The 57,392-nt window shown below is 72.7% G+C and carries 54 protein-coding genes (2 of these 54 only partly in view); 27 read left to right on the top strand and 27 right to left on the bottom strand.

Features of this window, described 5'->3' with window-relative positions; translation table 11 throughout:
* The 14 genes from ABZU91_RS14240 to ABZU91_RS14305 form a co-directional block, all read left to right on the top strand.
* A protein-coding gene (locus tag ABZU91_RS14240) for a glycine zipper family protein (RefSeq protein ID WP_355239135.1) crosses the window boundary here: on the top strand, positions 1–308 show its 3' portion. It extends 301 nt beyond the left edge of the window; only the last 308 of its 609 coding nucleotides appear in the window; the start codon falls outside the window, past its left edge; the stop codon is at positions 306–308.
* Positions 305–1,003: a carboxypeptidase-like regulatory domain-containing protein gene (locus ABZU91_RS14245; protein WP_355239137.1), complete on the top strand. Its 699-nt coding sequence runs from the start codon at positions 305–307 to the stop codon at positions 1,001–1,003. Before ABZU91_RS14240 ends, ABZU91_RS14245 begins: the two co-directional genes overlap by 4 nt.
* Before the next feature lie 23 nt (positions 1,004–1,026).
* A complete protein-coding gene (locus tag ABZU91_RS14250) occupies positions 1,027–2,256 on the top strand; it encodes a phage tail sheath subtilisin-like domain-containing protein (protein WP_355239140.1) in 1,230 nt (409 codons plus the stop codon).
* 1 nt (position 2,257) lies between these two features.
* On the top strand, positions 2,258–2,740 hold the full coding sequence (locus ABZU91_RS14255; RefSeq protein WP_355239142.1) for a phage tail protein: 483 nt from the start codon (positions 2,258–2,260) through the stop codon (positions 2,738–2,740).
* Complete coding sequence (locus ABZU91_RS14260) at positions 2,715–4,088, top strand: hypothetical protein (protein ID WP_355239145.1); 1,374 nt, start codon at positions 2,715–2,717, stop codon at positions 4,086–4,088. Before ABZU91_RS14255 ends, ABZU91_RS14260 begins: the two co-directional genes overlap by 26 nt.
* Positions 4,088–4,972: a hypothetical protein gene (locus tag ABZU91_RS14265; protein ID WP_355239148.1), complete on the top strand. Its 885-nt coding sequence runs from the start codon at positions 4,088–4,090 to the stop codon at positions 4,970–4,972. Before ABZU91_RS14260 ends, ABZU91_RS14265 begins: the two co-directional genes overlap by 1 nt.
* Complete coding sequence (locus ABZU91_RS14270; RefSeq protein ID WP_355239151.1) at positions 4,969–6,576, top strand: contractile injection system protein, VgrG/Pvc8 family; 1,608 nt, start codon at positions 4,969–4,971, stop codon at positions 6,574–6,576. Before ABZU91_RS14265 ends, ABZU91_RS14270 begins: the two co-directional genes overlap by 4 nt.
* Positions 6,576–6,914, top strand: coding sequence for a hypothetical protein (locus ABZU91_RS14275; protein WP_355239154.1), 339 nt, complete (start codon positions 6,576–6,578; stop codon positions 6,912–6,914). The genes ABZU91_RS14270 and ABZU91_RS14275 overlap by 1 nt, the downstream gene beginning before the upstream one ends.
* Complete coding sequence (locus ABZU91_RS14280) at positions 6,911–7,342, top strand: GPW/gp25 family protein (protein ID WP_355239157.1); 432 nt, start codon at positions 6,911–6,913, stop codon at positions 7,340–7,342. Before ABZU91_RS14275 ends, ABZU91_RS14280 begins: the two co-directional genes overlap by 4 nt.
* A complete protein-coding gene (locus ABZU91_RS14285; RefSeq protein ID WP_355239160.1) occupies positions 7,339–9,987 on the top strand; it encodes a putative baseplate assembly protein in 2,649 nt (882 codons plus the stop codon). The genes ABZU91_RS14280 and ABZU91_RS14285 overlap by 4 nt, the downstream gene beginning before the upstream one ends.
* On the top strand, positions 9,968–10,513 hold the full coding sequence (locus ABZU91_RS14290; RefSeq protein WP_355239163.1) for a phage tail protein: 546 nt from the start codon (positions 9,968–9,970) through the stop codon (positions 10,511–10,513). Before ABZU91_RS14285 ends, ABZU91_RS14290 begins: the two co-directional genes overlap by 20 nt.
* 9 nt (positions 10,514–10,522) lie before the next feature.
* Positions 10,523–11,455, top strand: a complete 933-nt coding sequence (locus tag ABZU91_RS14295) for a hypothetical protein (protein WP_355239166.1) — start codon at positions 10,523–10,525, stop codon at positions 11,453–11,455.
* Positions 11,452–11,910: a hypothetical protein gene (locus ABZU91_RS14300; RefSeq protein WP_355239169.1), complete on the top strand. Its 459-nt coding sequence runs from the start codon at positions 11,452–11,454 to the stop codon at positions 11,908–11,910. The genes ABZU91_RS14295 and ABZU91_RS14300 overlap by 4 nt, the downstream gene beginning before the upstream one ends.
* Positions 11,911–11,973: 63 nt before the next feature.
* Entirely contained in the window at positions 11,974–12,744 is a 771-nt protein-coding gene (locus tag ABZU91_RS14305; protein ID WP_355239172.1) for a hypothetical protein, read from the top strand.
* Between the two features lie 39 nt (positions 12,745–12,783).
* Here ABZU91_RS14305 and ABZU91_RS14310 read toward each other — a convergent pair whose 3' ends face one another.
* From ABZU91_RS14310 to ABZU91_RS14335, 6 genes are read right to left on the bottom strand one after another with little or no spacing between them, the layout of a single operon-like run.
* A complete protein-coding gene (locus ABZU91_RS14310) occupies positions 12,784–13,668 on the bottom strand; it encodes a PmoA family protein (RefSeq protein ID WP_355239174.1) in 885 nt (294 codons plus the stop codon).
* Complete coding sequence (locus ABZU91_RS14315) at positions 13,665–14,324, bottom strand: hypothetical protein (protein ID WP_355239177.1); 660 nt, start codon at positions 14,322–14,324, stop codon at positions 13,665–13,667. The genes ABZU91_RS14310 and ABZU91_RS14315 overlap by 4 nt, the downstream gene beginning before the upstream one ends.
* Positions 14,308–15,147: a carbohydrate ABC transporter permease gene (locus tag ABZU91_RS14320; protein WP_355239180.1), complete on the bottom strand. Its 840-nt coding sequence runs from the start codon at positions 15,145–15,147 to the stop codon at positions 14,308–14,310. The genes ABZU91_RS14315 and ABZU91_RS14320 overlap by 17 nt, the downstream gene beginning before the upstream one ends.
* Positions 15,147–16,124, bottom strand: coding sequence for a sugar ABC transporter permease (locus ABZU91_RS14325; RefSeq protein WP_355239183.1), 978 nt, complete (start codon positions 16,122–16,124; stop codon positions 15,147–15,149). Before ABZU91_RS14325 ends, ABZU91_RS14320 begins: the two co-directional genes overlap by 1 nt.
* Before the next feature lie 33 nt (positions 16,125–16,157).
* Positions 16,158–17,504, bottom strand: a complete 1,347-nt coding sequence (locus tag ABZU91_RS14330; protein WP_355239186.1) for an extracellular solute-binding protein — start codon at positions 17,502–17,504, stop codon at positions 16,158–16,160.
* Between the two features lie 19 nt (positions 17,505–17,523).
* Complete coding sequence (locus ABZU91_RS14335) at positions 17,524–18,654, bottom strand: LacI family DNA-binding transcriptional regulator (RefSeq protein ID WP_355239189.1); 1,131 nt, start codon at positions 18,652–18,654, stop codon at positions 17,524–17,526.
* Between the two features lie 240 nt (positions 18,655–18,894).
* On the opposite strand from ABZU91_RS14335, the gene ABZU91_RS14340 reads away from it, so the two are divergent.
* From ABZU91_RS14340 to ABZU91_RS14375, 8 genes are all read left to right on the top strand, one after another.
* On the top strand, positions 18,895–20,223 hold the full coding sequence (locus ABZU91_RS14340; protein WP_355239192.1) for a Gfo/Idh/MocA family oxidoreductase: 1,329 nt from the start codon (positions 18,895–18,897) through the stop codon (positions 20,221–20,223).
* A 19-nt stretch (positions 20,224–20,242) separates the two neighbouring features.
* Entirely contained in the window at positions 20,243–21,676 is a 1,434-nt protein-coding gene (gene uxaC / locus ABZU91_RS14345; protein ID WP_355239195.1) for a glucuronate isomerase, read from the top strand.
* Positions 21,673–22,977 (top strand): enolase C-terminal domain-like protein, encoded by a 1,305-nt coding sequence (locus tag ABZU91_RS14350; protein ID WP_355239198.1) that lies wholly within the window; start codon positions 21,673–21,675, stop codon positions 22,975–22,977. The genes uxaC and ABZU91_RS14350 overlap by 4 nt, the downstream gene beginning before the upstream one ends.
* Positions 22,968–24,461, top strand: coding sequence for a mannitol dehydrogenase family protein (locus ABZU91_RS14355; RefSeq protein ID WP_355239201.1), 1,494 nt, complete (start codon positions 22,968–22,970; stop codon positions 24,459–24,461). Before ABZU91_RS14350 ends, ABZU91_RS14355 begins: the two co-directional genes overlap by 10 nt.
* 67 nt (positions 24,462–24,528) lie before the next feature.
* Positions 24,529–25,704, top strand: a complete 1,176-nt coding sequence (locus ABZU91_RS14360) for a Gfo/Idh/MocA family oxidoreductase (protein WP_355239204.1) — start codon at positions 24,529–24,531, stop codon at positions 25,702–25,704.
* 212 nt (positions 25,705–25,916) lie between these two features.
* Positions 25,917–26,186, top strand: coding sequence for a hypothetical protein (locus tag ABZU91_RS14365; RefSeq protein ID WP_355239207.1), 270 nt, complete (start codon positions 25,917–25,919; stop codon positions 26,184–26,186).
* Between the two features lie 110 nt (positions 26,187–26,296).
* A complete protein-coding gene (locus ABZU91_RS14370; protein WP_355239210.1) occupies positions 26,297–27,652 on the top strand; it encodes a pectate lyase in 1,356 nt (451 codons plus the stop codon).
* An 82-nt stretch (positions 27,653–27,734) separates the two neighbouring features.
* Complete coding sequence (locus ABZU91_RS14375) at positions 27,735–28,460, top strand: HD domain-containing protein (RefSeq protein ID WP_355239213.1); 726 nt, start codon at positions 27,735–27,737, stop codon at positions 28,458–28,460.
* A gap of 325 nt (positions 28,461–28,785) precedes the next feature.
* Here ABZU91_RS14375 and ABZU91_RS14380 read toward each other — a convergent pair whose 3' ends face one another.
* The 17 genes from ABZU91_RS14380 to ABZU91_RS14460 form a co-directional block, all read right to left on the bottom strand.
* Positions 28,786–29,556: a BTAD domain-containing putative transcriptional regulator gene (locus tag ABZU91_RS14380; RefSeq protein ID WP_355239216.1), complete on the bottom strand. Its 771-nt coding sequence runs from the start codon at positions 29,554–29,556 to the stop codon at positions 28,786–28,788.
* Between the two features lie 137 nt (positions 29,557–29,693).
* A complete protein-coding gene (locus ABZU91_RS14385) occupies positions 29,694–30,821 on the bottom strand; it encodes a hypothetical protein (protein WP_355239219.1) in 1,128 nt (375 codons plus the stop codon).
* A 13-nt stretch (positions 30,822–30,834) separates the two neighbouring features.
* A complete protein-coding gene (locus tag ABZU91_RS14390; protein ID WP_355239222.1) occupies positions 30,835–33,180 on the bottom strand; it encodes a hypothetical protein in 2,346 nt (781 codons plus the stop codon).
* Positions 33,181–33,192: 12 nt separating this feature from the next.
* A complete protein-coding gene (locus ABZU91_RS14395; protein ID WP_355239224.1) occupies positions 33,193–34,629 on the bottom strand; it encodes a baseplate J/gp47 family protein in 1,437 nt (478 codons plus the stop codon).
* A complete protein-coding gene (locus ABZU91_RS14400; protein WP_355051237.1) occupies positions 34,622–35,125 on the bottom strand; it encodes a hypothetical protein in 504 nt (167 codons plus the stop codon). The genes ABZU91_RS14395 and ABZU91_RS14400 overlap by 8 nt, the downstream gene beginning before the upstream one ends.
* 1 nt (position 35,126) lies before the next feature.
* Positions 35,127–35,450: a hypothetical protein gene (locus ABZU91_RS14405; protein ID WP_355239227.1), complete on the bottom strand. Its 324-nt coding sequence runs from the start codon at positions 35,448–35,450 to the stop codon at positions 35,127–35,129.
* A gap of 10 nt (positions 35,451–35,460) precedes the next feature.
* Positions 35,461–37,485: a hypothetical protein gene (locus ABZU91_RS14410; RefSeq protein ID WP_355239230.1), complete on the bottom strand. Its 2,025-nt coding sequence runs from the start codon at positions 37,483–37,485 to the stop codon at positions 35,461–35,463.
* Entirely contained in the window at positions 37,482–38,129 is a 648-nt protein-coding gene (locus ABZU91_RS14415; RefSeq protein ID WP_355239233.1) for a hypothetical protein, read from the bottom strand. The genes ABZU91_RS14410 and ABZU91_RS14415 overlap by 4 nt, the downstream gene beginning before the upstream one ends.
* The gene (locus ABZU91_RS14420) at positions 38,129–38,629 is read right to left on the bottom strand and encodes a hypothetical protein (RefSeq protein ID WP_053659787.1); all 501 of its coding nucleotides are present in this window, start codon (positions 38,627–38,629) and stop codon (positions 38,129–38,131) included. The genes ABZU91_RS14415 and ABZU91_RS14420 overlap by 1 nt, the downstream gene beginning before the upstream one ends.
* 2 nt (positions 38,630–38,631) lie before the next feature.
* Positions 38,632–40,110, bottom strand: a complete 1,479-nt coding sequence (locus tag ABZU91_RS14425; protein WP_355239236.1) for a hypothetical protein — start codon at positions 40,108–40,110, stop codon at positions 38,632–38,634.
* Positions 40,107–43,313 (bottom strand): hypothetical protein, encoded by a 3,207-nt coding sequence (locus tag ABZU91_RS14430; protein WP_355239239.1) that lies wholly within the window; start codon positions 43,311–43,313, stop codon positions 40,107–40,109. Before ABZU91_RS14430 ends, ABZU91_RS14425 begins: the two co-directional genes overlap by 4 nt.
* A 2-nt stretch (positions 43,314–43,315) precedes the next feature.
* Positions 43,316–43,570 (bottom strand): hypothetical protein, encoded by a 255-nt coding sequence (locus ABZU91_RS14435; RefSeq protein ID WP_355051243.1) that lies wholly within the window; start codon positions 43,568–43,570, stop codon positions 43,316–43,318.
* Between the two features lie 28 nt (positions 43,571–43,598).
* Positions 43,599–44,027: a hypothetical protein gene (locus ABZU91_RS14440; RefSeq protein ID WP_355239242.1), complete on the bottom strand. Its 429-nt coding sequence runs from the start codon at positions 44,025–44,027 to the stop codon at positions 43,599–43,601.
* A 16-nt stretch (positions 44,028–44,043) separates the two neighbouring features.
* Positions 44,044–45,213: a hypothetical protein gene (locus tag ABZU91_RS14445; RefSeq protein WP_355239245.1), complete on the bottom strand. Its 1,170-nt coding sequence runs from the start codon at positions 45,211–45,213 to the stop codon at positions 44,044–44,046.
* Positions 45,214–45,250: 37 nt separating this feature from the next.
* Entirely contained in the window at positions 45,251–46,216 is a 966-nt protein-coding gene (locus tag ABZU91_RS14450; RefSeq protein ID WP_355239248.1) for a hypothetical protein, read from the bottom strand.
* Between the two features lie 162 nt (positions 46,217–46,378).
* Entirely contained in the window at positions 46,379–46,690 is a 312-nt protein-coding gene (locus tag ABZU91_RS14455) for a barstar family protein (RefSeq protein ID WP_355239251.1), read from the bottom strand.
* A 36-nt stretch (positions 46,691–46,726) separates the two neighbouring features.
* Positions 46,727–47,176, bottom strand: coding sequence for a ribonuclease domain-containing protein (locus ABZU91_RS14460; protein WP_355239254.1), 450 nt, complete (start codon positions 47,174–47,176; stop codon positions 46,727–46,729).
* A 231-nt stretch (positions 47,177–47,407) separates the two neighbouring features.
* Here ABZU91_RS14460 and ABZU91_RS14465 point away from each other — a divergent pair, with 231 nt between their 5' ends.
* A complete protein-coding gene (locus tag ABZU91_RS14465; RefSeq protein WP_355239257.1) occupies positions 47,408–48,178 on the top strand; it encodes a hypothetical protein in 771 nt (256 codons plus the stop codon).
* A gap of 72 nt (positions 48,179–48,250) precedes the next feature.
* On the opposite strand, the gene ABZU91_RS14470 is transcribed toward ABZU91_RS14465, so the two are convergent.
* The gene (locus ABZU91_RS14470) at positions 48,251–49,072 is read right to left on the bottom strand and encodes a DUF559 domain-containing protein (RefSeq protein WP_355239260.1); all 822 of its coding nucleotides are present in this window, start codon (positions 49,070–49,072) and stop codon (positions 48,251–48,253) included.
* 350 nt (positions 49,073–49,422) lie between these two features.
* Complete coding sequence (locus ABZU91_RS14475) at positions 49,423–49,662, bottom strand: winged helix-turn-helix domain-containing protein (protein WP_355239263.1); 240 nt, start codon at positions 49,660–49,662, stop codon at positions 49,423–49,425.
* Between the two features lie 218 nt (positions 49,663–49,880).
* Here ABZU91_RS14475 and ABZU91_RS14480 point away from each other — a divergent pair, with 218 nt between their 5' ends.
* The gene (locus tag ABZU91_RS14480; protein ID WP_355239266.1) at positions 49,881–50,171 is read left to right on the top strand and encodes a DivIVA domain-containing protein; all 291 of its coding nucleotides are present in this window, start codon (positions 49,881–49,883) and stop codon (positions 50,169–50,171) included.
* A 247-nt stretch (positions 50,172–50,418) separates the two neighbouring features.
* Here ABZU91_RS14480 and ABZU91_RS14485 read toward each other — a convergent pair whose 3' ends face one another.
* Positions 50,419–51,003 (bottom strand): hypothetical protein, encoded by a 585-nt coding sequence (locus ABZU91_RS14485; protein ID WP_355239269.1) that lies wholly within the window; start codon positions 51,001–51,003, stop codon positions 50,419–50,421.
* Between the two features lie 205 nt (positions 51,004–51,208).
* Between ABZU91_RS14485 and ABZU91_RS14490 the strand changes: the two genes are divergently transcribed.
* The gene (locus tag ABZU91_RS14490) at positions 51,209–53,920 is read left to right on the top strand and encodes a COR domain-containing protein (protein ID WP_355239272.1); all 2,712 of its coding nucleotides are present in this window, start codon (positions 51,209–51,211) and stop codon (positions 53,918–53,920) included.
* A 10-nt stretch (positions 53,921–53,930) separates the two neighbouring features.
* Here ABZU91_RS14490 and ABZU91_RS14495 read toward each other — a convergent pair whose 3' ends face one another.
* On the bottom strand, positions 53,931–55,709 hold the full coding sequence (locus tag ABZU91_RS14495) for an ABC transporter ATP-binding protein (RefSeq protein WP_355239350.1): 1,779 nt from the start codon (positions 55,707–55,709) through the stop codon (positions 53,931–53,933).
* Between the two features lie 95 nt (positions 55,710–55,804).
* Here ABZU91_RS14495 and ABZU91_RS14500 point away from each other — a divergent pair, with 95 nt between their 5' ends.
* A complete protein-coding gene (locus ABZU91_RS14500) occupies positions 55,805–56,233 on the top strand; it encodes a MarR family winged helix-turn-helix transcriptional regulator (protein WP_355239275.1) in 429 nt (142 codons plus the stop codon).
* Between the two features lie 162 nt (positions 56,234–56,395).
* Positions 56,396–57,392: the 5' portion of an N-acetylglutaminylglutamine amidotransferase gene (locus ABZU91_RS14505; protein WP_355239278.1), read on the top strand. The gene runs 788 nt beyond the window's last position; 997 of the gene's 1,785 nt are visible here — the first part of the coding sequence; its start codon is at positions 56,396–56,398; its stop codon lies off the right edge, out of view.

Genomic DNA, 57,392 nt, shown 5'->3' on the forward strand with positions numbered 1-57,392 from the left:
TCAGCCTGATCGAGGGCGTGTCCCCGCGCTACGCCACCACCATCGGCACCGTCTGCGCCGGCTCCAGCCCGAGCATCCAACGCCACGAGGACGTGCACATCTTCCAGGCGCGCCTGCTCGGGCCGCTCTACATCCCGCTGGTGCTGGCGAACTACGTGCTGTTCACCATCGCGCCGATCTGGCTGCTCTACCACGACCACACCAACGCGCCGATCAACCGGTTCACCCGCTACTTCGAGATCGGCGTCTACCCGCACGTGTGGAACGAGGCCATCGCGTACCGCATCCAGGGGACGCCGCCGCGATGACCGCCGACGGGCGCGGACCGATCGAGGCGGCCACCGCCGCGCTTGTCGACTGGCTGACCAGCGCGGCGGGGAAACCCGTCCCGATCGGCCCGCCCCACGCCGGTGACGACGCCGACGGGCTGACCCTGTGGCCCCTCGAACTGCGCCCGGCCCGGCAGACCCGGTCCAGCGGCGCGGTCCGCGAGCCGTACCGGTTCACGGTCCGCTACCTGCTCTGCGTGGCCGGCCCGGCCGCGTTCACCGCCCTGGACCGGGTGCTCACCGCCGCGACCCGCGACGGCACCTGTGACGTGGTGCTGGAAGCCGGCGCGGCGGAGCTGTGGAACGCCTTCGGTGCCGCGCCCCGGCCGGCGCTGCTGCTCGACGTACCGGCTCAGGTGGACCACCCGACGGCGGCCGCGCCCCCGGTCCTGCAACCGCTGCGGCTGCGTCAGGTCGCGGTGCGCGCGCTCGCCGGCCGGGTCGTCGGTCCGCAGGACCAGCCCCTCGCCGCCATGCGCGTCGAGGTGCCCGGCACCGCGTCCGCGACCCGCACCGGGCCCGACGGCCGGTTCCTGATTGCCGGGGTCCCGCACGACCCCGAACACCCCCATCCGGTACGGCTGCGGCTGAGCGGGCGCGGACTCGTGCTCACCGCCGACGTCGACGCGGACGACGACGACATCGTCATCGTCTGCGCGCCACCGCCCCACTGACGCCCACCCGCACAGGAGGATCGATGCCCAGCTACTTCTCCCCCGGCATCTACGTCGAGGAGGTCCCCAGCGGCGCACGACCGATCGGACCGGTGAGCACCAGCATCGCCGCGTTCGTCGGCCTCGCCCCGAACCGCGACGCTCACCTGGGCAAGGCCGTGCCGGTCAACAACTGGTCCGAGTTCCTGCGGCTGTTCGCCGAGGGGGACGAGGTGGAGAGCACCCCGCTCGCACGGGCCGTCTTCGGTTTCCTGGACAACGGCGGCGCACGCTGCTGGGTGGTCAACGTCGGCGAGGGCGGCGCGATCACCGGCACCGGCAAGCAACGCGGCGGGCTGCAACTGCTGGAGGCCATCGACGAGATCTCCATCATCGCCGCTCCGGGCTTCCACGACGTGGTGTCCCACGAGGCGCTGATCAGCATGGCCGAGCGCACCCGCACCATGGTCGCGATCTGCGACCCCGCCCCCGACATCGACGACATCTCCGCGTTGACCCGCGTCGCCACCCCGTCCTCCGGCAAGCCGCCGAAACCCGCCGAGGGTGCGGGGCCCGCCGCCGGTCCGGGCGGCGGGGAGGGACCGCCGGCGTACCGGCCCCGGCAGTCCGAGTACGCGGCGTTCTACTACCCGTACCTGCAGGTCCGTGACCCGATCTCCGGCGAGCTGGAACTGACACCGCCGAGCGGGCACCTGGCCGGCATCTGGGCCCGCACCGACGCGCTGCGCGGCGTGCACAAGGCGCCGGCCAACGAACCCGTACGCGGGGCCGTCGACCTGGGCTACCGGGTCACCCGACCCGAACACGACGTGCTCAACCCCAAGGGTGTCAACGTGATCCGCTACTTCGCCGGCGAGGGCATCCGCGTCTGGGGCGCCCGTACGCTCGCCGCCGAGGCCAGCGAATGGCGCTACCTCAACGTACGACGGCTGAGCATCGCCATCGAGCAGGCCATCGCCAACGGCACCCGCTGGATGGTGTTCGAGCCGAACGACTTCACCCTCTGGCGCTCGATCCGGCGCGACATCGGGGCGTTCCTGACCCGGGTGTGGCGCGACGGCGCGCTGCTCGGGCGCAGCCCCGAGGAGGCGTTCTTCGTCAAGTGCGACGAGGAGACCAACCCGCCGGACGTCCGCGACGCCGGCATGGTGATCGCCCACATCGGCATCGCCGTCGTCAAGCCCGCCGAATTCGTGGTGTTCAAGCTCAGCCAGTGGGCCGGCGGCACCGAGACCGAGACGATCGGAGGCTGACATGGCCACCCCCACCACCCCGCAGCCCGGCGCGCCGGTCGACCCGTACCGGGCGTACAACTTCCGGTTGCTCATCAACGGCGTCACCAACGGCCATTTCACCGAGATGAGCGGCCTGGAGGTGAACATCCCCGGGCAGCCGTACCGGGAGCACGGCCCGGGACCGACCCGGATGGTTCCCGGCCAGGCCGAGTACGAGCCGGTGACACTGCACTTCGGCCTCACCGCGTCCCGTGAGCTGTGGGACTGGGTGAACGCCACCGCCAAGGGCACCCTGAACCGCCGCAACGTGTCGGTGGTGCTGCTCGACTCGGTGGGCACCGCCGAGGTGCTGCGCTGGAACCTGATCGACGCGTGGCCGACCCGGTGGCGCGGCGCACACCTCAACACGGTCGGCCACGAGATCGCCATCGCCTCGCTGACGCTGCGCTACGAGGGCCTCGAACTGGAGGCCGGCGGTGCCGCCGCGCCGACGCCCGCGTAGCTGGCTGGCCGGTCGCCTGCGCTCGGCGGCCGGCGCGGTGCAGCGCCTCGCCGGACGCGTCGAGTTCACCGGCCTCCCCTCGGCACCGCCGGCGGACGTGCCGCGTCGCTTCGGGGAGCCACCGCGACACTGGCTGGACCTGGTCGCCGCGCACGCCCCCGGCCTGCTCCGCGAGCTGGACGTGGACCTCGACACCGCGGCGCCGACGCACGACCAGGCCCCACCGGCACCGGCTCCCCTGCGGCGGGACCGCTCCGGCGACCCGGCCGCAGGAACGTCCCGGCCGATCACCGACCGGACCGACGGGCGGGCTGCCGCCACGCCCGGCCGGTCCGACGACCCACCCGGCACGGGCGACCCGCGCCCGGCCGCCCGGCCGCCCGGTCGTGCTCGTGATCATGCCCGGCACGGTCCCGGGGCCGGTGGCACCGGTAACCCGGGAAGCAGGTCCGACCGGTGGCCCCCGCTCATCCGGCCGGCGACCCCGGACAGCGCGGGGTCGACGAGCAGAGTGGCCCGCTCCGGCGGCGCGGGGCCGGCGACCGAAGCTCCCCGCTCCGGTGGTGCCGGGTCGGCGAGCAGGGCCGACGGCTCCGGCGGCGCGGGGTCGGCGAGCGGCGCGGCCCACGTCGGCGGCGCTGGTTCGGCGAGCGGAGCAGCCGCCGGCGGCGGCACGGACGGCGGCGGGCGTGACGGCTCGACGAGCGGGAGCGGGCCGTTCGGGGCTGGCAGCGTGTCGCGGGCCTTCGGAGCGCTCGGCGTCGGAGGGACGATGTCCGCCCCCGTCGCCCCGGGCCGGGATGAACGGACTGCTGCACACCGACGCCCCACGCCCGGTCCGCGCGAGATCCTGCACGATTCCGGCGCTTCTCCGGATGGGTCCATGACGGCGGCACGGCCGCACGGACGCGACGTCGAGGCGTACTGGCCCGGCCTGCCGGACGAACCGGGTCGGCCGGGCGGGCTCCCCGAGCAACCCGCCGGCGGGCGCTCCCCGCAGCACGGCAGCCTGCTGCCCGAGCGCCACGCCAGCCGGTACCGGGTTGGTCGAGACCGGGAGCCCGCGAGGAGCGGACCGCAGCAGGCCCCTCGACACCCGTACGACGGCACCCCACGGGGCGGAGAGGTGCGGCGGCGGGAACCTCGATCGGGGAACCGGACGTACCCGGTCGAGGTCGAGAACAGCGAGCGGTGGCCGGTGAGCGCGGCGTTCCCGTCGTCCGCCGTCGCCCCGGGGGCGGACCCGTGGCCGGCTCTGCCGGATGACCGACCGCTGTGGACAGTACCCGGCCGGGTGCTCGACACGGGGCACGAGCGTCGGCTGGACCGCGAACAGGCGGGTGGCTGATGGAGCGCGTGGCCTTCCTCATCGACTCCACGGGGGAACGGGTGGACTGCCTGCTCAACCCGGAGACCGTGCAGGTGACCCGGCTCGCCGGCGTACGCCATCGGGGTGCGGACGGCGCGCAGCTCACCGGCGCCGGACTGGCCGACGACCCGCTGGTCTTCACCGGCGGCGGCCGTACGGAGCTGGTGCTGGATCTGCTCTTCGACGTCGACTTCGTCCAGGCGCAGGTCCGTCCGACCGACGTACGGGTGCTCACCCGGCCGCTGTGGATGCTGGCGGAGAACTCCACCGCCGAGCACGGCTGGCTCCGTCCACCGTTGATCCGACTGGTCTGGGGCAAGACCTGGAACGTGCCGGGCGTGATCGTCGCGGTGGCGGAGCGGTTCGACGCGTTCACCGGTACGGGCTCGCCACGGCGCTCCTGGCTGCGGCTGAAGTTGGTGCGGGCGGCCGAGACGGCCGACCAGGCGCAGGCCGGTTTCGCCGAGGAGCTGGCCGCGGCGAACACGCCGGCCGCCGCACCGGGCAGCGCCGTGGTCGCCGCCGGCGACGGCGCCGCCGAGCCGGGCCAGTCCGGTGTGCGCTTCGACCTGTTGGCCAACGACGCGCTCGGGTCTCCGCTGCGGTGGCGACTGCTGGCCGAACACAACAGGATCACCGACCCGCTGGCGGTGCCGGCCGGTACGACCCTCGCGGTTCCCGCCGCCGGCTCGGGCGTCCCCGGGCCGGAGTCGACGCTCGGCGCGATGGCGCGGGCGGTGGCCGGCGCGGCGTCGTCCGTGGGCGCCTCGCTCGTCACCGCGGCGGCGAGCTGGACGGCGTCGACGGGCACGACGCCCGCCGCGCCGAGCAGCACCGGCCCGGGCGCGGGGAGCACGCCGTGACCAGCGTCGCGCCCCGCGCGCTGACCGTCCTGCTGGACGGTGTCGAGTTGGGCGCCGCGGCCCGCCAGCGAATCCGCTCGCTGCGGGTGGCCGCCCGGCTCGACCAGCCCACCCAGGCCGAACTGGTGCTCGCCACCGCCGCCGGCACCGCCGCTCTCGACCCCGCCGTGCGCCCCGGCACGACCCTCGACGTGCGACTCGCCGACCATCCCGACGCGCTGTTCGTCGGCGAGGTGACCTGTGTGGAGGTCCAGTACGCCGCCGACGGCGCGGTCGTGCTGCGGCTGCGGGCGTACGACGCGTTGCACCGGCTGCGCAAGCGGCAGGACCTGCGGGTGTTCACGTCGGTGACGGCGGTGGAGCTGGCCCGGGACCTGTGCGGCGAGGTGGGGCTGACCGTGACGGCCGAGGACGACGGACCACGGCTGGAACGGCTGGTGCAGCACCGGCACAGCGATCTGGAGCTGCTGTGCGAGGTCGCCGGGCGGGCCGGGCTGCACCTGGCCGCCGACGGCGACGGCGTACGACTGGTCACCCTCGCCGGCTACGGCGAGCCGGTCACGCTGACCCTCGGCGCGGACGTGCACACGCTGTCGCTGTCCACGAACGCGGACCAGGCCAGTGGCCCGAGCGCCGCTCTGGGGTGGCATCCGCAGCGGGCCGAGCCGATCAGCCAGCGGGCCGACGAGGCGCGCTGCGGTCGACCGGCCGGTGACCGTCCGGACCCGGCCGACGTGGGGGCCGACGGGGTACGCACCGCCGTCGACCAGCCGGGACGCAGCGACGACGAGTTGGCCGCGCTGGCCCAGGCGCGACTGGACCTGCGTGCTGCCGCGCTGGCCACCGCCGAGGGGGTGGCCGAGGGTGATCCGGCGCTACGACCGGGCCGGCGGATCGACCTGACGGGTGTGCCCGGCCCCCTCGCCGGGGCGTACGTGCTGACCGAGGTGGTGCACACGGTGGACGGCGACGGGCACCTGACCCGGTTCTCGACCGTGCCACCGGAGGCCGGGCCACCGGCCGCTGTGCCCACGGCGGCCGGCGGCGCGGTGGTGACCCTCGGCACCGTGACCGACGTGGCCGATCCGGACGGACTGGGCCGGGTACGGCTGACCCTGCCCGCGTACGGGGACCTGGACGCCGGCTGGCTCGGCGTGCTGTGTCCCGGCGCGGGGCGCGGCAAGGGACTGGTGGCGCTCCCCGATCCGGACGACACCGTGCTGGTGGTCCTGCCCGGCGGCGAGCCGGCCTCGGGCATCGTGCTGGGTTCGCTGTTCGGGGCCGTCGAGCCGTACGACGCGGGCATCGACGACGGTCGGGCGAGGCGCTGGACGCTCCGCACGGCCGGCGGCCAGTCGATCGTCGTGGACGACGTCCAGCGCAGCCTGCGGCTCGGCACCGAGGGCGGCAGCTGGCTGGAACTCACGCCCGACCTGGCCACCCTGCACGCGGCGACCGACCTGGTCATCTCCGCGCCGGGTCGGGCCATGGTGGTCCGCGCCCGCAGCGTGGACTTCCTGCATGCCGAGGCGACCGAGGACCCGACCACCGCGGCGCAGCAGGCCCGTTCGCTCGCCCAGGCCCACCACGAAGGAGGCGGCTGATGCGGTGGATCCACCGCGACTCGGTGATCACCTGCGACCACGACGGCCGGGTCGAGAACCAGCCCTCGCAGCGGTGGGTGACCGTCACCGCCGTACCGGTGCTTGTCGACGACGACCCGGAGGGACGCAAGATCGTCGCCTGCCCGAACTACGGCCCGACCATCAAACCGTGCGGCAAGACGTTGTCCGTCCGCGTGGGCTACAGCGACTGGCTGCGCGTCGACGGGCACCGGGTGGTGCTCTCGCACCTGGAGGGGTTCACCGACGGCACGCCGCCGGGCGCGGTCCACCACACCGTCCGCGATCCCCGGCAGCGCTTCCTGGGGGCGGACCGGTGAGGGCGTTCCGGTTCGTCGGCGCCGGTTTCGACGCCGGCCGTAGCGGCGGGTTGGCGCTCACCGCCGCCGGCGGCCTGGCCATGACCGAGGGCGACGAGAGCGTACGACAGGCGCTGTTCCTGTTGTTGTCCACGACGCCGGGCGAGCGGCTGATGCGACCCGGGTACGGCTCCCGGCTGCACCGGCTGATCTTCGCGCCCAACGACGACACCACGGCCGGGCTGGCGATCCACTACGTCCGACAGGCCATCGCCCGCTGGGAGCCCCGCGTGGAGGTCATCGACACCGACGCGGGGCCGGACCCGGACGAGGAGTGGCGGCTGGTGATCCGCCTGGACTACCGGGTGCGGGCCAGCCTGACGCCCGGTCAGTTGGTGTTCTCCGTGGACCTGCTCCCCGCCGACGACGAACCGGGAGAATCGTCATGACGCTGCCCGTGCCGCATCTGGACGACCGGGGATTCCTCGACCTCGTCACCGAGGCCCGCGAGCGAATCCGCCAGTCCTGCCCCGCCTGGACCGACCTGTCGGCGCACGACCCGGGCATGGCGCTGGTGGAGGCGTTCGCGCACCTGACCGAGGTGATGATCTACCGGCTGAACCAGTTGCCGGAGAAGGCGTACGTGCAGTTCCTGAACCTGCTCGGCGTGACGCGGCACGCGCCCACCGCGGCCTGGGCGGACGTCGTGTTCACCCGGGCCGGCACCGACCGTGGTGCGGTGCGGATACCGGCCGGCCTGCGGGTCGCGGCGGCACGCGGCGCGGACCCGCGGCCCGTCGTGTTCGTCACGACCGAACCGGCGATGCTGCCGGCCGGGGAGTCGTCGGTGACCGTCCGTCTGCACCACTGCGAGCCCGTCGACGCCGAGCTGCTGGGTGTCGGCACCGGGCAGCCGGGCCAGGTGCTACGCGCGGCCCGCGCCCCCCTCGCGCACACCGGCGAGTCGCTGGACCTGCTGCTCGGGGTGGAGGTGCCGACCGGCTCGGTGGAGTTGGGGGCGGCAGCCCGCGAGCACGAGGGCCGCACGTTCGAGATCTGGCAGCGGGTGGACAGCTTCGCGGGGCTCGGCCCGCAGGCCAGGGCGTACCTGGTCGACCGCTGCTCGGGAACCGTCACCTTCGCGCCGGCGCTGGACCTGCGACCGTCCGCCGGCCAGAGCGCCGGGCCGACCCCGGTGGCGGCCGTGCCGCCGGCCGGGCGGCAGGTCCGCCTCTGGTACCGGGCCGGCGGCGGTCCAGCCGGCAACGTCGCCGCCGGCACGCTGACCAACCTGCGCGATCCACTACCCGGGGTACGCGTCGACAACCCCACGCCCGCAGCGGGCGGCCGGGAGATGGAGGCTCTGGAGTCGGTGCTCCTACGCGGCCCGTACGAGTTCTTCGCCCAGCAGCGCGCGGTCACCGCCCGCGACTTCGAGGTCCTCGCCACCAGCACCGGCGCGGTGGCGCGGGCCCGCGCGTTCACCCGCTCGGCCGTCTACAGCTTCGCCCGCCCCGGTGAGGTCGAGGTGGTGCTGGTGCCGTACGTGCCACCGGAGGCCCGCCCGGGCGGCCGCCTGCCGGTGGCGGTGCTGCGCGAGCACGAGGTGCCCGAGGCCCGGCACCGCGTCGAGGCGGACCTGGAGCAGCGCCGGATGGTCGGCATCCGCTCGCGGGCCAGTTGGGCACGGTTCAAGGCGGTCTCGGTGCGGGCGCGCGTGGTGGTGCGCCGGGAGGAGGACGTGGACGCGGTCCGGCGGCGCATCCACGACCGGCTGCACCAGACGCTCAGTCCGCTGCCCACCGCCGTGAACCCGACCGGGTGGCCGTTCGGTGAGCCGTTGCGGGCGTCCAACGTGTACCGGCTGTTGGAGCACGCCGAGCCGGGCGTCCGGTACGTCGAGTCGGTGCGGTTCGTGGTCGACGAGGCACCCGACGCCAACGTCCGCGCCCTCGCGGTCGACGCGTACCAACCGCGCACCTGGTACGCCGGGCGTGGCCCGGTGCTGTTCCGTTCCAGCAACGCGGGCTCGGGCTGGGAGCCGGCCGGCCGGTTCGACGACGACGAGACGGTCCTGCGGGTGGCGCCCGCTCCCGCCCCGGTCCGGCCCGGCATCGTCGCGCGTCCCGGCTCGGTGGCCGTGGTGACGGTGCTTGCCTCGGGCGGCTCCCGGGTGCGCCTGAGCACCGACCTCGGCGAGACGTGGTCGCTGCTGACCGACCTGGACTCGCGCATCTCCGACGTGGCGTGGCTGGACCGCGACGGCGCGGGGGCGCTGCTGGTGGCGACCGACACGGGGCTCTACGAGGTGTCACTGCTGCCCGGCGCGGTGCCGTTGCAGATCCTCGTCGACCCGTCCGACGCCGACCGGGGCTTCTACGCCGTCCGCGCGTTCGTCTCCGAGCGCGGCGCGCCGGGGGTGGCCGTCGCGGCGCAGGCGAGCTTCGGGGTGTACCTGTCGACGGCCGGCGGACGGCCCGGCAGCTTCGCGCACGTCGGTCTCTCCAACGTGGACAACCGCGTCCTCGCGGTGCAGTACGACGGCCCGGCCACGCTGCTGTGGAGCGGCGCGGGCGAGCCGGACCCGAAGAAGCCCGGCCAGGGCTGTCACCGCACCCGGCTGTTCGAGTCCGACGTCAAGTGGCAGTCGGTGCAGGCCGGCTGGCTCGGCGGCACGTGCCGCGATCTCGCGTTCGCCGGGCAGCAGGTGGTGGCCGCCACGCAGAGCGGTGGCGTGCTGCGGCTGGACACCCTGGCCGCCCAGCCGCAGTGGCAACCGGTGTCGGTCAACTGCGGGCTGCCGCTGCGCGACCGGACCCGGTTCGTGCCGGTGGACGCGGTCGCGGTGAGCGGCCCGACGACAGCCGGCGCGGGTGGTCCCGCCGGGGCGGCCGGCGCGGGTGGCGCGGCGGCGGACCGGCTGGTGCTGGCCGGCGGTGAGCGCGGCGTGTACCGCAGCACCGACGCGGTCACCTGGACCGCCAGCGCCAACCAGGCCACCGCCGACGTGGTGACCGTCCCGGACACGTGGCTGCTCTGCTCCGGCGAGCACGACATCGAGGTGGTGCGCCAGGATGCGACGCTCGGCGATTGAGCGGCTGCTGCCCGCCGCGTACCAGCGGGCGTGCGTGCCGGGCAGCGTGCTCTGGGCGCTGCTGGACGTGATGGAGGGGCTGCACGCTCCGGACGAGGCGATCCTCGCCGAGGTGGACGCCCTGTTCGACCCGTACCGGGCGCCCGACGACATGGTCGTACGCCTGACCCGCTGGGTGGCGATGGACCACGTGGTGGCGTCGCACCGACCGGACGCGCCGCTGCCCCTGCCGGTCGGGCGGCTGCGTGACCTGGTGGCCCACGGCGCGCTGCTGGCCCGCTGGCGAGGCACCCCGTACGGCATGCGCCGGGCCCTCGAGGTGGCCACCGGGGTGAGCGGCTTCGCCATCGACGAGCCCGACGAGAGGCCCTTTCACATCGTGGTGCGGGTGCCGGCGGTCGCCGCCGACCACCTCGCCGTGATCACCCGCATCGTCGAGGCGGAGAAACCCGCGGCGGTCACCGCCGAGATCGTCCTCGCCGCCCCGCCGCCACCGGATCAGCCGACCGCGGCACCGTCCGCCTAAGGAGCCGTCATGACCACCGAATGGGCCGTCGTCGCCGCCGCGTCACAGTTCACCCTGGACGCCGCCAACCACGGCGAACTGACCTTCACCGTCTCCAACCCGGGCCTCGCGCCGGACACCGTCGTCTTCGACGTGGCGCCCGGCGACGGCAGCCAGCGGGCCTGGTTCACCGTCACCGAGCCGCAGCGGACGGTGCCCGGGCAGGGTTCGGTCTCGTTCCTGGTCCGCCTCGCCGTGCCGGCCGGCACCGCGCCCCGCCGCTACGACATGACCGGGTTCGCGTACTCGGCCAACACCGCGCCGGAGGAGAGTTCCCGCTCCAGCGGCCGGGTGACGTACGAGGTCAAGGCGGTCGCCGCGCCGAAGCGGACGCCGTGGCCGTGGATCGCGGCGGCGGCGGCGCTGGTGCTCGTGGTCGCCGGAGTGGTCGGCTACCTGCTGACCCGCCCCGACGGCACACCGACGCCCGGCGCGCCACGGGTCGTGACGGTGGAGGCGGAGAGCCTTGTCGACGGCGCGCGGGTGGAGTCCCCGGCGAAGACGGCGGCGGCGGTCGGGGCGCAGGTGAACTGCTGCGACGTGACCTGGTCGGGCGACGAGCAGCTGTTCTTCTCCGGTCTGGCGCCCGGTGACCGGGTGAGCGTCACCGTCGAGTTGCCCGGCGACGCGCTCTGGCGGTTTTCCACCGCGCGCACCACGTCGTTCGACTACGCCAACACGATCTGGCAGGTCGACGGCGTGCAGCTCGGCAGCACCTTCTTCGGCTTCACCCCGACGGTGATCCTCCAGGACTTCACCGACGTGGGCACCGTACGGCTGGGGCCCGGCCGGCACACGCTCACCCTCGTCGCCGTCGGTAAGACGCAGGGCTTCGACAGGTACTTCGCCGGCGTGGACCAGATCCGCTTCACCGAGGTGACCGGGACGGTCGCGCAGCGATGAGCGGTCGGCAGAAGGTCGTCCTGGTGACCCTCGCGGTGCTGCTGGTGGCGTTCTTCGCGCTCGCCGTCGGCCTCGGCGGCGGTGACCAGGGCCGCGCGAGCGATCGGCCCGGCATCGTGGAGCGGTTGGGTCGCCTGTCCGGCGCGAGCACCACCATCGACCCGGCGAGCGTACGGGCCGACTGTGACCGTACCGGCGACGTGCTCACCTTCGTCGGTGGCTGCGCGGTGGATGTCGCCGATCCGGGCGAACTCCGGACGCTGGTGCTGCGCAGCGGTCGCTCGTTCGTGGTGACCGCGCCGGCGCCCGGCGACGCCGATCTCACCGTGCGCTCGGAGGTCGAGCCGGACGACGGCGGCGAGGCGGTCGCCCGGATCGCCGTCGACAGCGCGACCACCGTGCTGCTGGGCTGCCCGGGAGGTGTCGGATGCACGGTCACCGTCGCCGCGGACTGACGGGTCGACCGGCCGCCCCGGGTGACGTGCCGGTCGCACGTCACGACCGCGAGGAGCCTCGCCATGGGTGACCTGCGCAAACCCTTCCTGGTGCTGGCGTTCGTGGCGATCACGCTGGTGCTCCTCGTCGAGGTCGGCTCGTCGCTGCTCACCGGGGGCGGCGACGCCACCGGGGCGCTGCTGGTCGGCGCGGCGGACCTCGGCGTGGAGGTGGACGCCAGCGGGGTCAGCGAACCGTCCGGGCGGGGCACCAGCTACCTGGCGCTGATCGACGCGGTGGCGGTGTGGACCACCGGCCTGTTCTGCCTGAGCCTGGTGGTGCCCGAACGGGTGCAGGGCCGAATCCAGGGTGTCGCCACGCTGATCTTCTCGATCCTGCTCATCCTGGGCTCGCTGGTCCTGCTGATCATCGCGTTCGTGGAGCTGATGATCATGGTGTCGTTGTTCCTGGCCGTGCCGTTCGGCACGCTGGCGTACCTCGCGCTGTGGGGTTTCTTCCCGGTCGGCGACGCGGCGGTGCTGCTCGGGCTGGCACTGCTGCTCAAGCTCGTGTGGGCGGGGCTGCTGGTGCTGGCCCAGCCCCGGTTCCTGCAGAACAAGGGCCTCGTCCTGATGATCATCACCACCCTGTTGTGCACCGTCGTGCTGGAGTTCCTGCACAATCTGGTGCCGGTGATCCTGGTGAGCATCGTCGACGACGTGGCGGCGCTGGTCTTCGCGATCGTCGCGATCATCTGGGGCCTGGTGCTGCTGATCGGCTCGATCCCGGCGATAGTCAAGGCCATCCGGGTCACCGCCGCCGCCGTCCCCGCCGCCCTGCCCGGTCGATCATGAAGTTATCGTCACCGCGCCCGGCGTGTCGTGACAACAACTTCATGATCGACGGTCGTCGGCGAGGGTCGCGCACTGGTCGGGGGGCAGGGTGCTGTCGCAGATCCATATCTGGTAGTGGCCCTTGCGGGTGGTACCGGCCGGCAGCACCGCCGGTTGGTCGAAGGCGAAGGCCACGCAGACGCCCGGATACATCGCGGTCCGCACGAACCACCGGTCGCCGGGCCCGAGGCCCGTGAAGACCAGGGTGTACGCCCCACCGCCCGGCCCGGTGCCGGTCAGCGCCAGCCACGGGGCCGCGCTGCCGTTGACCGCCTCCTCCCCCGCCGCCTCGGCGGTGAACACCGTCGCCTCGCCCCCGGCGGCGACCGCTCGCCAGAAGAACCCGCCGTAGCCGGCCCCGCCGGGGCGGCCGTTGGTGGCCGGGCTGCCCAGGTGTACCGCCCGGCCGGGCGGTGCGGTGAGCGTGGAGTCCAGGTCGAGCCGCCAGGTGCCCGGTGTCACGGCCGACGCGGCGAGCTGACGCCGCTCGGTGAGCAGCACCCCACCTCGCGGGTCGCGCCACTGGAGCCGGTGGGTCAGCAGGTCGGCCGACCGCCGCGTCCAGCCGGTGTGGACGATCCGCCCGTGGTCGTCGCGCCAGGTGTAGCCGACGTCGCGGACGTAGGTGCGTCCACCCCAGAGGTTGGTGCCGTCGACGTCCTGCACGGCGAGGGACGCCCCGAGGTGCCAGACGTGGTCGGCGGGGAGCGCGTCCGTGACGACAGTGCCGCCGAGGGTGCGTACCGGGTGCAGGTACGGCCGGGGACCGTGCCGCGCGTCCAGCACGGGGTCGACCACGTACCGGGCCACCTCGGTCCCGTCGACGAGCAGCCGCGCCGGCTCCGCACCGGCCGGGGCAGGGTCGGCAGCGTGATCGGCGCTCACGGCAGCTCCGGGCGGACGGCGGCCGGCTCGCGGCTGCCGACGCCAGCGGGGGCCGGCCGGCGGGCGGCGACGGCGTGCAGGGCCGCCACTGTGTATCCGGCGAGGATCGGCACGGCCACCGGCGTGACCAGGACGGCGAGCAGCCCGGCCACAGCCGTCACGCCGGTCAGGGCCAGCCAGTGGGCGGGCGCGTCGAGGCAGGCGCGGGCGGAGGACCGGGCCGCGACCCGCCACCGCCCACCCCCGTTGCGTCCCGCCTCGACGACGACCAGTCCGGCGTACCCGGCCAGACCGGCCGCGACCAGCCCGGTCACCGCCAGCGCGGGCGGGCCACCGGGCACCCGTCCGGCGGCCAGCGCCACCAGGTCGGCCGCGAGCAGCCCGAGCGCGGTGAACGCCAGCAGGCTGACCGGCACACCGGGCAGCACCGACCGGGCGAACCGGCGCGCGGTGGCTCGCGCCGACGGCCAACTGCCGGTACGTGTCCAGTCGTGCACCGCCGCGCTGGCCGTACCGGCCGCCGCCGCGGCGGTGAGCAGCGGTGCCGCCGCGAGGGTCAGCAGGATGCCGAGCAGCGCGAGGTCGGCGGCGTCACGGGCGACGTCCCGCCAGTCCCGCCGCCCGTCGACGTCGATCGGCTCAGCCCTTGATGCCACCGGTGTTGATCCCCTCGACGAGCATCCGTTGGAACGCGACGAAGAACAGGAAGACCGGCAGCAGCGACAGCACCGACATGGCGAACATCGGCCCGACCGCGCTCTGACTCGTCGAGTCGATGAAGAGGGTCAGCGCCACCGGCACCGTGTAATCCTTCAGCTGGGACAGGAAGACCAGCTGGCGGAAGAAGTCGTTCCAGGTCCAGATGAACGAGAAGATCGCGGTGGTGACCAGGGCGGGACGGCTCAGCGGCAGGATGATGTGCCGGAAGATGCCGTACGGGCCGGCGCCGTCGATCCGGGCCGCCTCGTCCAACTCGCGGGGAATGCCCCGCATGAACTGCACCATGAGGAAGACGAAGAACGCCTCGGTGGCCAGGAACTGCGGGATGAGCAGCGGCAGGTAGGGCCACTCGCCGCCGACCAGGCCGAGGGTCCGGAACAGGATGTACTGCGGCACGATCAGCACGTGCTGGGGCAGCAGCAGCGTGCCGATCATGACGGCGAACCACATCCCGCGCAGCCGGAACCTCAGCCGGGCGAAGGCGTACGCGGCCAGCAGGCAGGAGAGCCCGTTGCCGACGACGGTGAGCAGGCTGACCAGCGCACTGTTGAGGAAGAACCGGCCGAAGCTGACGTCGAAGTTGGACCACCCGGCGGAGTAGTTGCCGGGGGTGAACCGCTCGGGGAGCAACCCGATGTTATTGACGATCTCCTCCTGGGACTTGACCGAGGTGCCGACCATCCAGATCAGCGGGTAGAGCACCACGACCACGATCGCCACCAGGATCAGCAGTCGCAGGATCGGACGGCCGCCGCGCATCACCGGTCCTCCCCGTCGGAGTAGTGCACCCAGAACCGTCCGGTACTGAAGAAGATCGCCGTGAGCACCGCGATGGCGAGCAGGAACACCCAGGCCATCGCCGACGCGTAGCCCATCTCCAGGTCGGTGAAGCCGGTGATGTAGAGGTTCAGCGTGTACATCAGGGTGGAGTCGACCGGGCCGCCGGTGCCGTTGCTGAGCACGAACGCGGCGGTGAAGCCCTGGAAACCGTTGATCGTCTCCAGCACCAGGTTGAAGAAGATCACCGGTGAGAGCATCGGCAGCGTGACGTTGCGGAACTGGCGGAACCGGCCGGCCCCGTCCACCGAGGCGGCCTCGTACAGCTCGGTGGGCACCTGCTTGAGCCCGGCCAGGAAGATCACCATTGGCGCGCCGAACTGCCAGATGGCCAGCACCATCAGCGTCTCGAGGGCCCAGTCCGGGTCGTTCACCCACGGCCTGCCCTCGATGCCGACGAGGCTCAGCAGCGAGTTGAACGCCCCGTCGCGGTTGAACATGTTGACCCACACGATGGCCAGCGCGACGCTGCCGCCGAGCAGCGACGGCAGGTAGAACAGGCCCCGGAACAGCCCGACGCCGCGCCACGCGCGGTTGAGCAGCAGCGCCACCCCGAGCGCCGCGGCCAGCTTCAGGGGTACGGCGACCAGCGCGAAGGTCAGGGTGACCCGCACCGCGTGCCAGTACGACGGGTCGGCGGTGAACATCCGCTCGTAGTTGGCCAGCCCCACCCACTGGGCCTCGGAGAACGGGGTGAGGATGTCGTAGTTGGTGAAGCTCAGGTAGAGCGACAGCAGCATGGGAACGGCCGTGACACCCATCAGGCCGATGAGCCACGGCGACAGGAAGACGTACCCCGCCAGACCTTCGCTGTGCCCGCTGGTGCCGGGCCCACGCCGCGCGGCGTGGGCCCGGTCGGGGCCGCGTCGGGCCTTGACGGGCGCCGTGGTCAACGCCACGAGCAGCTCCTCTCCTCGCCCGGTGGGGGCGGGTCAGGCGATGGCGGCCTTGCACGCCTCGACGAACTGGGCGGCGGCCTGCGCGGGTGTGGCCCGGCCGTACTGGGCGCTCTCGGCGGCCTTGACCAGCTCGGACTTGACGGTGCTGTGTCCCTTGATCGGCACCTGCGGCGACGCGCCGAACCTCTGCGTCAGCTCCGCCTCGACGGCGATCGACTGCTTCATCGCGGGGTCGGTGGTGTCGTCGCTGACCACCCGGCGCAGGTCCAGGTTGGACGGCAGCCCACGGTCCGTGCCGAGCAGCTTGACGACTTCCTGGTCGTTGTTCAGGAAGTTGATCACGTCGACCGCGACGTCCTTCTTCTTGCTGCCCTTGAAGACCGACCAGTACATCGAGGCCCGGGCCCACTGCGCGCTGGGATCACCGGGGTACGCGACGACACCCAACTCGTTCTTGGTGTTCTTCTTCAGGTCCGGCATCTGGTTGGCCCAGACCCAGGACGTCGCGGACTTGCCGGTGACCACCAACTGCTTGGTGACGTCGCTGGAGTTGCCCTCGTGGATGACGTCGGCGGTCGGGGTGGCCTTGCGGTCCCGGGCGCCCTTCCACAGGTCGAACCACGCGGTCACGTCCTCGGCGGCGAAGCCCAGCTCCTTGCCTTTGTAGAGGTCCTTGCCCTGCTGGCGCAGCCAGACCCAGAACGCCTTGTAGTCGGCGCTCGGGTCCTGCGTGCCGGGCACGCCGGTCTTGCGGGACACCTCCTCGGCCCAGGCGATGTGCTGCTCCCAGCTCATCCCGGTGGTCGGCTCGGGCAGGTTGTGCGTGGTCAGCAGCGTCTTGTTGTAGACGAGCCCCTGGGTGTTCTCCCCGGCGGCCAGGCCGGCGAGCTTGCCGTCGACGACGCCGTACTGCCAGAGGCTCTTGGGGAACTTGGAGGTGTCCAGCTTGCCGGACTCCTGGTACGAGGTGAGGTCGAGCGTGGTGTTGCGGGCCGCGTACTCGGCGAGGTAGTTTTCGTCGATCTGGAACAGGTCCGGCGGGTTGCCACCGGCGGTGAGCGTGGCGAGCTTGTCGAAGTAGCCCTGGTTGGCCTGCCAGGTCTTCTCGAAGGTCACGTTGGGATGCTTCCTGGTGTAGAGGGCGAGGGCGTCCTCGGTCAGCTTGGCCCGGGCGTCGCCGCCCCACCAGAAGATCGAGAGCTTGACCGGGGCGTTCGGGTCGGCGGCGCCGTCGTCGTCGCCGCAGGCGGCGGCGCCGAACAGCAGTGGCGCGACGACCGTCGCGGCGAGCAGGCCGCGCAGCAGCCGCCGCCGGGGCAGCGGGGTACCGTGATGACGCCCGACGGGCGTGCCAGTGGTGGGGGACGTTGCGGGGTGCATGTGCGCTCACTCCTCGGCTTTAGGAGGCGACGGCATCACCGGTGGCCGCGGTCGGGACGCCCGGGCCCGCAGGGCAGTGCGGGTCCGGGCCTTGGGGCGCGGCCAGGGGACGTGCCGGTCGGGCGTGCGGGCCCGGACCGGTCGAGTCGCGGATGACCAGGTCGGTCTGGAGCATTACCTGTGCGGTGGTACGACGGACGCCGACCGCCGTGCCGGCACCGGGCCCTCGCGCGCCGCGCGGTGACTCGATGTCCTGTTGCAGCAGCATGTCGACGGCCGTCCGGCCGGCGGCCCCGGTGGGTGTGGCCACCGTCGTCAGTTTGGGTCGGGTGAGCCGGCTCAGGGCGATGTCGTCGACCCCGACGACACTCACCTCCTGCGGCACCCGGACCCCGAGCGCGTCCAGCCCTTCGATCAGGCCGATCGCCATCAGGTCGTTGTAGGCGAGCACGGCCGTCACGCCGCTTCGTCGTACCTGCTCGGCCACGGCGGAGCCGCCGGTCTCGGTGGGCGCGTTGGGGCCGAGCACGGTCAGCTCGCCGCCACCCGCCCGGGCCGCGGTGGCGGCGGCGCGGCGCATTTCCCGGTTGGTCCACGAGCTGCGCGGGCCGCCGAGCAGGGCCAGGTGGCGGTGACCGAGACCGATGAGGTGCTCGACGGCCGACCGGGCTCCCTGTCCGACGTCCATCAGCACGCACGGCAGGCCGGTCACCTGACGGTTCACCACGACCAGCGGCACCTCGCGGCTGAGCTGTTCGATCAGGCTGTTGCTCATCCGGGGGCTGCACAGCAGCACCCCGTCGACCTGCTTCGCGAGGGCGTGGACCAGCTCCTCCTCGGCGGTCGGGTCCTCGTTGGTGTCGGCCACGAAGACGTGGTAGTCGCGGTGGCGTGCCTGGCTCTCCGCCGCCTTGATCAGCGGCGGGAAGAACGGGTTCGCGATGTCGGCGATGATCAGGCCGATGTTGTGCGTACGCCCGGTGATGAGGGCGCGGGCGGCACGGTTCGGTCGGTAGCCCAGGTCCTCCGCGCAGGCCAGCACCCGGACCCGGGTCTCGGGGTTGACCAGGTGCGGTGCCGAGAAGGTGCGGGACACGGTGGAGATGTGCACCCCGGAGGCGCGGGCGACGTCACGGATGGTGACTGGCACGGCGGCCCCTTCGTCCGAATACGGCGGCGGTCACGCGGGTGCCGCCAATTAATGCAAACGGTTGCTCCACTGTCAACGGTGAATGTTTGCAGCCCTGTTGCGTCGGCGCTTCCATTGGTGACCTTCAACCCCGCAAAAGCCCATATTTGCCACCGATTGCGCCGTCGTCGTTGACGTCGTGAGATCGATCGTGGTTACTTCACTGCAAACCTTTGCAGGGATCACCCGGAAGGCGATCGCATGTCACCGAGATCCGGCGGGCGAGTCCGGTACGCCGTCGTGGGCACCGGAGCGCGGGCGGAGATGTTCGTCCGGGCCCTGGTGCTCGATCACGCCGACACCACCGAGCTGGTCGCCTTCGCCGACGTCAACCAGGCCCGGATGGACGCGCACAACCGCTGGCTGGGCGAGCTGGGGCACCCGCCGGTGCCCACCTACCGAGCCGGTGACTTCGCGGGCATGTTGGACCGGCAACGTGTCGACGTCGTCCTGGTGACCAGCGTGGACGTCACCCACGACGAGTACGTGGTGGCGGCGCTGCGTGCCGGCCGGGACGTCGTCACCGAGAAGCCGATGACCGTCGACGCGGCCCGCTGCCGGCGCATCCTGGACGCGGTGACCGAGACCGGCGGCCGGGTGACGGTGGCGTTCAACTACCGCTACAACCCGCTGCACGAGCAGGTCCGCCGCCTGCTCGCCGACGGCGCGGTCGGCGAGATCGGCTCGGTGCACTTCGAGTGGCTGCTCGACGTGCGCCACGGCGCCGACTACTTCCGGCGTTGGCACCGCGACAAGGCCACCTCCGGCGGGTTGATGGTGCACAAGGCCAGCCACCACTTCGACCTGGTCAACTGGTGGTTGGGGGCCACCCCGGTCGAGGTGTACGCGGCCGGCCGGCTCTTCTTCTACGGCGAGGACGGTCGCCGGCACGGCTACGCCCGCGACTACGAGCGGGCGTACGGCTCCCCCGCCGCTGTCGACGACCCGTTCGCGCTGCGGCTGGACGCCCACCCCCGGCTGCGCGAGCTGTACCTCGACGCCGAGGCCGAGGACGGCTACCAGCGCGACCGCAACGTCTTCGCCCCCGGCGTGAGCATCGAGGACGACATGGCGGTGCTGGCCCGCTACTCCAACGGCGCGACGATGAGCTACCACCTCACCGCGTACGCCCCCTGGGAGGGCTACCGGGTGATGGTGAACGGCAGCCGGGGACGGCTGGAGCTGGAGGTGACCGAGAACGACTACGTCGACCGGGGCACCGCCGGCGCGGTCAAGGGCGCGGCCCTGCACGGCGTCGAGGCGCCCGCCGAGGGAGGCGGCGCGACACTGACCGTACGTCCCTTCTGGGAACCGCCCCGGCGGATCCCCGTCGAGGGTCGTACCCGCCAGGGACACGGCGGCGCGGACGCCCGGATGACCGCGGTGCTCCTCGGCGGCCAGCCCGATCCACTGGGCCGCGCCGCCACGGCCGACGACGGGGCGTTGGCCCTGCTCACCGGACTGGCCGCCAACCGGTCCTTCGAGACCGGGCGACCCGTCCGCGTCGCCGACCTGCTCACCCCCCACTGACCAGGAGACGAGGAGTCCCGTGCCGACGTCCGACCACACCGACCTGCTCCTGCCGGCCGAGCCGGGCCAGCGCGCGCTGGCCCGGGAGCTGTACGCCCTCGCGGCGCGGCAGCCGATCATCTCGCCGCACGGGCACGTCGACCCGGCCCTGCTCGCCGAGGACCGACCCTTCCCCGACCCGGCGCGGCTGCTCATCGTGCCCGACCACTACCTGACGAGGATGCTGCTCAGCCAGGGCGTACCCCCGGCGGACCTGGGGGTGCCCACCCGTGACGGCGGTCCGGTCGAGGCGGACGGGCGGGTGATCTGGCGGCGCTTCGCGGCGCACTGGCACCTGTTCCGGGGCACCCCGTCGCGGCTGTGGCTGGAGCAGACCCTCCGCACCGTCTTCGGGGTGCACACCCCGCTGGGCCCGGCCACCGCCGACGCCGTCTACGACGAGATCGCAGCGAGGCTCGCCGAGCCGGCCTTCCGGCCCCGGGCGCTGTTCGAACGCTTCGGCATCGAGGTCCTCGCCACCACCGAGTCGCCCCTGGACGACCTCGCGCAGCACGCCAAGCTCGCGGCCGACGGGTGGGGCGGGCCGGGCGGTCGGGTGGTCACCACGTTCCGCCCCGACGACGTGGTGGACATGGAGTTCGAGGGCTGGTCGGGCAACGTGGCCCGCCTCGGTGAGCTGGCCGGCGAGGACACCGGCACGTACACCGGTTATCTGGCCGCCCTGCGGGCCCGCCGGGCCGCGTTCATCGCGGCCGGCGCGACCTCGTCGGACCACGGGCATCCCACCGCACGCACCCTGGACCTGAGCCCGGCGCAGGCCGCGCGACTCTACGACCGGGGGCTGCGCGGCGAGGCGGACGCCGCCGACGCGGAGGCGTTCCGGGCGCACATGCTCATGGAGTTCGCCCGCATGTCCCTCGACGACGGTCTGGTGCTGCAACTGCACCCCGGCGCGGTGCGCAACCACAACCGCTGGCTGTACGAGCGGCACGGCCGCGACGTCGGCGGTGACGTGCCGCAGGCAACCGAGTACGTGCACGCGCTGGCCCCGCTGCTGGCCCGCTACGGCAACGACCCCCGGCTGACGGTGGTGCTCTACACCCTCGACGAGGACACCTTCACCCGCGAGCTGGCGCCCCTGGCGGGCGGGTACGCCGCGTTGCTGCTCGGGGCGCCCTGGTGGTTCCTGGACTCCCCCGAGGCGCTGCGGCGGTTCCGGGAGACGGTCACCGAGAGCGCCGGCTTCTACAACACCACCGGGTTCGTCGACGACACCCGGGCGTTCTGCTCGATCCCGGTACGCCACGACGTGGCCCGCCGTGTCGACGCCGGTTTCCTGGCCCGGCTGGTCGCCGAGGACCGGCTGGCGATGGACGAGGCCGCCGAGACGATCGTCGACCTGGCGTACCGGCTGCCCAAGCGGGTCTTCCACTTCGAAGGGGCCGACCAGTGACCGTCACCATCACGTCCGTCGACGTGCACGACGTACGGTTCCCGACCGCCGCCCGGGGCGACGGGTCCGACGCGATCAACCGGGGCGACTACTCGGCGACGTACGTCGAGCTGGGCACCGACGCCGGGCCGGTCGGCACCGGGTTCACCTTCACCAACGGGCGGGGCAACGAGATCACCTGCGCGGCGGTGCGGGCGCTGGCCCACCACGTCGAGGGTCGTACGGTCGAGGAGATCGCCGCCGAGCCGGTGGCGTTCTGGCGCACGCTCAGCGCCGACGTGCAGTTGCGCTGGCTGGGCCCGGAGAAGGGCGTCATCCACATGGCGACCGGGGCGCTCGTCAACGCCGTGTGGGACCTGCGGGCCAGGCTGGCCGGCAAGCCGATGTGGCGGTTCCTGGCCGAGCTGCCCACCGACGACCTCGTCGCCAGCGTCGACTTCCGGCACATCAGTGACGCGCTCACACCCGACGAGGCGGCGACGATCCTCGACAAGGGACGCGACGGCCTGGCCGACCGGTTGGCGACGCTGGAGCGGGACGGTTTCCCTTCGTACACCACCTCGGTCGGGTGGCTCGGCTACCCCGACGAGAAGGTGCGGGCGCTGACCCGGCAGGCGTACGACGACGGCTGGCGGGCGATGAAGATGAAGGTCGGCGGGCCGCTCGCGGACGACCTGCGCCGAGCCCGGATCATCCGCTCCGAGATCGGCCCGGACGCGCTGTTGATGATGGACGCCAACCAGGTCTGGGACGTCGACGAGGCGATCACCGCGATGACCGCGCTCGCCGAGGTGGACCCGTACTGGATCGAGGAGCCGACCCACGCCGACGACATCCTCGGTCACGCCCGGATCAACCGCGCCGTCGCCGAGCTGACCGGCGGCCGGTGTCGGGTGGCCACCGGGGAGGTCGTCGCCAATCGGGTGATCTTCAAGCAGTTGTTGCAGGCCGAGGCGATCGGCGTGATGCAGGTCGACGCGTGCCGGGTCGGCGGCGTCGACGAGGTCCTGGCCGAGCTGCTGCTGGCCGCGAAGTTCGGCGTGCCGGTCTGCCCGCACGCGGGCGGCGTCGGCCTCTGCGAGTACGTCCAACACCTGGCGATCTTCGACTACCTGCGGGTGGGCGTCAGCCTCGACGGTCGGATGATCGAGTACGTCGACCACCTGCACGAGCACTTCGTCGACCCGGTGCGCACCCGCGGTGGCCGCTACCTGCTGCCCGATCGGCCCGGTTACAGCGCCGCCATGAAACCGTCGTCGATCGCCGAGTTCCGCTTCCCGGACGGTCCGGCATGGCGGTGACCGTCGGCGCGTCCCGTCTCGGCCTGGGGGTGCTGCGCCACCTGCCCGTCGAGTCCCGACCCCTCGTCCGGCCGGGCACCGTGCCGACAGGCGTCGTACACCTGGGGTTGGGCGCGTTCCACCGCGCCCACCAGGCGGTCTACACCGAGGCGGCGGTCGGCGCGGCCGGCGGCGACTGGGGCATCGTGGCCGTCGCCCCGCGCAGCACCGCCCTGGTCGAGGCGCTCACCGCCCAGGACAACCTGTTCAGCGTGAGCACCCTCTCCGCGGCCGGTGCCACCACCCGGGTCGTGGGCGCGCTCAGCGGCGTACGGCACGCGCCGAGCGACCCGGACGCCGTGGTGGCGTTGCTCGCCGATCCCGCCGTCCGCGTCGTGACGCTCACCGTGACCGAGAAGGCGTACCAACTCGATCCGGTGACCGGCCGGCTGTCCCCGGACGCCGCCCTCGCCGCGGACCTCGCGGGCCATCGGGCCCCGACGACCGCGCCGGGCCTGCTGCTGCGCGGACTGGCCGCCCGCGCCGCCGCCGACGCCGGGCCGGTCGCCCTCGTCAGCTGCGACAACCTGCCGGCCAACGGCCGGCGACTGCGCGGTCTGGTCGACCAGGGGATCGAGCGGGCCGCCGGAACGCCGACCGGGTTGGTCGACTGGGTGGCCGCGAACGTGACCTGTCCGGGCACCATGGTGGACCGGATCGTGCCGGCCAGCACCCCGGAGACGTTCGACGCGGCCCGCCGGGCGCTCGGTGTGACCGACCTGGCCGCGGTGGCCGCCGAGCCCTACGCCCAGTGGGTGATCGAGGACGACTTCCCGGGCGGACGGCCCGGCTGGGAGCACGCCGGGGCGGTGCTGACCGACGACGCCGGCCCGTGGGAGCGGTTGAAGCTGCGCGCCCTCAACGGCGTGCACTCGGCCGTGGCGTACCTCGGCGCCCTGGCCGGCCGGGAGACCATCGCCGAGGCCCTGGAGATCCCGCACCTGACCGACGTGCTGCGCCGGCTGATCGCCGAGGACGTGGCGGCCAGCTTCCGGCCGCCGGACGGGGTGCGGGTCGTCGACTACGGCGAGCAGGTCCTGGCCCGGTTCGGCAACCCGGCGATCCGGCACCGCACCCTCCAGGTCGCCACCGACGGCTCGCAGAAGTTGCCGCAACGCGTCCTGCAGACCATCGCCGACCTGCGCGCGTCCGGGCGGTCCGCGCGCTGGGGCGCGCTGGTCGTGGCGTCCTGGTTGCGCTTCGCGCTGGGGTACGCCGACGACGGCCGACCGCTGCCGTTGCAGGACCCTCTCGCGGGGCCGATCCGGGCCGCCCTGGACGCCGGCGCGCAGAGCCCGGCCGGCGCGGTGGACGCCGTCTTCGCGCTGCGCGAGGTCATCCCGGCCGAAGTTGCCGACGACGACGAGGTACGCGCCCAGGTGACCGCCTGGCTCACCGCGCTCGGACGACACGGCGTCGAGGCGACCCTGGCCGGCGCCCGGTGAGCCGGGCGACGCTGGCCGGCGCCTGGGCGACGCTGGCCGGTTCCCCGGCGGCGTTGGCCGGCGTCTCGTGAACGGGTCGGTGCCGCCGCCGACGGTGGCGGTGATCGGGGCGAACGGGCACGGCCACTGGCACCGGCGGGTGATCGCGCCACTGCACGCCGGCGGCCGGCTGCGGCTGGTCGCCCTGGTCGACGTGCAACAGGTGCGCGACGAGCGGGAGGCGCCGGTGCCGCCCGGGGTCGGGGTGTTCACCGACCACCGGGCGATGCTCGCCGCCGCCCGACCGGAGGTGGTGGTGATCTGCACCCCGCCGCACACGCACCTGCCGATCGCCCGCGACGCCCTGGAGGCCGGCGCGGACCTGCTGCTGGAGAAGCCGCCGGTGCTGTCGCTGGCCGAGCACGACGCGCTGGCCGACGCGCTGGCGGCGACCGGCCAGGTGGCCCAGGTCGGTTTCCAGGCGCTCGGCTCGGCGGCGCTGACCGCGCTTACCGACGCGCTGGCCGCCGGCCGTCTCGGCGCGGTCACCGGCATCGCGACAGTCGCGGCGTGGCAACGGCCGGACGCCTACTACGCCCGCTCCCCGTGGGCCGGTCGCCGCAGCGTGGACGGCCAGCCGGTGCTGGACGGCGCGCTGGCGAACCCGCTCGCGCACGCGGTGATGCAGTGCCTGGCGGTCGCCGAGGCGCTGGGCGGGGCGCCACCGTGGCCGGTCGCGATCGAGGTGGAGCGTTACCGGGTACGGCCGATCGAGGTGGAGGACACGGCGGTGCTGCGGGTGCGGTTGCGCGCCGGCCCACCGGTGCTGGCGGCGGTCACCCTGGCGTCCGAGGAGTTCGTGGCGGGCGAGGTGGTGGTGACCGGCACGAGAGGACAGGCGGTGCTGGAATACCCCACGGACCGGTTGCGCCTGCCCGGCGACGCGGTGACCCGCCGCGTCCCCGGTCGACGGGGCCTGCTGGAGAACCTGCTCGCCCACCGCGTCGACCCTGCCGCGGTGCCGCTGATCGCGCCGCTGGCCCGTACCGCGCCGTTCACCGCGCTGCTGGACGCGTTGCGGGCCGCGCCCGAGCCCCGCCTGCTCGACGGGGATCTGGTCGACGTGGTGGGCGACGGTGACGAGCGGGTGGTGCGGATCCGTGGCGTGGTCGAGGTCCTGCGTCGGGCGGCCGAGCAGGGCGCGCTGCCCAGCGAGCAGGGCGTGCCGTGGGCCGTGCCGGCGTACCGCGCGCACCTGGCGTAGCGGTGGCGCCCTGCGGTGGCGAGGGTGCTCGGGTCGTCCTTTGCTCTGCTTCAACCGAGGCAACACTTTCGCCCCGCAGGTGTTGCGTGGGTTGAAGCAGAGCAAAGGAGGCGACGGGTCGGTGCCCGCCACTCCTCCGACACTCGGGGCAGGCACCCGACGTCAGGAGAGGCGGCCTTCAGAGCGAGCATCCGTGCGATAACGTCGCCGCCGTGCTGCTCGCCAGGAGCCGCGGTGGCACCGTGGCACCCCGGATCCTCGGCCGCCCGCAGCCGCTCCCCCGCCTGCGGGCCGCGATGCACGCCTGCCTGGGGCTGGGGCTGGGGGTCGGCTGGCTCGTCAAGGACATCTTCCCGCCCCACTCCACGGGCGACGCGGCGCTGTTCACCACGGTGCGAATCCTGTTGGTGGCTGGCGTCGTCACCGCCCTGCTGGTCGCCTTCCGGCACGTGCGACCCGCGCGGGACGAGGCCGCACGTTAGCCGCAGGCACCACTGCAACATTCCTGCAAGCAATTTATATTGACCTATGCAAAACCGCGAACCTACCGTTCCTGGTGAATGCCGAACCACCACCAGCGAACGGAAAACCAATGCGCGCACCCCTCATCGGGGCGACGGTGATCGCCGTCCTGGTCGGTGCCACACCGGCCGCCGCCGCTCCCCGCCCCGACACCTTCGCCGCCGACCGGCTCTCCTGGTCGGCCCGTCACCTCGGTCGACAGGCCCTGCCCGAGCGTGATGGCTGGGCGGCCGAGGGCACCGGGACCACCGGCGGTTCGGCAGCGGCACCCGAGCGGACGCGGGTGGTCCACGATCGGACGGAACTGGTCGACGCCCTCGGCGGCGACAACGCCAGCAACGCCACCGACGACACCCCGAAACTGATCTACGTGGACGGCGCTGTCGACGGCTTCACCGGGCCCGAGGGCACGCCGCTGAGCTGCGCCGACCTGGCTGACCCGGCGTACCGTCTGGACGCCTATCTGGCCGCGTACGACCCGGCGGTCTGGGGGCGGGTCGCGCCGCCCGGGCCGCTGGAGGAGGCCCGGGTGCGGTCGGTGGCGAACCAGACCCGCCAGACCCAGATCAACGTGGGCCCGAACACCACTATCGTCGGGCTGCGCGGCGCGCGACTGACCGGCCTCACCCTCATGATCGACCGGGCGGCGAACGTCATCGTCCGCAACCTGACCTTCGTCGACGCCCGGGACTGCTTCCCCGCCTGGTCACCCACGGACGGCGACGCGGGCAACTGGAACAGCCAGTACGACCAGATCTCGGTACGCCGCAGCGAGCACGTGTGGATCGACCACAACACGTTCACCGACGGCGACAACCCGGACAGCGCCCAGCCGAGCTACTTCGGGCGGCCCTACCAGGTGCACGACGGGTCGGTGGACGTCACGCACACCGCCAGCCTGGTCACCGCCTCCTGGAACCGCTTCGTCAGGCGGGACAAGCTGATGCTGATCGGCTCGTCCAACACCGTCGGCCCGGACGTCGGTCGGCTGAAGGTCACCCTGCACCACAACCTCTTCGACGGCGTCCTGCAACGGCTTCCCCGGGTGCGCTTCGGCCAGGTCGACGTCTACAACAACCACTACCGGCTCGGCGGGGACGGCTTCCAGTACGCCCTCGGCGTCGGGGTCCAGTCGGCGATCCACGCGGAGAGCAACTTCTTCACCCTGGACCCGACGGTCGACCCGGCCGACCTGCTCTACGACTGGGGTGGCACCGGGCTGACCGAGCGGGGCTCCTGGGTGCGCCAGGGCACCGGCCCGGCCCGACCTGTGGACCTGCTGGCCGCGTACAACGCGGCACACGAACCCGACCTCGCCGCCGACACCGGCTGGACGCCCACCCTGCGTCGTGATCCCGTCCTGCCGGCGCCACTGGTCCCCCTCGTGGTGAACCCGCTGGCCGGAGCCGACCGGCTGCCGATCTGACGGCTCGACCCGCGGCGGGGTCGCGGTCGGGTCGGCGACGTAAGGGCCCATCGATGTGGTGAAGATCGGCTATAAGTGACGCATGGACTTCCCGCCGCACCTGGGCAGCATGCCGATGCACGCGATCACCGAGATCCACGGCGAACCGGGCCTGCTGGAGCGCTTCCGGCTGGAGGTCCAACAGTTCGACGACGCCGCCCGCGAACGGTTGACCGCCGCGCTCGACCTGGCCGCCGAGCTGCACCGGGACGACCGCCGCGTTCGTGAGCCGTACCTCAACCACCTGCTGCGGGTGGCGATCCGGCTGATGCACCACTACCAGGTGCGCGACGTGGACGTGATCGTCGCCGGCCTGCTGCACGACGCGGTCGAGGACCACCCGGTCGAGCTGGCCGACGGTGATGCTGGCACCGACCCGACGGGGGCCGCGCTGGCCGCGCTCGCCGCGCGGTTCGGGACGCGTGTCGCGACGCTCGTCGCCGCCGTCACCAACCCGGTGTACGACCCCGAGCGGGACCGCAACGAGCAGTACCGCGAGCACCTCGCGGTCAGCCTGGACCGCGAGCCCTGGGCACGGGTGATCAAGGTGTCGGACTTCACCGACAACGGCGTCGGGGTCATCCACACGGTCGGGCCGAAGGTCGTCTCGTCGGCCAAGAAGTACCGGCCGCTGGTGCCCCTCTTCCGGGACCTGATCGCCCGGCCGGACACGCCGTTGTCGCAGGAGGTCAAGGGGCACATCTTCAGCCAGCTCGACCTCGCCGAGGAGCGCTTCAGCGCCATCCTGGACCAGCCGGTCCCCAACTGACGCTCGACCGACCAGCCCGCCAGGTGCCCCTGGCAGCCCCCCCCAACCTCCGCGCTACCCACCCCACTCCACGCCATCCACCCCACCCCGGCGCCACCCCACTGCGCGCCGCCCACCCCTCCGTCCGGGTCCTTTGCTCTGCTTCAGCGGAGGCAACAGTCAACGGCCGTTACTGTTTCGTCCGCTGAAGCAGAGCAAAGGACGGCAAACAGGTGGGCAGGACCCCTCGGGGGTGCGGGTGCGGGTGCGGGTGCGGGTGCGGGTGCGGGTGCGGGTGCGGGAGTGTGGCCGGGGCAGCGCACCTCGTGCGAGGTGTCGCTGTCGGTCATGGAGCCAGGGCGGTCGCGCCGGTCAGGCTGGCGCGGACGAGCTGCTCCAGCCAGGGTGTCGGGGCGACGCCCAACTCGCGACCCAGGTCGGCGCGGAACAGCTCGAAACGCCGTACCGCCTCGTTGATGTTGCGCTCGGCCAGGTGCACCGAGATCAGCGCGCGGGTGGCGCTCTCCCGCAGCGGCTCCAGGTGCACGGCGGTCAACGCCACCTGTACCGCCTCGCCGTAGCGGCCCTGCGTGGTGAGCCGCTCGGCGAGGGCTTCCAGCGCGTAGAGCCGGGTCTGGCGCAGCCGTTCCCGCTCCGTCAGGACCCAGTCGTCGTACCAGCCGGGCAGCAGCTCGCCGGTCGCCAACGTCGGCACGGTGCCCACGAGTGAGCCGCCGCTCAACAGGACGGCCGCCGCCGTACTGAGGGCGGCCACGTCACTCGTCACACCGGCGGCCAGGGCCAGCCGGTCGTCCTCCTCGACGAGGGGCTCCGGCGTCATCCGGTGCAGCCGCCACAGCATGGTGCGCAGGTTGGCTCGCGCCCGATCCTCGTGCGAGGCGGGCCAGAGCGTACCGGCGGCCTCGGAGCGGGCACACCGCTGGCGTACGCCGAGGTAGGCGAGCAGCCGGCGGGCGCCCTGCGGCACCACCACGGACCGGCCGTCGCGTTCGAGCGCGAAGCCGCCGAGCAGCCGCAGCGTGTACCGGGTCGGTCGCGCCGCCCCGGTCTCCTGTACCCCGGAGCGGAGGTCCTGCGTCACCTCGTGAACTGCCATCCGTGCGCCCTTCGTGCCCGATCGCCCCGTGGGAGTCCCACGCTCGGGTGTGGACGGTCGGCACGCCAGCGCAGTGTCGTCACACCGACCCGGCGAACGGCGCGGATCAACCGTTCGCCGGAGTCGCGGCCGGCCGTTCAGCGCAGCTTGCTCAGCGTCCGGGCGTAGCCGGTCCACTCGGCGGCGTCGCCGACGTCGGCGCGTAGCCCCGCCTCCTTCATGATGCCGACCACCCGCTCGGTCGACGTCTCGGCGAGCTTGCCCAGCGTGCTGATCCCGGCGCGGGTCAGCGCCGCCCGGGCCTTGGTCGGCACGCCGGTCAGCATGGCGATGTCGGCGTCGGCGACGTTCTCCAGCGCCGCGTCGATGCCGAGGGCGGCGGAGACCGCCGACTGGGCGCCCGAGGTGGTCCGCACGATCGCCGCCTCCCGCTCGCTGACCTCGGCGACCAGCGCGTCCACGCTCGGGTAGCTGCTGTCCGCCGGCAGCACCTTGAGCACGTCGCGGATCGTCCGGCCGTCGGCCACCTCCTCCTCGCCGAAGGAGCGCAGGAACTCCACCACCTTCACCTCGCGCGGGAAGCGCTGCCGGACGTCGGGGTGCTCGACGGCGTACCGGTCCAGGTAGGCGGCACCCCGGACCTTCGGGCCGGCGACCACGTCCACGCCGAGGGTCTCCACGGCGGGCAGCACGATCGTGCCGGCCTTGGTCTGCCAGATACTGACCTTCTTGTCCATGAACATCGTGGTGCCCATGTACTTACCGAAGTCCAACGCGCCGATGTAGTTGGGAATCTGCTCGAAGGTGTACGGGCCGGGCACGATCTTGTTCTCGTGCACGGTCGAGTGCAGCCGGTTGATCTCGGCGCGGATCTCGTCGAGCAACCGGCGCAGGCTCACCCGCATCGCCGCCATGCAGGAGAACGCCTTGGCCAGGTCGGTGCCGAGGTGGTCCAGGTCGTGCTCGATGCGGTGGAAACGCTCGTTGAAGCCCTGCTCCCCCGGTGTCTGACCGGCCTGTACGACGTCCTCGCCGTCCACCCAGTCGGTGTGCGCGAACGTGCGGGCGAACGGCGGCGGCGCGCAGCCCGGCTCCACCGCCGGGAACGACTCGGCGTAGGTGAACACCCGCTTCGCGGTGCCGACGTTCTCGTAGATCCAGGAGGAGACCAGCACGCTGGCGTCCGACGCCGGGATGCCGTTGCGGGTGAACGCCTCGTACAGCTCGCTGACGGTCACCCCGTCGTAGTTGATCTCGTTCGCCATCGTGGTGTCCCTCTCAGAGCTGGTCGTACACGCCGCGGTGCCGGCGCTGCTGGAAGGTGCGGAAGGTGCGGGCCACGGCCGGGCGCAGTGGCTCGGCCGTCCCGTCGTCGTCGAGGTCGACGTGATCACGTCGGATGTCGAACGTGTTGATCTCCACGCCGAGCGGGCAGACCCTGGTGAGGGCGTTCATCAGCCGCTCGTACTGCTCCAGGGTCAACGTCACCCCGTCGGGCAGCTCGACCCGGAACTCGTACGGGTCGGTCCGGCCGGTCCGCACATAGGACAGCGCCACCACGGCGACCAGCCCGGCGTGGGTGGGGCGCAGCGCGGTCCGCGCGCCGACCGCCTTGATGTCCGCGGCACCGCCGCCGAGTCCCACGGTGTACCAGCGGAACCCGGTGGCCCGGCGTTCGCTCAGGTTCAGCCCGGCCTGCGGCAAACCGATGACGCTGATCACCAGCAGCAGCCGGTTGCCCGTCTCGACGAGCGGCAGCGCGGCAGCGAGGTGCTGCTCGCGCAGCAGACCGACCAGCCGGGCGAGCCGGTCGGCGGCGGCCGGTTGCCCCGCGATCAGCGCGGACGCCAGTGCGGCCGGCAGCTCGACGGTCTCCACCAGCTCGTCGGGGAGGCGGTTCAGCGCGGCCACCACGGGCGCGGGGTCCCGCACGGCGGGCAGGCCGGCGGCGGCGAGCACCGCGTCGACCGGTTGCCCGGCGGGTCGTGTCGGCACGGCCGCCCACCGGGCCCGGGCCGCCGCGTCGGTCAACGGGTTCCAGGCCGGCTCGCCGGCGGCCGCCCACGCTGTCCTGGCCGCGCTCAGACCGGCCAGCAGCAGGGCGTTGCCACCTGGGTCGCCCGGTGCGTGGAACTGCGCCTCGACCGGCGCGTCGACGCCCATCGAAGCGGTCAGCGGCGCGGTCACCGCGAGCCCCCGGGTGGGCAGGTGCGACAGGTACATCACGGTGGTGCTGACCCGGTGCGTGGTCGGCAGCCCGCAGACCCGCCACAGCCAGGCCAGCTCGCCGTCGGCCGAGACGGTGGGCACGCCGGCGGCGCGGGCTGCGACGATGAGCGCCTCGGCGGTCCGGTCGGCGGTCACCGTCCGGCCGGTGTCGAGCACCCGGTTACGCAGGTCGGTGGCTTGCGCCGGGGTCGGCCAGCTCACGTCGACGCCGAGACCCAACTCGTAGCGGCTGCCACCGGCGTCGTCCTGGGCCCTGCTGACCTGCCACCCGATCGTCGAGCCGAGCGCCCGGCAGACCCGCCCCGCGCGGTCCAGCGCCATCGCCAGCGGCGGGGCCACGGCGTGCGAGCTGCCGAAGGTGTACGACTGACGCAGGCTCGCCCGCAGCGCTGTGACCTCGGCGAGACGGCTGGCCGGCAACGCCCGACCGGCGTGGACGGTGTTGTTCGGTGGGGTGTTGGCGGGCAGCACCAGGCGATCGCGGCGCAGTTGGGCGAGGAAGTTGGTGCGGTGCTGCGGGTCACCGACGGCGACCAGCCGCACCGCCACCGCGAACTGGTCGTCGTCCTCGCGCAGCGTGAAGCGCGCGCCGCCGGGCAGGTCGGCGAAGAGGCCCGCGTTCGGGTCGGTGTCCACGCCGGGGCCGTTGAGCAGGTGGCGTACCGCGCCCGGGGTGGGCAGCAGGAACCGCCGGTACAGCCCGAGCCGGTGGGCGTACGCGGCGTCCGGCTCGCGGGCCGGCGGGGCCAGCCGCCGGGCGTACACCTCGCCGTTGGTCGGCTCGTGCACCAGCTCGTCCACGAAGCGGGCCACCCCGACGTCCGCGCCGATCCGGTCCAGGGCGTCGCGGCGGGCGTGGGCCAGGGTCCGGTACGCGTGCACCTCCCGGGCCGCGCGGCGCAACCGGTGCTTCTCGTACGACACCAGGTAGAGAAGCCGGCCCAGGTTGCCCTCGATGACGGCCAGCTCGACCAGAGCGGGGAGCGCCGCCCCGGTGACCGCCGTGGCGGCGGCGCCCTCGACGGCCCGCTCGGCCGTCACGGCGACGGTGAACGGCGCGACGAGCGGCTCGTCGGCGGTGTCCGGCACGTACGCGGGCACCGACGCGCCCTCGGCGGACCAGGGCGCGAAGACCACCGGAGGCAGCACCCGCTCCCCCGCGCCTCCCGGGTCGACGGTGACCGTCACCCGGATGGTCTCCTCGGCCAGGTCTCGGCGCAGCACGACGGTGAGCAGCGGATGGCGACTCGTCCAGTCCACGGCGGCACTGCCGGCGGTGGGGAGCGGCACCACGACCCGCCGGACGGTCCCCGGGTACGGGCCCTCCAACTGGTCGACGAGGTTGCGTTCGACGGACGGGTCGGCGCCGTCCACGGGTACCCGGATGTCGGTCATCGCAGCCCCCGCTCAGACGATCCGGAACGGCCGGGGATCGTCCCGGTCGACGTAGACGGGCACCTGGTTGGCGGCGAGCACCGCGTTGTCGCCGACCGGCAGGCGCTGCACGCCGTCGCCGGTGGGCGCGCTGCCGGTCACCACGACCGCCGAGTCGGCCGGGAAGCGGACCAGTCGCAGGTTGCGGACGTCGGCGACGCCCGGCTCGTTCATCAGCGTCCAGATCACCTCGGCGGCGCGGACCGGCTCGCCGAACGGCAGCTCGTCGACGTAGCGGCGCAGCCGGGCGTGCAACCGGGCGCGCAGCTCGGTGGCGGCGGTGGACGCGTTCACCGCCTCCTTCGAGCCGGTGGGCAGCGGCAGTCCCCGGATCACCAGGTCGGCCTCGACGCCGACGCCCACCTCGTCGGCTCGGTCCACCGAGGCGAAGATGCCCACCGGCCGCAGGTCCTCGATGACCGACTCGACGGCGGCGTGCAGCCCGTCGGGGCCGTCCCAGATGGCGGCGGCGGTGGGGGCGACGAGCACCGTGACGTAGTACGGGCTGCCGAGGTCGCGTTCGGTGCTGAACACCCGCTCGATGAAGGAGAAGTTGCCGAAGATGGACTGGTTGAGGTCCAGCCCGCCCCGACCGTCGAACACCTGCACCTGGCGTACGCCCGGCACGGTGGCCACGGCCAGGCCGATCGCCTCGGCCGTCCAGATGGAGCGGGGCGCGGCCAGCAGCAGTTGCCGGTAGCGGGCGTCGGAGACCTGCTGCTCGCCTCCGGTGAGCGCGACGGTGTGGGTGATCTCGACCAGCTCCTTGCCGGCGGCCTGCTCGGCGTCGTCGAGGTCGGCCAACAGGGTGTCGGCGCGGTTCCAGCGATCGATCTTCTGCTGCGGCTGGGTGGGGTCGAGGTTGTGCGCCGGGCCGGGATAGAAGGCGGTGACGACAGGTTCGCGCTCACCGACCGCGGCGGAGAGCACCACCGTCTCGTCCAGGGCCACGTGGTGCCCGCCGGGGGTGGACAGCCGCGCGCCCCGGGGCAGGGTGAGTTGCGGGTGGCCGGTCGGCAGCGCCGCCTTGAGCTTCAGCTTCACCGTCCCCCGGGCCTGCAGGTACGGCCGTCCGATGCCGAGTTCCTCGCCGAGGCGGGTCAGCGCGTCGGCGGTCGCGGACACCACGAAGGAGTTGTCGTAGACCGCGCCGAGCGCCGCCCACATCCGGGCGTCCTCCAGGGCGGCGAGTTCGAGGACCTTGCGCAGCACCGCGCCGCTGGTCAGGTCGACGTCCTCACCGAAGAGCAGTCGGGCGGTGGCCAGCTTCTCGGCGAGCAGCCGGGCGAAGGACTTGGGCACGAAGCCGGTCTCGACGATGCCGAAGCCCGTCGAGCCGGTGGCCCGCAGCGCGGCGGCGTCGACGGCGAGCACGTCGGCCAGCTCGGCCGGGAGGGTCGGATCAGACACTGGGCAGCTCCCCGAGGCGCACCGAGAGCCGGTCGTCGGTGATGGTTTCGAACTGGACCTGCACCTGCAGGGTGCGCGAGGCGCGCAGCGCGGCGGCCGACGCGTCGTCGGCGCGGCCCGCGCCGAGCCGACCGTCGTCGAGGTTCACGTCGACGATCTTGCGGACGCGCGGGTCACGGTCGAGCAGCGTGATGATGCCGATGCGGACCTGTTCGCGGATGAGGTTCGGCTCGATCTGCTCGGCGAGGGCGTTGAGCCCGTCGAAGCCGAACGTGGCGTCGAAGACGTTCGAGCCGCGCAGCGTGGTCAGCGCCACCGCGAGGCTCTGCGCCACGTTGCCGGTGCCCTCGACCAGGGCCAGCGTCCGGCCGTTCGGACCGTCGTCGAAGACGATGTCCCGGGCCAGGTCCACGCCGGGCATGGTGGGTTCGAAGGCGAGGCCCCAGCCGAGGTAGCGGCGCTGGGCGGCCTGCCGTTCGCGCTCGGTACGGTCCACCTCAGGCCGCCTTCAGCTTGCTCTGCCCGGCGCTGGCGGCCAGTCCGGGGCTGGAGCCGTCGGTGGCGCCGCTGAGCGAGTCCAGGGCGACCCCGGCCCCGCCGACCGTCAGCTTGCTGGCTGCGCCGGTCGCCGTGGTCACCGTGCTGCACTGCTTGGTGGAGTTGCTCGTGGTGATGGTGCAGCCGGCCACCGACCTGCCGCTGATGCCGTCGAGGCGGACCACCGGTGTGTGGTCGACGGTCAGCTTGCCCTGCCCGGTCGGAGAGACCTTCCCCTGGTTGGGGCAGTGCACGTCGCTCGACGTGGTGAGCACGAATGCCATGTCGATCTCCTCAGTGGACGTTCATCGCGTTGCCGACCTGGACGTCGACGTCGTCGGCGGCGATGTTCACGGTGCCGCCGCTGATGTTCACGGCGCCGTTGCCCGCGTCCAGGTCGATCTGGGTGGCGGTGATGGTGATCGAGCCGTCCTGCTTCATCACGATCGAGGACCCGCCGGCGTGCTCGATGGTGATGCTGTCGGCCTCGTCGGCGCGGGCGGGGCGCTGACCTCGACCCTTGAGCTGGGCCCGACCCACCCGCACGGTCAGCTCGCCCAGCTCGATGACCCGGTTGCCGTCGCCGTCGGTGAGGTCGTGCGTCACCTTGCCGTCGTGGTCGGCGGGCGTCACCGTGTCCGCGATCGACGAGCGGCTGCCGCTGGCGACCCCGACCGGCAGGGAGAGCCACCAGTCCCCCGGTTCGGACACCGGGGCGTGCCCGGTCGGCCAGAGCGCGCCGACCTCCACCGGGTCGTCCGGCGCGCCGTTGCGATAGGCCAGCGCCACCCGGGTGCCCGGGTAGCGGGGCAGGATCAGCCCGCAGCCGCCCCAGGCGAACGGCGTCAGGTAGGTGACCCCGGGCAGTGGCGCGGGCTGCTGCCGACGTACCGGCAGGCGGCGGGCGGCGTTGGGCCGGCCGTCCGGGCGGATGAGTCCCTCCCACACCGTCTCGGTCTGCGCGGGCGGCTCGACCGCGCCGCTGGCGTTGGTGGCGACCGCGCGGACCTCACCGATCTCCAGGCCGCGCGTCTCGCCCCGGGCCGCGCGGGCAGCGCGGCGCACCGCCTCGGCGGCGGCCACCCCGGGCGACGACGCCGGACCGGCCGGCTCGGCGGTCCCCACGCCGGACGCGTCGCTCCAGGTGTCCCACGCCTGGGCGCCGGAGGTGACCTCGACGCCCTGCACGACAGTGACGAAACCGGCGGTACGCGACAGGGTGTGCCGGGCCGCGCTGAGGTAGAGCAGCTTCGAGCCGGCACCCAGCTCCCCGGTCGACGGGGCGAACGGGGCGGCGAACGAGCCGAGCAGCGCCGCGCCGACACTGCCCAGCGTGGTGGCCTCGTCGGTGGCGGGCGGGTCGAAGCGCACGAGGTCGCCGGGCTTCAGGTCGGGGCGGCCCTTGAGGGTCAGCGTCCACGCCCTGCGCCGCGGTGCGGCCGTGCCGCCGGTCTCGGTGGCCGCGTACGGGTCGGTGTCCTGGGTGCCGTTCTCGGTGCAGGCCAGCAGGCCGGTGGCGAGGGTGAGTGGCTTCGGCTCCCCCTGCGGGTACGGGATCGGCCGCTTCCCGACGTGCACGGTGCCGTCGCGGATCAGCAGCATTCCCCGCCCGTACGCGTTGAGGGACTGCTGCAACGCGCCACCGATGCGTTCCAGAGCGGCACGGTAGAGCAGCCCGGCCCCGAAGGCGACCCGCTCGTCCCCGGCCGCCTCGGTCCCCCCACGGGTCATCGTGCCGTCCGGGTTGGCGCCCCAGCCGGTCACGTCGACCCGGGTCCGCTCGCCGATGGCGCGGATCGCGGCGGTGAACGTCGCCGCCTCGAAGCGTTCGGCGACGCGCTGCCCGAGCCGGGCGTACGCCTGCTCGACGAGGGTCAGCTCGGTGTCGTACGTCCGCTCGCCGGTGACCCGGCGCACCTTCGTCACGCGCAGCACGGCGACCAGCGCCTGGGTCAGCTCGGCGGGGGTGGGCCCGGCGTTGACGCCGACCAGGTTGGTGAAGAACGCGCCGACCGAGGTGTTGGCGTCCCGCCAGTACAGGTGCAGCTTCGCCACCAGCGGCGGTTGCCCCTCGGCGGTGCGCAGCGCGGCGAAGTGTTCGTCGATCAGCCCCTGCACGGTGACCGTGTACGCGCCGGGGCCCAGCCCGTCGGGCAGCGCGGCGTCGATGGCCGCGTAGTAGTCGGCGCTGGACAGGGTGAGGGCGGCGTCCGGGCTGATGCCGGTCGGTGTCTCCCGGTGGAAGGTGATGGTCCAGCCGGCGTCGTTGCCGACGGCGCCCTGGCGTACCTGGCCGGTCTGGAACGGCGTGAGCGTCACCGCAGCACCCTCCGCATCTTCTTGTCGAGCAGGTGGCGGTAGCGCAGCCTGCCGGGGCCGAGGTCGGATTCGACGCGCTGCGCGGGTGGGCGGCGACGCCACACGAACTCGTTGATGGGCGGCGGTCCGAACTGGTCCACCGCGCGGTCGGTCCGCCGCCAGGCCACGGTCAGGTGGGAGCCGTAGTCGCCGGAGCCGCGGACCGTCCCGGCGTGCAGCAGCCAGGCCAGCACCAGCACCTCGACGGCCACCGGGGTGACGCCCGGAGGAGCCGGTGTGCCCGCGTCGGGGCAGACGCGCCGCAGGCCGGTGGCCAGCGGCACCGAGCCGAGGATGCGGGTGCCCTGGCGGACGACGAGGCGCAGTGGCGCACGGCCGACCAGCATTGGCGAGCGCGGCGTTGCTGTCGGCGCGGGTCGGGGCGCGCGGTCGTCGGCGGAGCTGCTGACCACGGCGAGCGGGTCGGTGGCGAGCCACTGCCGGGCCAGGCCGGTGGGCAGGATCAGCACCCCGTGTACGCCGCCGCCCAGCTCGACGCGGTGCGGCAGGCCCGCGGTGAGGCTCTGCCGCACCTCGGTGAACCCGTCGGGCACCTCGATCGGTGTCTCCGGCAGCAGGTAGCGGTCGATCGGGAACGGTGGCATCAGTTGCCCAACCCGTCGGCGAGCGCGCCGACTCCGATGCTGGCCACGTCGAGCAGCTTGCCGAGCAGGCTGGGACGCGGCACGTGGACGAGGGTGATGGTGGTGTCCAGGACGTCGCGGCGAGCGGCCGAGGCGTTGAAGGTCAGCGACTGCACCTGCATGTCGGTGCGGATGGTCATGGAGGTGACCAGGATCAGCCCGCCGAACTTCCCACCGGAGTACGCGGCGAGGGCGGTGCCGCGTTTGCTCGCCTCGGCCATCGTCTCGAGGGCGAACTTCCAGGCGTAGCGTTCCGCGCCGACCAGCACCCCGGTGAGCGTGATGGTGTCGTCGTGGGTGGCCACGATGGCCTTGTGCGCGGTGGAGCCGATCGGCGGCAGGTGGTACGTCTGCGCGAGCGAGATCGCGGTGACCGCCCAGAGCGGGATGGGCAGCACCCCGTCACTGATGATCGCCGACGGCACCGTGCCGTACCGCATGAAGCTGCTGGTGATGGCCATGGTCAGCGCCCTCCGGTGGGTGGCAGCGGCACCGGCGTACCGGTGGGTTCGATGGCCAGGCCGAGGTCGCGCAGCGCCTGGGTGATCTCGCGGACCTCGCCCGCGGCGCTGGTGACCCGCAGTCGCAACCGGCGCTCCGCCAGGGCGGCGCTGATCCGGGCGGGCCGGGTGGACGCCGAACCGCGCCGGTTGATCCGGTCGATCTCGGCGGCGGCGTCCTCCATCCGGGAGATCGCGTCGAGGATGCGGGGGTCCGGCGTGAAGCCGGGATCGTCGCGCTGGAGGCGAGCGATGGCGTCGCGGAAGTCGGCGGCGTCACGACGCAGGTTGACCACGAGGTTGTCGGTGAGCGCGCTGACCCCGCTGACGCTGGCGGCCCGGTGCGACTTGTCGTCGACGAGCCACACCCAGCCGTCGTGGCCGATGCCCACGAGGTCGGTGCCGGCGACCTTGACGTTGGCGTCCGGTCCCTTGAGGAACAGCTCGATGCTGCTCAACGAGAACGCCGCGCTGTACTCGCCGAGGACGCCCCGGCCGTAGGTGACCATGTCGTGGCGCAGGTAGGCGCGGAAGCCGGGGCCGTCGTCGGCGCGTCCGTTGCGGTCGCGGAAGCGTCGCCACAGCGTGGCCAGGGCCTCCGGGTTGTGCACGGCGAGCTGCTGGGTGAGCCACACGTCGCCGCCGGCCACCACCGCCCGCAGGTCCGGATCGCCGATGCGGGCGAGGGCGTCGGCGAGCCGGGCATCGCTCATCTGGAGGCCTCGGGAGCGGGCTCGACCGAGGTCGTCGACGGCGGTGCGCAGCCGGGCCACCTCGTCGGGGGTGAGCCGCCCACCGAGGCGGGTCTGGAGGTCCGCGACGGCGGCCCGCTTGCCGCTCTCGCTCTCGGCGGCCACCGCACGCCACAACGCGGCCGGTTCCAGCTCGGCGGCACGCCGCAGCGCCGCCTGCCGGTCCGCCGGCATGGCCCGGAACGCGTCACCGACGATCGCGGCCGGCTCGACGTGCCGGCCGGCCGCGCCACCGCCGGCGTCGAAATCCCGCAACAGCGAGTCGGCGTACGCGCCAGCGTCGTCGGCCAACCGCAGCGGCGCGTCGCCGACGATGCCCTCGCGAGGGCGGCTCAGCTCGCGCATCTCGGTGCTGAGCTGGTCGAAGTACTCGCCGAGGGTCTCCACCCGGACCCCCTCGGGCAGGGTGCCGCCCTCCAGCACGTGGTCGAGGATGGCGGCGATGTTGTCCCGCAGGACGGCGATGCGTTCCAGCCGGTTGAGCGCGTTGCCGAGGTGCAGGTCGCCGACGTCGTCGACGATGCGGCGGATGAGGTGTTCCAGCAACCGTCGGGAGCGCACCTCGCCGGCCTCGCTGTGCTCGGCGATCGTGCGCATGAATCGGCGCAGTCTCGGGTTCGCGTCGGCGGCGGCGTGTACGGCGGCGGCGTCGAGGAAGCGGCCGGCGCGGAACCGGCGGGGCCCGGTCACGGCCGTACCACCGGCACGCGCGGGCCGGACGCGGCGCTGGGCTGCGAGTCGAGCACCATGAGGATGAACCGGGCGCCCTCCGGGCCGCCGACCGCGCCGCTGAGCATCGCCTCGCGCTCCACGTACGCGAGGATGGGCTCCATCAACTTCTGCACGACACGTTCGAGGACCTCGTTGAGCAGGATCTCGGTGAGGAAGCCCTGGAGCAGGTCACGGGACGCGGCTTCGACGATCTGCCGGGTGACCCGGCGTACCACGTACCCCCGGGCGGCACGCAACCCAGCGCGGACGCCGAAGCGCAGGGCGACCCGGCCGCCGCGCACGGCCGCGCCGCCGATGGTGCCGACCTCCGGGATGAGCGACATCGCCAGCCCGAGGTACGCGGCGAACAGCTCGACCTCGACCTCGGTGCGGGTGAGTACCAGCTCCGGGTCGAGCATCGAGGAGTAGAGCCGCTCGCGCTGGTGGGCGTGCACCACGTCGACGGCGGCGACGGCGACCCCGACCACGAAGCCCAGCGGTGGGCAGAGCAGCGACAGCGCGATGATGCCGATCATGACGGCGAACGCGCTCAGCGCCTCCCGGCCCAGCTCGGTGCTGAACAGGCTGTCGACGCCGGTGGCGTAGTAGAGGTTGCCGCCGAAGAATTCGCCGAGCTGCTGATGGGTGACGAGGTGGATGCCCTGCAACGCGAAACGTCCGCCGGGGATCGTCGCCGACGGGATGTGTTCGCTGATCCGGCTGGACCTGAAGGCGAAGCGCGCGTCGGTGCGGGACCGGCCGAGCATCTCGGTGTTGTGGCGGCGCATGTCCTGCAACACCCGCCACAGCTCGTCGCGGATCGCCGACCGGTTGCCGGCGAAGCGGGCCAGCACCTCGGGCAGGTCGGTGATCTGCTTGACCAGCGGGTCGACGCCCTCGGCCTCGCCGCGCTGGATGACCAGCGCCTGTTCGATCTCGGCGAGGGTCCAGAGCACCGCGTGCGAGTCGCGGACGCGGGTGACGTCGTCGCGTTCGACGATCTCACCGGCCGCGCCGGGGCTGGTCAGGGCGGCTTCGGTGGCGAGGAAGGCGGTGGAGATGGCGCGTGCGGCCCCGTACCAGGCGGTGGACGGGTTCAGCGTGCTCAGCGTGGCGACGGTGCCGCCGCCCAGGTCGGTGTGCGCCTGCGTCCACCGGGCGGCCTCGTGGCGGCGCAGCCGATCGCGCAGCCCCTGCAATTCGGCGTAGTCGGTGAGCTGGGAGACGATCAACCGCTCGAAGATCGGGGCGTACCTGTCGAAGTTGGCGATCCGCGCCTCGATGCCGGTCCGCGAGCTGAGCAGGAGCTGGACCAGCATGGCCTGGCTGCCGACGACGAACAGCTCTCCCACCGCGGCCTTGACGGCCGGGCTGAGCGCCTGCACGAAGTGCAGGTCCCAGGAGGCGGACGTGTCGATCCAGCCGCCCTGGATACGCGCGAAGTGCTCGGGCTGGCTGTAGCGGCGCATGACGAGCTGGGCGAGGTGGTCCAGGCGGGGCACGACGCCGGCCAGGTGGCGCAGGAACTGCACGGCGGGCGAGGCGACGGGCCGGAAGTCCAGCGGGCCGAGTCGTCCGCTGCCCTCGGGGACGGGACGGGTGAACGCCTCCCGCTCGGCCGAGCCGACCAGCAGGCTGATCGCGGCGGCACGGCCGCGCAGCACGGCGGCGGCCTGGAGGCAGAAGTTGGCGGGGTAACGGCACGGCTCGCCCATCTGGAGCCGGAACGCGATGTCGTCCATGAGCCGACGCAGCTCGTCGCCGTCCGGGCCGAGCGCGGCCAGCTCCGGCTCCCCGTTGAACGACGCGCAGGCGGGCATCGTGGAGTGCCCCGCGCCGACGGCGGGGAACCGGCGTCCCTCGGTGCCGGGCGGCGCGCTGGGGCTGCTCGGGTCGAAGACGAACCCACCCCGACGGGCGCCCCCGCCGCCGTCACCGGTACCGCCAGCCCCGCCACCCGGGCCGGTGCCCGTGCCCGTGCCGTCCGCTCCGCTGCCGCCGGGCCCGCTGCCACCCGCTCCGCTGCCGGTTCCGCTGCCCGCGCCCGACCCGGTGCCCGTGCCGACACCTCCGCCGGGCGGCGCGTTCGGGTCCGGCGGGGCGACCGGATGTTGCTCGACGCTGATCGGCAGCAGGTTGGCCGTGCCGGTCCAGTGCAGCGTGGCGTCGGTCTCCTCGGTGCCGACCAGCAGCAGGGAGACGCCGCCGATGTCGACCACCACCAGGCTGGTCGGCGTGGCCCCGCCGACCGAGGCGAGGATCGCGTCGACCCGCCGCGTCACCTCGGCGTCGACGGCCCGCTCGATCTGCGCCTGGTACTCCTCGACGCTCGTGGTGTCGCCGCGCGGCGAGGCGGTCCGCAGCCGCTGCCGGATGTCGGCGCTCAACTCCTCGTCCACCATGGCGACCAGGGCGCTGCGGTCGGCGACCGGCCGCCGCTGCACCGTGCCGGGCTGCGGGCTGGGCACCCGCGCCTCGACCTCGAAGTGAGGTTGCGGGGTGGCCCGGAACACCGTCTCGCCGAACTGCTCGAAGGTCAGGACCGACAGTGGAGTGGTGGTCACCATGATCGCCCAGACCGGACGCCCGTCCACGCCGACGACCCGGGCGATCACCCCCTGCGGGGTGCCCGACGGCAGGCCGCCGTGCTGGCGTACCGCCTCGCGGGCCAGCTCGCCGAAGTGACCGGCCAGGTAGGCGGCCGGGCGCAGCAGCCACTGGTAGGTCACCCGCGGCGGCTCGGGGCCGTCCACCGGCACCTCGGCGGCGTCGCCACCGTCGTCGTAGGACGGCACCCGGTACACGGCGAGCAGGTGCCGCATCCGCTGCGGGTCGAACAGCTCGGTGGCCGGTTCGCTCAGCGGCAGGGGCACCCCGGGCGGCAGTCCCGGGTCGAGGCGCGCGGCGTCGACCACCTCGGTGACCCGTCGCCGCAGCCGCGCCTCGAAGGCCCGCCGCTCGTCCGGCGACACTCGTTCCCGGGCCGCGCCGGTCCACCGGATCTCCGGCGCTTCGGTGCGTACCTCCAGGTAGCCGCCGCGTGGCGCGACCACCTCCTGACGGGAGCGTTCCAGGGCGCGGGCCAGGGCCACGGCGAGCGCGCCGGTCACGGCCTCCGGCCGCTCGGTCACGGACCGCGCGTCCAGCCGGATCCGCACCGGCACGTGCACCGAGATGGCCACCGTCAGAACCGCCCGTCCAGGTGCTCGGCGAGGCGGGCCAGCGCGAGGTCCGCGAGCGCGTCGGCGTCGAACGCGCCGCCGGCCGCGACCACCTCGATCTCCACCGGAAAGTGGTACGCGATGACGGCGCGATCGTCCTCGGCCACCTGCTCGGCCTCCGCCTCGCTGCCGGCCGCCGGCAACACCAGCTCACCCGCGTGCACCAGGGCCAGCCCGGTACGGGTGACCCGGGCGGCGCGGCCAGCTCCCGTCGCCATCTGCTACCTCCGGTTGATCCTGGTGGGGTTACGGCAGGACGGACGGGTCGCCGGTCTTCGGGTCGACCGAGGCGGCCAGGCTGAAGCCGCTGAAGGTCGCCGCGGGCGCGCCGGAGATGGTGGCGGTGGTCGGTGTCGCGCTGGTGATCAGGCAGTCCTGCAACACGAAGGACGAGAACGCCCAGTCGTCGCCGGTGTGCTCCAGCAGCGCGATGTCGAACAGTTCGCCGTCGAGGGCCAGCTTGGTGAGCCGGCCGGCGACGTCCCCGATCGCCTTGACGGTCATCGTGAAGTTCATCGACACCGGCGCGTGGATGACGCCCATGTGGGTCACCTCGCACGAGTGCAGCGCCTCGACGTTGAGCGAGAAGGACGGGCTGAACGAGTCGATCGGGCTGATCAACACCGTCTCGGTGCCCTTGGTGTACTGCACCGCGAGGCGGGTCTTCCACTCCATGGTCTGGTTCCTCCGGTCAGAACTTGGCCACGAGCGTGACCAGCAGGCGGCTCACGGCCGGGCCGTACGTGACGGTGACGACGAGGTCGACGGTGCGGTCGGCCCGGGCTGCGGTGACGATCGACGTGTCGGTGGCGGTACGGGCGACCTCGGGGATGGTGAGGATGTCGAGCACCGGGATCTCGATGCGGTAGTCGTCGATCACGGCCTGCCGCTTGAGTGGGCCGAGGATGCCGTCCACCTGGGTCTTGAGCAGGGTCATGCCCGGCTTGGTGATGCGGGCGTCGCCGACCAGGCCGATGAGCCCGGCGCGGAGCATGAATTCGATCTGGTCGAGGGTGCGGACCAGGTCGACGTGCAGCAGGCTCGCGTCGGAAGTGAACAGCCGTCCGTCGGCGAAGTGCAGGCTCTCGCCGGTGATCAGCGTCGGGTCGATGATCGGCGTGAGGTTGGCCTCGGAGAGGCTCTTGATCTCGGCCGGGCTGTACTGCTTGGCCACCGGGATGGCCACCCCGCGGATCTTCTTCAGCACGATGCTGTGGTGCACCGGCAGGCCGGCCACGGCCGCCATCGCGGCGGTCGCCGCGTCGCCGTCCGCGCCCCGGGCGGCGATCATCAGCATCCGGCTGGTGCTGCTCTTGAGCGGGTTCGCCGCGGCGGTGATGTCGGTGACGTAGGTGGGGCTCTTCTCGGTGGCCGGGTTGACCATGGCGAAGCCGATCCGCCGCTGACCGGCCGCGGACATCGTCTCCACGTGCGCCTTGAGCGCGTGCAGCCCGGTCGGCGGGTTGGCTCCGGCGGGGTTGCCGACGCTCGACTCGTTGGCCAGCGACACCATCGTCACGTCGTCGGCGGCCTCGAGACCGCCGAGCGCGGCGGCGTAGTCGTCACCGGCGACCTTGACCCCGTACACCTTGGCCGGGCGCGGGTCCTGCAGGAACGCCAGTTCGATCGAGTTGTAGAGGGCGTTGCGGACCACGTTGCCGGCCTGCCGGCGGGCGAAGTTGGTGACCGCGTCGTCCAGGGTCTCGATCCGGACCGGCGTGTTCGCCGGTGCGGAGCCCCCGTCGGCCGTGGACGGCGCCTTGCCCACGACGGCGATGACGCCCGGCGAGCGCTGGGCGAGCGGCGCCGGTGGCGGCACGATCCGGACCTCGATGAACGGGAATGCTGCTGTCGGTGCCACGGGTCCTCCCGGACGAAGTTGCTGCTGGTCTGAGTTCTCAGGTCGGCACGGCGGCGAGCCCGATGCCGCTGCGGGCGAGCCACTGGCCGGCCCGGGCGAACCGGGCGGCCCGCTTCTGGGCGGCGGTTCCGGTGTCGCCGCCGGGCCACCCGTCGTCGTCGAACGTCTCGACGGGGACCACCCACACGGCGACCACCCGGTGTCGCCGCCGGACGTCCTCGGGTGCGGGCACGTCCAGCCCCAGCTCCTCGGCCCGGGCGCGGACCAGCCGCGTCTCGACGAGCAGGTCGGCGAGGGAGAAGCCCTTGTCGCGGATCAGGACGGCGGCGGCGAACGGCAGCGGGCGGGGCGTGGGTGGCGCGGCCGACGGCGCGGCGTACCGCAGTTTCACCGTCGCGCCGGCGGCCTGCCCGCGCATCCGGGCCACCAGGTCACCCGCGTTCGCGGCGCCCACACCGGCGAGCAGTCGGTCCAGGTGCGCGTCGGTGAAGGCCGCTGGCTGGTGCAGGCCCGCCCGCAGTCGGGCCACCAGTCGGGTACGACGCTCGGTCTCCAGCAGCACCGGGTCGGTCGGCAACGCGCCCAGGTCGGCGATGATCTGTGGGTCGACGTCGAATGCCGGCACCATCACGTCGAGGTCCTCGACCCGGTCCCGCGCCGCGCTCGTGCGGACCACGAGACTCCCGCGCCAGAGCGCGTCGATGCGCAGCGCCGATCCGCCGAGGCCGTGCAGACGTACGCGCAGCTCGGTGCGGGTGGTGCCGCCGGAGCCCAGCCACTCCCCCTCGGCGAGGGTCACCGGAGCGGCGGCGAAGCCGAGGGTCAGCTCGTCGAAGACCGCCGCGTACGGGGGCGCGACGGGCATCGCCTCGGTGTCGTACGCGGCGTCGACCAGGTGGGCCAGCGAGGCGTCGTCGAAGAACGCGGCGCGGGTGCCGGGGTCGGCCAGCCGCACCAGCACACCGTCGACGAAGTCCACCGCTTCGGCCTCCCCGCCGCCCACGCCGGGCACGCCGCCCGGCTGGGCACGAGGATCGCGAAAGGGCCGTCACCCGAGCGTCACCACCACCGTCACCGCGCGCGGACGTCGGTCGGACTGTCGGGAACTGAGCATCCACGCGGCCCGGTCGGTCGCCCTCGGTGCCGGGGGCACGCGCGGGAGGTGTCAGGACCGCGGGGCGTCGTGCAGGACCACGCGCAGGGGGTGTGGGGCGGTGGTGGCGAGGTCGTCGAACACGGCCATCAGCAGGGCGTGCTGGTCGGACGGCTCGTCGGCGAGGAGCTGAGCGGCGTCGGTGACCAGCAGGGTGAGCGGGCCGGCGTCCAGCCGGTCCCGGAGCACGTCGGCGAGGCTGTCCCAGGTGCCGCCCAGGTACGCCGGCAGTGCCAGCGCCTCGGCCAACGCGGCGAAGAGCGCGGGCCGGGTGCGTACCGTCGCCCCGGCCAGCGCCACCGCGCCGAGCCTGTCGTCCTTCATCGACGTGCCTCCTGGACCGGCTGGCCGCCGGGTCGGTCAGAGCCGGTAGAAGTCGGTGTAGTGGTTGGGCGAGAACCAGGTGACTCCGGTGCTGCGGTTCACCACGATCCGGTACGCGTCGCGGGCGGCGCCCTGGGTACGCGGATACACGTCGTACTCGTAGTAGGTGGCGTTGGTGGGCAGTTGACCCTCGTAGTTGTAGAACCGGCCACCGGCGAAGTTGGACAGCCCGCCGCTCCACGAGTACCAGCCGCGGCTGGTCGGGAAGCCCTTGGCGGACCAGCCGGAGCGTGCGGTGCGGGCGTCCGCGCAGCGGCTGACGGTGCAGGAGCTGTAGACCGCCGCCGAGGCGGAGTCGGTCAGCCGTGGGGTCACCACGGACGGCCCGACGAGCGCGGCGGCGACCATGGTGAGGAGCAGGGCGAGGGTGGTGGTACGCCGGCGGATCGCGCCGAGCGTGGCCAACGGGGACACGTGGGTGGACACAGGCTGCCTCCAGACCATCCGATTCATCGACCCGCGTCAGTTTCGGGTCGCGCTCAGTCTGGCCGTCGCCGGCCGTCGGCGACAGCCCCCACGAGCCCAACTGCTCCACAATGCCCGGTGAACCCCGAGCGACCGACATTGTGTGGCACATCGGCGCGGCGTCGGGCATTTCGGTCATCGGTTGTTAACGTCAGCTGTCGGCACGCGAACCCGTGACCGTGAAGGGGTGCCATGACGGACGCTCCCGAGCAGAGGCCGAAGCCCGCGGATCTCTGGCGGCAACGGGGCGTCCGAGGACTGGGAATCACCCGGGACGTGAGCGTCCGAGGTTGGCGGTGGTGGGCGCGCACCTGGGATCGACTGGTGGCCGCCCTGCAGGACGAGGCGCCCGTCGGGGCCGGGGCCGGACCGTCGCCGCCAGGCCCGCTCGTCGAGCAGCGCGACGCTCCCCGGCTGATCGCGGTGCCCGCGCAGGGGTACGTCTACTCCTTCTACGTCCGCGCCACCTTCGCCTGGTCGTCGCCGGTGAGCCTGCGGGCCGAGGTGTTGAGCTGGTACGTGGGGTACTTCCAGCCGAACGCGATCCAGCGCCTGACCCGACTCGCCGCCGATGCCGCACGGGACCTGCCACCGCACCGGGCGGCCGACCTGGAGGTGGCGTTGCAGCGGGCGCTCACCGAGGACCCGGAGTGGTCCTACCGGCGCGGGGACGTCCTCGTGACCTGCCAACCCGACGCGGCCGTACGCCTCGACGAGCGGATCATGCCGGCGCTCCGGCCACACGTCGACGCGATGGTGCGGATGGAGTACCAGTTCGACGAGCAGATGCGCAGGGCGACGTACGCCGAGGAACTGAGCCGGCGGTGGGCGACGATCCTCGGCGACCACCTCGACGCGGACGCGGACCAGGAGATGGCGGATGCCCGCGAGCATCTGCTCGCCGCCCAGCGGGACGCCGCACGCTGGATCGGCGAACTTCTGCACCACCGCGCAACCTCGTGAGCGCAACGCTTCGTGATCACTTGATGTCGACCAGTTGCCAGAGGTCCCGGAGAACTGGTGACCATCAAGTGATCATGACCGGCGGCTGGCGAGGATCGCCAGGGTCTGCTGGCGCACCTCGTCGGGGTCGGCCAGGAGGCGACGGTGGGTGAAGCGGACCACGAGGATTCCCCTGGTTGCCAGCAGGGCGTCGCGGCGAAGGTCGATCTCGCGTTCGGCCGGGTCGCCGTGGGTGGTGGCGCCGTCCAGCTCGACATCGACGCGCTCGGTCTCGACGAACATGTCAAGGTAGATGGTCCGTCCGCCGATTCGCACCGGTGCCTGCCGGATGAACGCCGGCATGCCTGGACCCGTGAACACGTGGTCGTGACCCCAGGTCTCCAGAGGGCTACGGCAACCGGCGGCGAGCTGGCCCACCAGAGCGCGCAGCGTCGCACGGTCGGTCAGGTGGGGCATGTCGGCCAGGGCTGCGACGAGCCGCTGCGGGGTGGTCGACCGGTCGTTGACCGCACGGATGACGGGCCCGGGACGGTCGACCGGTGGCAGCAGCGGCCAACAGTCCACCAGGGTCCGGTCGAGTCGCGTCACGGGGAACCCGCCTCGCACCACCACCTGCGGCGGCTCGGCCGCGAACCCTGTGCGGTGGCGGACGACCAACGGCGCACGGTCACGCAGACCCGAGCCGATCGGTACGTCGACGTACACCGGCTCGCCGGGTGGCTGGCGGCGTAGACCCCACACGTCGAGCGCGGTCAGCCGGCAGAGCGCGCCGCGACCGTCGGTGTACGCGAGAGTCGCCAGCCGCGCCAGTTCGGGCTCGACGCGGGCCAGGACCGGCCCGTCGGCACCCGTGCTCGGGATGAGGGCTGCGTCCAGGTAGACCCCGGGCAGCACCCGGACCAGCCGACCAGCCCGTCACGCGGCCTGCACCGTCCACGCGGGTGCCGCCCGCACCGCGTCCCGCCAGGTGCAGAGCCCGTCACCCCGCAGCACCAGGGCGCGCAGTCGCGGATCCATGGCCCCAGGCTGCCGAAGCGCGTCACCGAACACCGTCCGCAGGGGCGCCCCTGTGGACAGCGCGCACTCCTGTGGACGGCGCCCCAGACCGCGCCTCGACGTGGTACGCGACGGGACAGAGCAGGAACGTAAGGGTGTTCACCCGAGAGGGAGAGATCCATCGACCACGCCACTCGTGTGGCGAGACCGCCGGCGTAGGCAGCGCGTTCCGAGATGTCCCACGCCACCTACGGCTCCCGCATCCAGGTCTTCGGATCGGTCACGAAGATCCCCTTGCCCTGGTGCCGCCGAATGACCCGCAGCGCCTCCAACCGGACGTAGACCATCTGAATGGTGGACGAGCTGACGTCGAAGCGGTCGGACATGTCAGCGATCGAGGGCAACTTGTCCCCTGGCTTGACCTTCCCGCTGCGCAGGTCCCCGATGATCTCTTCCGAGATCCGGATGTAGTCCGGTGTCTGTGGCATGGCACTCCTCGCGTGGCACGCCAATTTGATCACGACACGCACAGGCCAGACAACTGAGCGTTGCGGCGAAGCAACTTAGGCATATATGGTTGATCGGAGCCGGTCCTCGCGTGGCAACGAGTTCGGCTCATCCCCTCGGTCGGGGCGGGTGCGTGTGCCCGTCCCGACCTCATCGAACGGACCCTTCGCAATCCCGCCTGCCCGCAGAGAGGATCGTCGTGGCTCAGGTGTATCGAGGAGGCCAGCCCCACCCCGCCGGCTATCCGGCCCGGTTGACGCCGTACGAGGTGCGGACCCGCGAGTTCGCCGCGCGTCGGCGCGGCGTCGACCTCGATGAGGTACGCGAGTTCCAGGCCCGGGTCGCCGACGAACTGACCATGCTCAACGAGACGGTACGGCTGCTCAGCCGCGAGAACGACCGGCTCGGACGGGCGCTGCGTGACTGGCAGACCATGCACGCGCGAGAGTGCCGGCCACCGCACGAGCAGCACAACGCCGGCCACTGGTGATCACGCGCCCCTCCCCCGGCGACCTGCTCGTCATCGACGGCCGAGCCTCGGTGCAGTTCGCCGGGGAGCGCGCCCTCACCTTTCGCATCGTCTCCGTGTCGGACCAGCCGACGTACGAGGGCTGGGTCTGGTTGACGGGCTACGTCCTCGACCGCCGGGACGATGCGGTCGCCAAACGCGAGATCTTCGTCCAGCTCTCCGGTCTCCGACCTCCGACAGACACTGGGAGGATCCGCTCCACGGTTCCTCAACCGTCGTTGGCGGGCAGGGTGCTGTCGGCTGCCACCGTCGTCCGGCCGGCGAGCGCCTGACGCAGCGCCGCGGACTGCTCCACCGAGCCACCCCGGACACCAAGGCTCTTTCGGGCCGCCCGGTAGTAGCCGTCCCGGGCCTCGTTGACCCGTGCCAGTTGCTCCGAGATGCCCGTCGGCGCTCCGACGATCCCTCGGGCGAGCCGCTCCACCTGCCAGATAGCGTCGCGCCAGTTCGCGGCGGCCACCACCGTCGGCTCGTCGCCGAGTAGTAGCAGGTTTTCCCAGACGACGGTGCGCCGCGCGTCCGAATCGGCCAGCCGCACGAGACCTTCGTCCCGGTCGATCGGGTGGCTGTGGGACCCGGGCCGCAGGTGGGCCGTCATCCGCAGCGCCACCGCGTAGCTCTCCTTGAGCGCATGTGCGTAGTCGACGTACGCGTCGAGGCGTCGCTCGTCCCAGCGCACGTTCTGGCTCCGACGCCACCGTGCGCGGTCGGCGAGCGAGGTGGCGAGAATCGTGCCCAGGGTGCCGACCAGCACGCCGAGGAGCGCCGGAAGTTGCGTCAACAATGTGCCCACGCTGCCGAGGCTGCCGTACCGGGGCGGGCCCTGCCACCCCCCGCCTGGGATCGTCGGCACAGGCGTGACGTGTGCTGCCGACGGGACGAGGGGTCAGTTTCGTCTCGCACTCGATCAAAAACGTGACCTGATCGACGAACCTCGCGGTGGCGCCCGACGTCCATAGTGGTGGGCGGTCGCCGATGTCGCACAGGACGGACAACCGATGATCAAAACGGTAGCGAACCTGGGACGGTCGGGCATCTCCTCGGTCCCGTCCGATCTGCTGGAGCAGACCGAGCTCGAGGCGCTGTCGCTGTACGGCAACGAGATCCACCGACTGCCCCCCGAGATCGGCGCTCTCCGGCAGCTCAGGAAGCTGGACCTCGCCAGCAACAGGCTGACGAACCTGCCGCCCGAGATCGGCGAGCTGAAGCAGCTCCGCGAGCTGGATCTCGGCGGAAACCGGCTCAGGGCCCTGCCCGAGGAGCTTGGCGGGCTGCCCGACCTGCAACTGCTGGACCTGCGGGGCAACCTGCTCAAGACCCTCCCGACGAGTCTCGCTCCGCTGCTGCTCCGGGGTCAGCTGACGATCCGACTCGACAACAACCCGCTGGACCATGCTCTGGTTGAGACGCTGCGCCGTGGCGACACCGCGCTGGGGGCGTACCTGCAGAGCCTGGCGGACGGGGTTCCGCAGTACGAGGCCAAGATCCTGCTGGTGGGCGAGGGGAACGTCGGCAAGACGTCGCTGGTGGGGGCGCTCAACGACGAGCAGTTCGTGCAGGGGCGTCCGACGACGCACGGCATCCAGATCCGGGAGTTGACCCTGAGGCACCCGATCCTCGACAAGATGTTGACACTGCGTACCTGGGACTTCGGTGGCCAGGAAATCTACCGGGTGACCCATCAGTTCTTCTTCAGCCGGCGTGCCATCTACCTGCTCGTCTGGCACCCCCGGGAGGGGCAGGAGCAGGGCGAGGTGGAGGGCTGGCTGCGCCGCATCCGGCTGCGGGTGGGAACGGCGGCCAGGGTGATGATCGTGGCGACCCACTCAGACGAGCGGCGCCCAGAGTTGGACTTCCCGCGCCTGAGTGCAGCCTTCCCGGGCATGATTGCGGGGCAGTACGCGGTGGACAGCGAAACAAGCACGGGTGTAGGAGCGCTGCGTGCGGCCATCGGCCGCGAGGCGGCACGGCTGCCGCAGATGGGCCAGTTGTTCAGCCGACGATGGGCCAGCGCGCGGGACGAGATCCTGGCGCAGGCCGGCGCTCAGCCGCAGATGCCCTTCGAGGACTTCGCCGCGATCTGCCGTCGGCACCAGGTCCGCGACGACGAGGTCGTCCACCTGGCCGAGTTGCTCCACGACCTGGGCCAGGTCATCTACTACGGTGACGACGACGGCCTGCGCGACATCGTGATCCTCAACCCCGAGTGGTTGACCAAGGCGATCAGCCACGTGCTGGAGGACCACGGCGTCCGGGCCAGTAGCGGCATCCTCGACCACCACGAGCTGCGGCGCATCTGGCGTCAGCGGGACGACGGGCTGTCGTACAACCCCGTCCACCACCCGTTCTTCCTGCGACTGATGGAGAAGTTCGACGTCTCCTACCGGCTGAGCGACCGGGACCGGAGCCTGATCGCCCAGTTGGTCCCGTACGAACGCGCGCAGCCGCCGTGGGAGGCGACACGGCCGCTGCCGGACGGCATCCGGGTGCTGCGGCTCATTTGTGAACTCGGTGAGAGCGCGCCGCCGGGCCTGATCTCGTGGATCACCGTCCGCCATCACGACGCGTCGACGGGTCAGCATTGGCGGCGAGGCCTGTTCCTGCGCCATCCGATCGCGGCGTACCGATCCGAGGCGCTTGTGGAGTTGCAGGCTGACCACCGCTTGACGATCGAGGTCCGCGCGCCGTCACCCGACCTCTTCTTCAACGTGCTGCGGGACAGCCTGGAACGTCTTCTCACGACGCGCTGGCCGGGCCTGCCCTTCACGCAGTTCGTGCCGTGCCCGACCCGTGGCAACGACGGCGTCGCCTGCACCGGGCGCTTCCCGCTCGACGGGCTGATCAAGTTCCGGGAGCGGTCGACTCGTCCTGGTTCGGCCCAGCCCCTCGGCCTGTTCGAGGCCACCCTGGGGGCCGGGGCGGGCCGGCCGCACGTCGTACTTCCCTGCCTGACGTGCCACCAGGATCACGACGTCGCCGGCCTGCTGACCGGCTTCGTGGTGCCACAGCCCTTCGGCGCGGAGCTGCAGCAGTTGGAGCGGCGCCTCAGCGGCCTCAGCAAGGAGGTCGGTGTGATCGGGGACCACGTGGCGGAGGCCGCGTCGTTCGCCGCAGACACGGCACACCAGCTCCGTCGGTTGGTGCGGGCCGTGGGCACGGAGGTGAACGACTGCCCACGGTTGTTCACCGTCGCCACGATCGCGTCCGTCGGCTGGCGTCGTCTCTCGTTCGGGCAGCGGCCGATCCGGATCACCCTCTGGTGTGAGCAGCCCGGCGAGTGGCACACCTGGGACGGGGCGAGTTACGAGGTGACCGAGCCGCGGGACTGGCTGCGGAAGGTCGGACCGTACCTGAACCTGGTGTTCAAGACCCTGCGCTTGGTGTATCCGGTGGCGGCCTCGGTGGCCGGCTACGTCGCGCCGAACCTGGAACACGCGCAGCGGGAGTTGGACCTGATGAAGAGCCTGATCGACTCGTTGCCCACGGCGCTCGTCGAAGACGCGCTGGCCGCGCCGCCCGAGTCGCGGCACACCCTGTCCGTGGCCGAGGGCGCCGCCCTGCGCTCGTTCAAGGTGCTGCTCATGCAGTTGGACGCTGTCCGCGCCTTCGGCGGGCTGAGCCGGGTACTCACGCCCACCGGGGAGTTCCTGTGGGTCTGCCCGACCCACCGGCGCATGCACGACCCGGGCCTGCCGGTGCTACCCGCCTGAGGGTCCGAGCTCAGGCGGCCAGGGTCGCGTAGCGGCCGTTGCTGGTGAGCAGGCTGTCGTGGTTGCCCGTTTCGACGATGCGGCCGTGGTCGAGCACCGCGATCTGGTCGGCGTCGCGAACCGTGGACAGGCGGTGGGCGATGGTGATCGTCGTACGCCCCTGGGCGAGGACGTCGAACGCCCGCTGCACGGCGCGTTCGGTCTCGGTGTCCAGCGCGCTGGTGGCCTCGTCGAGGACCAGGATGCGCGGATCGCGCAGCAGCGTACGGGCGATGGCGAGCCGCTGCTTCTCACCGCCGGAGAACCGGTGCCCACGGGAGCCGACCATCGTGTCGTACCCGTCGGGGAGCGCGGCGATGAGGTCGTGGATCTGCGCGGCGCGGGCGGCGGCTTCGATCTCGGCGTCGGTGGCGTCCGGCCGGGCGTAGCGCAGGTTCTCCCGGACGGTGGTGTGCAGCAGGTACGTCTCCTGGCTGACCACGCCGACGATCGCGGCCAGGTCGGCCAGGCGCAGGTCGCGCAGGTCGACGCCGTCGATGGTGACGCGGCCGGCGGTCGGGTCGTGCAGGCGGCTGACCAGCCCGGCGAGGGTGCTCTTGCCGGAGCCGGTCTCGCCGACCAGGGCGAGGCTGGTGCCGGCGGGCACGTCGAGGGTGATGCCGGCGAGGGCGGCGGTGTCGCTGCCCGGGTAGCCGAAGGTGACGTCGTCCAGGCGCAGGTGACCGCGGACCCGGGTGGGGTCGATGCGGACCGGCTCGGCGGGGTCGGCGACGTCGACGGGGAGGTCGAGGTATTCGAAGATCCGGGCGAACAGCGCCAGCGACGCGGTCAGCGACACACCCACGTTGAGCAGGCCCATCAACGGCCGGAACAGGCCACCCTGCAGGGCGGTAAAGGCGACCAGGGTGCCGATGCTCAGCGTGCCGGCGGTGCCGGGCAGGCCGGCGGCGAGGTAGATGACGGCCGGTACGGCGGCGAAGATGATGCTCATCGACGCCATCCGCCAGCGACCGGCCAGCTCGCTGCGCAGCTCCAGGTCGACGAGGCGAGCCGAGGAGGCGGCGAAGCGCTCGATCAGGGCGGGGCCGGTGCCCAGGGTCTTGGCGAGTTGGACGCCGCTGACCGACAACCCCTCCTCGACGGTGACGTTGAGGTCGGCGAGTTCGCCCTGGCGCTGGGCGGTGATCTCACGGCGCATGCGGGCGACCCGGCGGGTCAGCCAGACGGCCGGGGGCAGCACCACGAGCGAGACCAGGGAGAGCTGCCAGGAGAGCGCGATCATGGCGACGGCGGTGGCCACCACTGTGGTGAGGTTGGCCGCGACGGCGGTGGCGGTGGAGGTGACCACCGACTGCATGCCGCCGATGTCGTTGGTGATGCGCGACTGCACCTCGCCGGTGCGGGTGCGGGTGAAGAAGCCGAGCGACTGCCGTTGGAGGTGGCTGAACACGTCGGTGCGCAGCCGGTGCATGACCCGCTGCCCGACCTGGGTGGAGATCCAGGTCTGCACGACGCCGAGCGCGGCGGTGACGGCGGCGACGGCGACCATGCCGAGAACCAGCCAGACCAGCAGGGTCACGTCACCCTGCGGGAGGGCCCGGTCGATCACGGTACGCAGCAGGAACGGGCTGGCCATCGCGACGATCGAGGAGAGCACGATGATCGCGGTGACGATGGCCAGCGCGGAGCGGTGGGGGGTGAACAGGCGGCCGATGCGGCGCAGGGACACCTGGCGGGCCTGCTCCTTCTCCTCGGCGCTGACCGTGCGGTGGCCGCGGTCGCGGCCCATCGGGGTGGGTTCCAAGAGTGAGATCCTTCCGAAGTGAATATGCTGAGGTTACCTCAACATGAGGGAACAACAGCATTGGCTGCTACCGTATTCCGGTGACCGAGGACACGACCGACACCGGCGAGGAGAACCTGGCCGAGACGTTCTGGGCGGTCGCGTCCCGTCTGCGCCAGCAGACCCGGGAGTCACTGGCCCCGTGGGACGTCACCCCCAGCCAGTCCCGGGCGCTCGGCGTGCTCGGCCGCCACGGCGAGGTACGCCCCGGCACCCTCGCCGAGCACCTGCGCATCGCGCCCCGCTCGGCCACCGAGGTCGTCGACGACCTCCAGGCCCGGGGGCTCGTCGAGCGGCGGCCCGACCCGGCCGACCGCCGGGCGACCCTGGTCGCGTTGACCGCCGAGGGCACCCGGGTCAGCGCCGCCATCCGAGCCGCCCGTCGCGCCGAGGCGGACCGTTTCTTCGGCCACCTCCCCGACGCCGACCGGGCCGAGCTGGCCCGCATCCTGCGCACCCTGCGCGCCTGAATCGGACGCGTGGGCACACCGGACGCGGAAGCGCCTGCGCGTTTGCCGTCACCCCGCCCGGGTAGCCAGCGGCCCCGTTTCCACCGCGGGCCCCGCCACCACCAGTCGGGGTGACCTGACAGGAGGGGCCATGTCCGCCCTGAGCCAGCACCGGCCCGGCTGATGTGCGGGATCAGCGGGGAGGCGCGCTTCGACGGCCGGCCGCCCGACGCGGCGGCGGTGACCCGGATGACCGAGGCGATGCGCTCGCGCGGCCCGGACGACGAGGGCCTGCTGACCGGCGACTGGGTAACCCTGGGACACCGCCGGTTGACCATCATCGACCTGTCCGACGCCGGCGGTCAGCCGATGGTCCGCGACGACCTGGGCCTGGCGCTGGTGTTCAACGGCTGCGTCTACAACTATCCCGAGCTGCGCGAGGAGCTGCGCAACGCCGGGTACGCCTTCCACTCCACAAGCGACACCGAGGTGATCCTGGTGGCGTACGCGCACTGGGGTGAACGCTTCGTCGACCACCTCGTCGGCATGTTCGCGATCGGCCTGGTCGACCGGGTCCGGCGGCGGCTCGTCCTGGCCCGTGACCGGCTCGGCATCAAGCCGCTCTACCTCGCCGAGACTCCCGGGCGGCTCCGGTTCGCCTCCACCCTGCCCGCGCTGCTGCGCGCGGGCGACGTCGACACCGACATCGATCCGGTGGCGCTGCACCACTACCTGTCCTGGCACTCGATCGTGCCGGCGCCCAGGACCGTGCTGCGCGGCGTCCGCAAGCTGCCGCCGGCCACCCTGCGGGTGATCGAGGCCGACGGGCGCAGCCGGGAGCAGGTCTACTGGCAGCCCGACTACGTGCGGGAACCCGCCGACACCGGGATGGACACCGCCGACTGGCGGGCCGCCATCTCCGACGCGCTGCGCACCGCCGTACGCCGACGGCTCGTCGCCGACGTGCCGGTCGGTGTGCTGCTCTCCGGTGGCCTGGACTCCAGCCTCATCGTCGCGCTGCTCGCCGAGGCGGGCCAGGAGCACCTGCGCACGTTCAGCATCGGCTTCGACAGCCGCGGCGACGAGTCCGGCGACGAATTCCACTACTCCGACCTGGTGGCCCGCAGGTACGACACCGACCACCAGCGGATCCGGCTCGCCGACGACGACCTCTCGCCCG

The sequence above is a fragment of the Micromonospora sp. NPDC005174 genome, assembly GCF_040608495.1.
Lineage (GTDB): Bacteria > Actinomycetota > Actinomycetes > Mycobacteriales > Micromonosporaceae > Micromonospora.

Excerpts from the sequence above, each read along its gene's own strand:
- ABZU91_RS14265 (WP_355239148.1), top strand. The coding sequence starts at position 4,088 with ATGGAGCGCGTGGCCTTCCTCATCGACTCCACGGGGGAACGGGTGGAC.
- ABZU91_RS14415 (WP_355239233.1), bottom strand. The coding sequence starts at position 38,129 with ATGCCACCGTTCCCGATCGACCGCTACCTGCTGCCGGAGACACCGATC.
- ABZU91_RS14355 (WP_355239201.1), top strand. The coding sequence starts at position 22,968 with ATGGCGGTGACCGTCGGCGCGTCCCGTCTCGGCCTGGGGGTGCTGCGC.
- ABZU91_RS14295 (WP_355239166.1), top strand. The coding sequence starts at position 10,523 with ATGACCACCGAATGGGCCGTCGTCGCCGCCGCGTCACAGTTCACCCTG.
- ABZU91_RS14245 (WP_355239137.1), top strand. The coding sequence starts at position 305 with ATGACCGCCGACGGGCGCGGACCGATCGAGGCGGCCACCGCCGCGCTT.
- ABZU91_RS14495 (WP_355239350.1), bottom strand. The coding sequence starts at position 55,709 with ATGGGCCGCGACCGCGGCCACCGCACGGTCAGCGCCGAGGAGAAGGAG.
- ABZU91_RS14435 (WP_355051243.1), bottom strand. The coding sequence starts at position 43,570 with ATGGCGACGGGAGCTGGCCGCGCCGCCCGGGTCACCCGTACCGGGCTG.
- ABZU91_RS14455 (WP_355239251.1), bottom strand. The coding sequence starts at position 46,690 with ATGAAGGACGACAGGCTCGGCGCGGTGGCGCTGGCCGGGGCGACGGTA.
- ABZU91_RS14250 (WP_355239140.1), top strand. The coding sequence starts at position 1,027 with ATGCCCAGCTACTTCTCCCCCGGCATCTACGTCGAGGAGGTCCCCAGC.
- ABZU91_RS14405 (WP_355239227.1), bottom strand. The coding sequence starts at position 35,450 with ATGGCATTCGTGCTCACCACGTCGAGCGACGTGCACTGCCCCAACCAG.
- ABZU91_RS14340 (WP_355239192.1), top strand. The coding sequence starts at position 18,895 with ATGTCACCGAGATCCGGCGGGCGAGTCCGGTACGCCGTCGTGGGCACC.
- ABZU91_RS14330 (WP_355239186.1), bottom strand. The coding sequence starts at position 17,504 with ATGCACCCCGCAACGTCCCCCACCACTGGCACGCCCGTCGGGCGTCAT.
- ABZU91_RS14290 (WP_355239163.1), top strand. The coding sequence starts at position 9,968 with ATGCGACGCTCGGCGATTGAGCGGCTGCTGCCCGCCGCGTACCAGCGG.
- ABZU91_RS14285 (WP_355239160.1), top strand. The coding sequence starts at position 7,339 with ATGACGCTGCCCGTGCCGCATCTGGACGACCGGGGATTCCTCGACCTC.
- ABZU91_RS14390 (WP_355239222.1), bottom strand. The coding sequence starts at position 33,180 with ATGACCGACATCCGGGTACCCGTGGACGGCGCCGACCCGTCCGTCGAA.
- ABZU91_RS14370 (WP_355239210.1), top strand. The coding sequence starts at position 26,297 with ATGCGCGCACCCCTCATCGGGGCGACGGTGATCGCCGTCCTGGTCGGT.
- ABZU91_RS14465 (WP_355239257.1), top strand. The coding sequence starts at position 47,408 with ATGACGGACGCTCCCGAGCAGAGGCCGAAGCCCGCGGATCTCTGGCGG.
- ABZU91_RS14385 (WP_355239219.1), bottom strand. The coding sequence starts at position 30,821 with ATGGCGAACGAGATCAACTACGACGGGGTGACCGTCAGCGAGCTGTAC.
- ABZU91_RS14490 (WP_355239272.1), top strand. The coding sequence starts at position 51,209 with ATGATCAAAACGGTAGCGAACCTGGGACGGTCGGGCATCTCCTCGGTC.
- ABZU91_RS14320 (WP_355239180.1), bottom strand. The coding sequence starts at position 15,147 with ATGCGCGGCGGCCGTCCGATCCTGCGACTGCTGATCCTGGTGGCGATC.
- ABZU91_RS14300 (WP_355239169.1), top strand. The coding sequence starts at position 11,452 with ATGAGCGGTCGGCAGAAGGTCGTCCTGGTGACCCTCGCGGTGCTGCTG.
- ABZU91_RS14375 (WP_355239213.1), top strand. The coding sequence starts at position 27,735 with ATGGACTTCCCGCCGCACCTGGGCAGCATGCCGATGCACGCGATCACC.
- ABZU91_RS14475 (WP_355239263.1), bottom strand. The coding sequence starts at position 49,662 with ATGCCACAGACACCGGACTACATCCGGATCTCGGAAGAGATCATCGGG.
- ABZU91_RS14275 (WP_355239154.1), top strand. The coding sequence starts at position 6,576 with ATGCGGTGGATCCACCGCGACTCGGTGATCACCTGCGACCACGACGGC.
- ABZU91_RS14440 (WP_355239242.1), bottom strand. The coding sequence starts at position 44,027 with ATGGAGTGGAAGACCCGCCTCGCGGTGCAGTACACCAAGGGCACCGAG.
- ABZU91_RS14420 (WP_053659787.1), bottom strand. The coding sequence starts at position 38,629 with ATGGCCATCACCAGCAGCTTCATGCGGTACGGCACGGTGCCGTCGGCG.
- ABZU91_RS14255 (WP_355239142.1), top strand. The coding sequence starts at position 2,258 with ATGGCCACCCCCACCACCCCGCAGCCCGGCGCGCCGGTCGACCCGTAC.
- ABZU91_RS14305 (WP_355239172.1), top strand. The coding sequence starts at position 11,974 with ATGGGTGACCTGCGCAAACCCTTCCTGGTGCTGGCGTTCGTGGCGATC.
- ABZU91_RS14380 (WP_355239216.1), bottom strand. The coding sequence starts at position 29,556 with ATGGCAGTTCACGAGGTGACGCAGGACCTCCGCTCCGGGGTACAGGAG.